Here is a 55,016-nt window from a genome sequence, read left to right as displayed (position 1 = left end):
CGTCTGGACCGCATCGAGCCTGAGGGAGTGCCGCGAGATCCTCGCCGGGGAATCCGGGGCCTGCTGGGCGGTGCTGCGCGAGCGCTGGCCGCAACTCATCTATGGCTTCACCTACCCGTCGAGCGAATACTGGCGTCCGAACCTCGCGCTGCTGCTGCTCTTCGGGGCGCTGGCGCCCGTGCTCTTCCCGAAGGCGCCCCGCCAGTTGCTGGTTCTGACGGCGATCTATCCTTTCCTCGGCTACTGGCTGATCTGGGGCGGCTCAGTCTGGGTGCCGGTCACCGCGGCGGCGGGCCTTTTCGTCGGGTACCTCGTGTTCCAGCGTTTCGTGGCCGCAAGTTTCGCGGTCGGGTTCTTCGGCGCGATCGCCGCGGCGGTGGCGTTCTGGCTGGTCGTCGGCAACTTCGTGACGCCGGTGCTTGCGAGCACGCTCGGCATCGAGCTACTGGCCGTGCCGTCGCGCGACATGGGCGGGTTCATGCTGAACCTCATCCTGGGCACGGTCTGCGTGTCGCTCTCGGTTCCCATCGGGATCGCGCTCGCGCTCGGGCGGCAATCCTCCATGCCGATCATCAAGTGGATCTGCGTGGTGTTCATCGAGTTCATCCGCGGTGTGCCGCTCATCACGCTTCTGTTCGTGGCGAACGTGGTTCTGGCCTATTTCCTGCCGCCCAACACGACGTTCGACCTGATCCTGCGCGTGATCATCATGATTACCATGTTCGCCTCGGCCTACATCGCCGAGGTGATCCGCGGCGGCCTCGCCGCGCTGCCCAAGGGACAGTACGAGGCCGCCGACGCGCTCGGGCTCGACTATCCACAAGCCATGCGCCTCATCATCCTGCCGCAGGCGCTGAAGATCTCGATCCCGGGAATCGTCAACGTCGCGGTCGGACTTTTCAAGGACACCACGCTCGTCTCGGTGATCTCGATGTTCGACCTCGTGGGGATGATCCGCGGCCCGATCCTCGCCTCGACCGACTGGAACGGCGTCTACTGGGAGCTTTTCGGCTTCGCCGCGGCGCTGTTCTTCGTCGTCTGCTTCGGCATCTCGAAATACTCGCAGTGGCTGGAGCGTCAGCTTCAGACCGACCGTCGATAAGGGACCAGACCCGATGACCGATCTTTCCCAGCCCCATCCCGAAAACCTGTCCAGCGTCGACGCCTCGCAGTTGGCGGTGTCGGACGAGATCGCTGTCGAGATCAGCAAGATGAACAAGTGGTTCGGCCAGTTCCACGTGCTGCGCGACATCGACCTCACCGTCTATCGCGGCGAACGCATCGTCGTCTGCGGGCCCTCCGGCTCCGGCAAGTCCACGCTGATCCGCTGCATCAACGCGCTGGAGGAGCATCAGGCCGGGCGCATCGTCGTGGACGGGACGGAACTGTCCTCGAACGTGAAGAACATCGACAAGATCCGGTCCGAGGTCGGGATGGTGTTCCAGCACTTCAACCTGTTCCCGCATCTCACGATCCTCGAGAACTGCACCCTCGCGCCGATCTGGGTGCGCAAGATCCCGAAGCGCGAGGCCGAGGAAACGGCGATGCACTTCCTCACCAAGGTGAAGATCCCCGAACAGGCCGACAAGTATCCCGGCCAGCTTTCGGGCGGGCAGCAGCAGCGCGTGGCGATCGCGCGCTCGCTCTGCATGCGGCCGCGGATCATGCTCTTCGACGAGCCGACCTCCGCGCTCGATCCCGAGATGATCAAGGAGGTGCTCGACACCATGATCGAGCTCGCCGAGGAAGGGATGACGATGCTTTGTGTCACCCACGAGATGGGCTTCGCGCGCCAGGTGGCCAACCGCGTGATCTTCATGGACGAAGGCCAGATCGTGGAGCAGAACGAGCCCGAAGAGTTCTTCCTGAACCCCCAGAACGAGCGGACCAAGCTCTTCCTGAGCCAGATCCTCGGCCACTGAAAGCCCGCCGCGGGACTATTCCAGGTCCCGCGGAACCACGAAATCGACCGCGCCCGCGGTTCCGAAGGCGGCATTTTCCCAGTCGTCCGTGTCGAGGTCGGCCACCAGCGTGGCCGCCGTCGGATAATCGCCGAAGCGCGGGTGGTCGGGCGGCAGGGCAACGATGCGACGGGCGAACTCGGCCATGCCGGGATTGTGCCCGATGATCGCGACGACACGGCGATGTGCGGTTCGCAACGTCTCCAGGATGTCCCGCGCCTCGGCATGATAGAGGGCGGGAACATACGTCACCGGCGCGTCCAGCCCGAGCCGTGCAAAGGTCTCCCGGGTGCGAACGGCGTCGGAACAAAGCACCTCGTCGGGGAGATAGCCCCGTTCCCGCAGCCAGCGACCGATGAGCGGCGCTGACCGGCGCCCGCGGTCATTGAGCGGCCGGGCGTGATCGGCGAGCGCGGCATCGCCCCAGCTCGACTTGGCGTGACGGATCAGGATCAGGCGGCGGGTCATCGGGCGGGGCCTTTCACGTCATGACCGCGGGGGCGGAGGCGCGGCCGGCTCACGCCCGACGCGCTGCGCGGGCCGGATCAGCGTGCCCGCGCCGTGCTGCGTGTAAAGTTCCAGCAGGCAGGCATTGGGCGCCCGACCGTCGAGGATCACCACCCCGCGAACCCCCCCGTCTATTGCGGCGAGCGCCGTCTCGGTCTTGGGGATCATGCCGCCGGCGATGACCCCGGTCTGGATCATGCCACGGATCGCCTCCGCGGAAAGTTCGCTCAGCACCTCGCCCTCGGCATCCTTCACGCCCTCGATGTCGGTCAGCAGCAGCAGGCGGTCGGCCTCCAGCGCCGCCGCGATGGCGCCGGCCGCCGTGTCGCCGTTGACGTTGAAGGTCTCGCCGCCGCGCCCCGCGCCGAGCGGCGCGATCACCGGTATGATCCCCTTGTCGAAGAGATCGCGCAGGAAAGAGGCGTTCACCTGGGCCGGGGTGCCGACGAAACCGAGGCTCGCGTCGGCCTGGTCGCAGACCATCAGCGACGCGTCCTTGCCCGAAAGCCCCACGGCCTTTCCGCCCTGGCTGCATATCGCCTGGACGATGCGCTTGTTCACGAGCCCGGAGAGCACCATCTCGACCACCTCGACGGTGGGCTTGTCGGTCACGCGCTTGCCGGCGACGAATTCCGAGACGATGCCCAGCTTCTCGAGCATCGCGTTGATCATCGGCCCGCCGCCATGGACGACGACCGGGTTGACGCCGACCATGCGCATCAGAACGACATCGCGCGCGAAGCTTTCCATCGCCTCGTCGTCGCCCATGGCATTCCCGCCAAGCTTGATGACGACCACCGCACCGTCGTACCGCTGAAGCATCGGCAGCGCCTGGTTCAGCGTGCGCGCGGTGGCGATCCAGTCGCTGGTCATTTCCCTTTGCGTCATGGGTGGGTCTCCTCGCGCCGCGTTATCCCCGCGCCCGCCGCCGGGCGCAAGGCCCCTAGGCCAGTCCCGCCACGACCGCGCGGAGCGTCGCGATGCCCTCGCCGGTCTCGGAGGATGTGAGCAGGATCTCGGGAAACGCCGCCGGGTGACGGGCCAGCGATTGGCGCACCTGCGCCAGAACGCGTTCGCGGTCCTTCGGCTTGATCTTGTCGGCCTTGGTGAGCACGGCCTCGAACGTGACCGCCGCGCCGTCGAGAAGGCTCATGATCTCCTCGTCCACGGGTTTCACGCCATGGCGGGCGTCGATCAGCACGAAGGCGCGGCGCAGGCTCGCCCGACCGGCGAGATACGTCTTGAGCAGGCTCTGCCAGCGCGCGACGACATTGACCGGCGCCTCGGCGTAGCCGTAGCCCGGAAGATCCACGAGGTAGTGGCTGTCGCCCAGAGTGAAGTAGTTGATCTCCTGCGTGCGACCGGGCGTGTTGGAGGCCCGCGCCAGATTCTTGCGGTTCGTGAGCGCGTTGATGAGCGACGATTTTCCCACGTTCGAGCGACCGGCGAAACAGATCTCCACCCGGTCGTCCGGCGGCAGCCCGTCCATCGCGACGACGCCTTTCAGGAATTCGATCGGCCCCGCGAAGAGCTTGCGGCCGCGTTCCGCCGCGTCGGGCTCGGGCGCGTCGGCGAGGGGGAAGGGCAGGGCGGTCAAAGCGGCGCCACGCGGTCGCCCGGCCCGACGGCGCCGCCCCTGAGAACCTCGGCGCGGACGCTGAAATCGCGGTGGCCCCAGCTGTCCAGCGCGCCCAGCGTGTCGGCGTCGCGCCGGCCGGTCTCCGGGTTCGCGGCGGTGGCGAGGCAGCGGTCGGTCCGCTCGCGGACGCGCAGCACCGCGTCGCCAAGCTGCACCTCGCGCCCGATCCAGTCGAACTCTTCCCAGGGCGCCAGGCCATCCATCCAGATGTTGCCGCGCCAGCGGTGGATCGACAGCGGGCGGCCGATCCGCTGTTCCACCGCGCGGTGCGAAGCGAGGTTGCACAGCGTCACCGAGGGGAAATCGCTGTCGGTCATGCCGCGACCGGGCACGCGCACGATCCGGGCCGGCGCGGCCCGGTCGGCGGGCATCAGCGGTGCGACCCAGTCGAGGAGCGCTTCCGGCTCGGCGTCGGGGTCGAAGGCGAGCGTGGTCCGCGCGGGATGGGTGAGCGTGACGGTGCCCGCGGCCTCGTCGTAGCGCGCCGTGACGGCCATGAGCGCGGGCGCCTTGGCGACGCGGGTGAAATTGACGCAGGACGCCCATGCCGCGCCGGTCGCCTGCGACGCGTCATGGGCCACCGCCCAGACGCGATCGCCGGGCATGGTGCGCCCGGCCACGAGGGTCACGGCGTCGACCTCCTCGCGCCCGTGGCTCTTGATCGGGTGGCGCCAGAGACTGGCGACCGTCCCGCTCATTTTCCGTCCTCTTCCGCCTTCTTCCGGAAGCCCGAGAGGATGTTGCCAAGCACGTCGGGCTTGTAGCCCTGGCTGCGCATGATGCCATATTGCTGCGCGAAGGTGATCGCGTTGTTGGCGATCCAGTAGAGGACGAGGCCGCTTGCGAAGCTGCCGAGCATGAACATGAAGACCCAGGGCAGCCAGGCGAAGATCATCTTCTGCGTGGGGTCCGTGGGCGCCGGGTTCAGCTTCTGCTGAAGCCACATGGACACGCCGAGCAGGATTGGCAGGATGCCGATGAAGACGAGCGCGAGCAGCGAGCCGGGTTCCGGCGCGGCCCAGGGCAGCAGGCCGAAGAGGTTCACGATGGAGGTCGGGTCCGGGGCCGACAGGTCGCGGAAGGGGCCGAACCAGGGCGCGTGCCGAAGTTCGATCGTGACGAAGATCACCTTGTAGAGCGAGAAGAAGATCGGGATCTGCATCAGGATCGGCAGGCAGCCGGAGGCGGGGTTCACCTTTTCCTTCTTGTAGAGTTCCATCATTTCCTGCTGGAACTTCTGCCGGTCCTCTCCGGTGCGCTCCTTGATCTTCTCCATCTCCGGTTGAAGCTCCTTCATCTTCGCCATGGAGACGTAGGACTTGTACGCGAGCGGTAGCAGCGCCGCCTTGATGATGAGGGTCAGACCGATGATCGCCCAGCCCATGTTGCCGATGATCAGGTTGATCTCGTGCAGCAGCCAGAAGATCGGCTTGGTCAGGAAGAAGAACCAGCCCCAGTCGATGGAGTCGATGAAACGGTCGACGCCCTCGCGCTGGTAGTCGCGGATCGTATCCCATTCCTTCGCGCCGGCGAAAAGACGCGTGGTGCGGGTGACGGACTGGCCCGGGCCGAGCCGCTCCGTGGGCAGCACGGCCTCTGTCTGGTAGATGTTGCGCGCGTCGTCGTACTTGGCGGTGGCCTTGAAGGCGCTTCCGGCCTCGGGGATCAGCGTCGTCATCCAGTAATGATCGGTGAAGCCGATCCAGCCATCCTCGGCGACCTGCATCACCTCGGCGCGCGCGGCTTCGCGCGGGTCGAAGTCGAAATCTTCCATGTCGCCATAGTCGATTTCCGAGAGCTTGCCATCGGCCATGGCGATCGCGCCCTCGTGCAGGATGAAGAAGTTCTTCAGGTTCTCCGGCCTGCCGTGCCGGGCGATTATGCCGTAGGGCGCCAGCGTCACGGACCCCGCGCCCTCGTTCGCGACGGATTGGGTTACGGTGAACATGTAGTCGTCGTCGATCGCGATCTCGCGGGTGAAGACGAGGCCCGCACCGTTTTCCCACCGGAGCGTGACCGGACTACCGGGCGCGAGGCGCTCGCCGGAGACGAGTTCCCACGGCGTGTTCGCGCCGGGCACGTCCTCGAGGCCCAGTCCGCTGCCGGGCGCCCAGCCGTAGAGCGCGTAATAGGCCTGCGCGCTGCCCACGGGGGCCAGCAGGTCAACGGTGGCAGAGCCGGGATCGACGCTTTCGCGGTAGTCCTTGAGCGCGAGCGTGTCGATCCGGCCGCCCTGAAGCGAGATGGAGCCGCTGAGGCGCGGGGTTTCCACCGAAACGCGCGGTGCGCTCGCGGCGCTTTCGACGACGGCCTCCCCGCCGTCACCGGCGGAGGCGGCCGGGGCCTGGGCCGGGGCGGTGGCGACCGGGTCTGTCGGCGCGGGGGTCTCGGAAGAGGCGGCTTGGGGCGCGGTCTCGGGCACGGGCCGCTCTTCGGGCGGCGGGAACAGCAGGAACCAGATCAGGATCACGCCGAAGCTGAGCGCGGTCGCAAGGATGAGGTTCTTGTTCTGATCGTCCATGAAACACCGGCCCCGGTAACGTCTGATGCAGTGCAGGGTTCAACAGACCGTGGGCCGAAAGGTCAAGGTGAATCGGGCCGGCGCGGTAAAGGGCCGCCCTGTCGGGCGGCGGGCATTCGCCGCGCGGACGGGGCGCCGGGCGAGCTCGGGCGCGGACAGTTGCGTAGGCTGCCCGGGCAGGGCGGGCCGATGTCAGCCCACGTTCCGGCCGACCCAGGGCGCGGCCTCCACCCGGGCGGTCTGGCTGGCGATCCATTCCGATGTCTGCTCGAAGGGCATCGGCCTCGCGATCGCATAGCCCTGCACATGGCCGCAGCCGAGCTGGGCCAGAAGGGCGTGTTCGCCCGCCGTCTCGACCCCTTCGGCGAGGGTGTCGAGCCCGAGCTGTTCCGACATGGACAGGATCGCCATCACCATGCGCTGCTGCTCGGGATCGCGGTCGCACTTGGCGACGAGGGACCGGTCGATCTTGACGCGGCTCACATCGAAGCGGCGCAGCGCGGTGATCGAGGCATGCCCGGTGCCGAAATCGTCGAGGTCCACGGCGCAGCCCATCCGCCCCAGCGCCCGGATGCCGCGCGTCGTCGCGTCTTCGGGAGAGCGGGCGATCACGGTCTCAAGCACTTCCACCCCGAGCCGGCAGGGGTCGAGGCCGAAACGGTCCAACTCCCACGCGATGCGGTCGGGCAGGCGCGGGTCGCGCAACTCGGCGGCGGAGAAGTTCACGCTGACGCGCGGCACGTCGAGCCCCGAACGATCCCAGGCGCGCAGGGCGGTCAGCGCGTGATAGAGCATCGTCTCTCCCAGCTGCGCCATCAGCCCCGCAGACTCGAGCGCGGGAAGGAATTCCGAAGTCGGCACCGCCCCGCGTTCGGGATGCGTCCAGCGCGCCAGCGCCTCGAAACCGCTGATGCGGCCGGTTTCCGTGGAAATCTGCGGCTGGAACCAAGCAACGATCTGTCCCGCCTCGAGCGCCGCCGCGACCTCTGCACCCGCCACCCCGGTCTTAGCGCGGCGCGGCATGCCGTGGGCGAAGGCGCGGATGCCCGCAGGGCCCGCCGCCTGCGCCTCGGCCAGTGCCACGCTGGCGGCTTCGGTGAGCGCCTCGGCGGCCGAGCCTGGCAGCCGGGCGGCGAGGCAGAACCCCGCCGAAGCCGTCATGTAGATCGACGTGGCGTCGAGCGGGACGGGCTGCTCCACCGCCCGCTGAAGCCGTGCGGCAAGCTGGATCGCGGCTTCCAGATCGAGGCGGGGCGCGGGCGCGCAGGCGACGGCAAAGCGCGCTTCGCCGATCCGGGCGAGGGTGTCGCCGGTGCGCAACGCCCCCCGAAGCCTGTCGGCCGCGGCCCGCAGCACTTCCTCGGCGGCGGCGTCGCCATGCCGGGCCCCGAAATCGGCGAAATCATCGATCTCGAGCACGACGCAGGCGGTTTGGCTGCCCTCTGCGGCGGCGGTGGCAAGGGCATGGTCGAGCGCATGCAGGAATTCCGACCGCTCGACCAGCCCGGTGAGACGGTCCAGCCCGACCGAGCCCGACCGGGAGATCGCGCCAAGCGCGCAATAGAGAGCGGGAAGCGCCAGCGCGACCGAGACCAGCGCGCCCTCTCCGCCAAGCCAGAAGGCAGCGAGCGAGAGCGCGGGGATGAAGGCGAGGAACTGCGGCCCCTCCAGCCCGCGGCACATCCGGCGCGCGAAGGCGACAAGGTCGGTCCGGCGGCGCTTTGCCATGCTGCGATCTCCCAGGTGTTCCGTCACGCGCATAGACGCGACGGATACAGCCTAGGGGCGTTTCGTCATCAGCACGTTAACGCAGGACGGGAATTTCCCCGGGCTCCTCCCCGGCCGGGCCGCGCCGCTCGAGCGCGGCGAAGTCGAAGAGCCGCGGGTCGAGAAGATGCGAGGGCCGCGCGTTCATCAGCGCCCGGAACATCACCTGCCGGCGGCCGGGGCTGTTCTTTTCCCAGCCGTCCAGAAGCGCCTTCACCTGCATCCGCTGAAGGCCGTCCTGGCTGCCGCAGAGGTCGCAGGGAATGATCGGGTAATCCATCGCGCGCGCGAAGCGGTCGCAGTCCGCCTCGGCCACATGGGCGAGCGGGCGGTAGACGAAAAGGTCGCCCTCCTCGTTCACCAGCTTGGGCGGCATGGTGGCGAGGCGCCCGCCATGGAAGAGGTTCATGAAGAAGGTCTCGAGGATGTCGTCGCGGTGGTGGCCGAGCACCACCGCAGAGCATCCCTCCTCCCGCGCGATGCGGTAGAGGTGCCCGCGCCGGAGCCGGGAACAGAGCGCGCAGAAGGTCCGGCCCTCGGGCACCTTGTCGGTCACGATCGAATAGGTGTCCTGATACTCGATCCGGTGCGGCACGCCCATCCGCTCGAGAAAGGCGGGCAGCACCGTGGCCGGAAAGTTCGGCTGGCCCTGGTCGAGGTTGCAGGCCAGCAGATCCACCGGCAACAGCCCCCGCCATTGCAGTTCGGTGAGCGCGGCGAGCAGCGTGTAGCTGTCCTTGCCCCCCGACAGGCAGACGAGCCAGCGCGCGCCGCGCTCGACCATACCGTATTGTTCCACGGCCTCGCGCGCCTGGCGCACGATGCGCTTGCGCAGCTTGCGGAACTCGGTGCTCTGCGGTGCGCCCGCGAAAAGCGGGTGGATGTCGTCGGCGGTGTCCTTCATGCCTGCCGATTACCCGATCTCGCGGCCTCTGCCTAGCGCCGGATGCGGGCGACGCGGCCTCGCCGCTGCCGCCCGGTCCGCTATGTTCCAAGAGAAAGCCCAGCCCTGCGGAGCCACCATGCGCCTTCTTGCCCTGATCTCGTTGTTTCTCCTGGCCGCCTGCGCCGGGCGTCCGTCTCTCGACGACCCGAAGCTCAGCGACCGTGCGCTCGACCTCGAGCGGTTCTTCGACGGCGAGCTGGTGGCCTACGGGCAATTCCAGGACGTGTTCGGCACGGTGCGCCGCCGTTTCGAGGTCGAGATCGACGGGCGCTGGGACGGCCGGACGCTGACGCTCGTGGAGGATTTCGTCTACGAGGACGGTTCCACCGAGCGTCGCGTCTGGGAGCTGGTCAAGACCGGGCCGCAGACCTGGCGCGGCACGGCGCCCGGCGTGATCGGTGCGGCGCTCGGCGAGGAGCGGGGCGATACCTTCAACTGGCGCTACACCATCGACCTGCCGGTCCCGGGCGCGAACGGCGATGCCGAGACGCTCCGCGTGAGTTTCGACGACTGGATGTGGCTTCTGAGCGAGGACCGGCTTCTCAACATCGCCTACATGCGGCGTTTCGGCGTGCCGATCGGTCAGGTCGTCATCACCTTCGAAAAACGCCGCTGAGAGGCCCGGCGCATAGCGACATCGGCAAATTCGCGGTGTCGTGGCGCGTGCCCGCCGTCGGGGCCGCCGCGAGCCGGTATCCGCTTCGGGCCTCAGCGCTCCTTGGGGTCGGGGACCGGGTCCACGCCCTGTCCGCCCCAGGGGTGGCAGCGCCCGATCCGCCGTGCGGCGAGCCATGTGCCCCGAAACGCCCCGTGCCGCTCGAGCGCCTCGAGCGCGTAGGCCGAGCAGGTCGGATGGTAGCGGCAGTTGAAGCCCACCCAGGGCGAGAAGATCAGCCGATAGGCCCGGACGGGCAGGGCGACCATGCGCGCCAGCGGGCTCATCCGCGGCCCCCGTGAAGCCGCGACAGCGCGGAGCGCAGGTCGTCGAGGAGATCGGGGAACGGGCGCGCGACGGTGACATCGGGGCGACCGACGAGCACGTAATCCCAGCCGGGGCGGCCTGCGTCGGCAAGCACCTCGCGCGCCACGGCGCGCAGCCGGCGCTTGGCGCGGTTGCGGGTGACGGCGTTGCCGATCTTCCTGGAGCAGGTGACGCCCCAACCGATCGCGTCCCGCCCGTCGTGCCGGTCGCGGGCCTGGACCAGCATGCCGGGCATGGCCTGACGTCGGGCCTTGGCGCAGGCCAAGAACTGGGCGCGCTTCGTCAGCCCTTCCAGACGCGTGGACAAGGCCGCCGCCCCTCGGGCGTCAGTCGTCAGGCCGTGCAGGGGGGCCTCCGGCGGGGTCATGCCACGCCCGGGCGCGCCGTTCAGGCGGTCAGCTTCTTCCGGCCGCGGGCGCGCCGGGCATTGACGATCTTGCGGCCGGCCTTGGTGGCCATCCGCGACCGGAACCCGTGGCGCCGCTTGCGGACCAGGTTCGAGGGTTGATACGTGCGTTTCATCGCGCTCTCTCCGTCCTCGCGCAGGCGGGGCGCGCGCCGGGCCTGCATGGAATGTCGAAGCCTGCCCTTTACCGACGCGTGCCCGGCCTGTCAAACGTCAAAGCCCGGGGGGCTTGTAACAAACAGCGTATCACGCGGCGGCTTTCGGCCGCCGCCATGTTTCAGGTCCGGCCGCGTGGCGGCCTGGCCGTCACCTTGGTTCAAGCGCACGTGAAGCCCCTGTCGCGCGCCGCGTCCGTGCCTCATGTTGGCCGGGTGACACGCCCTTGCCCGAAAGGCCCGACCGAGTGAGTGAAATGACGACACCCAGCCAGCGTGGCGGCCTCGTCCGCCGTCTTCCGCTCATCGCCATTCTCATCGTGGCCGTGATCGGCGCGGTGGCGTTTCGCGACATCCTGGATTTCGATGCGCTCGCCCGGCACCGCGAGGCGCTTCTGGCCTATCGCGACAGTCATTACTGGGCCGTGCTGGGCCTTTTCCTGCTGTCCTACGTCGCCATCGTGGCCTTTTCGCTGCCGGGCGCGACGGTGGCCACGCTGACCGGCGGGTTCCTTTACGGGACCTTCCCCGGGGCGCTCTTCAACGTGCTGGGCGCCACCATCGGCGCCACGCTGATCTTCCTCGCCGCGCGCTGGGGGCTGGGGGAACGCTTCGCCGCGCGGCTCAACGCCTCCGAGGGGCTGGTGCGGCGCATCAAGGCCGGGCTGGACGAGAACCAGTGGTCGATGCTGTTTCTCATTCGCCTCGTGCCGGCGGTGCCGTTCTTCCTGGCCAACATCGTGCCCGCCTTCCTCGACGTGCCGCTCCGGCGCTTCGTCATCACCACGTTTCTGGGAATCATTCCGGGGGCGGTGGTCTACACTTCGGTCGGCGCGGGGCTGGGCGAGGTCTTCGCCCGGGGCGAGCGCCCCGATCTGGGCATCATCTTCGAGCCCCGGGTGCTCTTGCCGATTCTCGGGCTCGCGACGCTTTCGGCGCTGCCGATGCTGCTCAAGGCCGTGCGCGGCCGGAAGGGGATCTGAGTCATGGCCGTGATCAGCACCGATCTTCTCGTCATCGGCGCGGGCTCTGGCGGGCTCTCGGTGGCCGCGGGCGCCGTCCAGATGGGGGCCGACGTCACGCTGGTCGAGGGCGGCGAGATGGGCGGCGACTGCCTCAACTACGGCTGCGTCCCTTCGAAGTCGCTCATCGCCTCGGCCAAGGCGGCCCACGCGATCGCCCATCCCGCCGCGCCGGGCGTGACGCCGGGCGCGGCGGATCCGGATTACGCCGCGGCGATGGCGGGCGTGCAGGAGGTGATCGCGCGGATCGCGCCGCATGACAGCCAGGCGCGGTTCGAGGATCTGGGCGTGCGCGTGATCCGCGCCTGGGCGCGCTTCCGGTCGCCCCGCGAGGTGGAGGCGGGCGAGCACGTGATCCGCGCCCGGCGCATCGTTCTCGCCACCGGGTCCTCGCCGCTCGTCCCGCCGATCCCCGGCCTCGCGGAGGTGCCCCATCTGACCAACGAGACGCTGTGGGACCTGCGCGAGCGTCCGCGGCACCTCATCGTCATTGGCGGCGGCCCGATCGGCATCGAGATGGCGCAGGCCCACCGCCGCCTCGGATCCGGGGTGACGGTGATCGAGGGCGCCCGCGCGCTGGGCCGCGAAGACCCCGAGGCCGCGGCGCTGATCCTCGACCGTCTGCGCGCGGAAGGCGTCGCGATCGAGGAGAACGCGCCGGCCGCGGAGGTGCGCGGCAGCGACGGGGCCATCGAGGTGGTCGCAGAGGATGGACGCGTCTTTGAAGGCAGCCACCTTCTCGTCGCCGTGGGGCGGCGCGCCAACACCGACGGGTTGAACCTGGGCGCGGCCGGGATCGAGACCACCCGCGCCGGGGTCAGGGTGGACGGGCGGCTTCGCACCACGAACCGCCGCGTCTTCGCCATCGGCGACGCGGCGGGCGGGCTGCAGTTCACCCATCTCGCGGGCTACCACGCCGGCATCGTGATCCGTCAGGCGCTTCTGGGGCTGCCGGCCCGCGCGCGCACCGACCACATCCCCCGCGTGACCTACACCGCGCCCGAGCTTGCGCAGATCGGCCTGACGGAGGCGGAGGCGCGCGAAGCGCATGGCGCGCGCCTTGAGGTGGCGCGGTTCGACTATTCCGGCAACGACCGCGCCCTCGCCGAACGCAAGCCCGAGGGATTCATCAAGGTGATGGTCGCGCGCGGCAAGCCCGTCGGCGTCACCATCGCCGGACACCAGGCCGGCGAACACATCAATCTCTGGGCGCTCGTCCTCGCGAACGGGGTGTCGATGAAGTCCGTCACCGCGATGGTTTCACCCTATCCGACGGTAGGGGAAATCTCGAAGCGCGCGGCCGGGGCCTATTTCTCTCCGAAGCTCTTTGATAATCCTCTGCTGAAACGCGTCGTGGGCATGGTGCAGCGTTTCCTGCCCTGACGCCCCTCGACGGGACGGCCATGCTCAGCTCGCTTTCGGGACGCTTCCTGATCCTCACCGTCGTCTTCGTGATGATCGCGGAGGTGCTGATCTTCGTGCCCTCGGTGGCGCGCTTCCGCGAGGACTACCTGCTCGCCCGGCTGGAGCGGGCGCAGATCGCATCGCTCGCACTGCTGGCCGACGACATGATCGACCCGGAGCTCGAGGTCGAGCTGCTGGAGAATGCCGGGGTGCTGAACGTGGTCCTGCGCCGCGACGAGGCGCGGCAGCTCGCGCTTTCCTCCCCGGTCCCGGCGCCGGTCGCGGCCACCTACGATCTGCGCGATCCCTCGCCCCTCGTGCTGATCCGCGACGCGCTGGCGCGGCTCGCGGACCCGGAGGAACGCGTCATCCGGGTGATCGGCGCGCCCCTGCGCGAGGCGGGGCAGCTGATCGAGGTGACCATGCTCACCGCGCCGCTTCGTGCGGCGATGATCGACTACGGCCTGCGCATCCTCCTGCTCTCGGCGGTGATCTCGTTCGTCACCGCCGGGCTGCTGTTCCTCGCCGTCCGCGCGATCCTCGTGAAGCCGATCGAGCGTCTCGTGGGGCACATGCGCCGCTACGCGGCGGCACCGGAGGACGCCAACCGCATCATCCGTCCCGGCAACGGCGTGCGCGAGCTGCGCGAGGCCGAGGACGCGCTCGCACGGATGCAGACGGAGCTGACTCACGCGCTGCGCCAGAAGGACCGCCTGGCGCGGCTCGGCGAGGCGGTGGCCAAGATCAGCCACGACCTGCGCAACATCCTGACCTCCGCACAGCTTTTCACCGACCGCATCGGGGGCAGCGAGGATCCGATGGTGCGCCGCATGGCACCGAAGCTGGTGAATTCGATCCGCCGCGCGGTGGCCCTTACCGAAAGCGTCCTTGCCTTCGGGCGCGCCGAGGAGCCGCCGCCCGCGCTGACCCGCGTACCGCTGGCCGAGGTCGTCTCGGACGTGATCGACAGCGAGCGCCTCGCGGTGGAGGACAGCCAGGAGGTCAGTTTCTCGGAGGACATCCCGGCCACGCTCGCCGTGCGCGCAGATCCCGAGCAGCTTCACCGCACGCTCGCGAACCTCGTGCGCAACGCGCGCCAGGCGATCACGGGGACCGGACGTTCCGGAGAGATCTGCGTCTCGGCGCGGGAAGAGGACGATTGCTGGATCATTTCGGTCACCGACACCGGTCCCGGCCTGCCGCCCAAGGCGCAGGAGCACCTCTTCAGCCCCTTCCAGGGCGGCGCGCGGAAGGGCGGATCGGGCCTCGGCCTCGCGATCGCGGCGGAACTGATGCGCGGACATGGCGGAACGCTGGAACTGACGCGCACGGGACCGGAGGGCACCCGGTTCACCATCCGGCTGCCCACCGGCGATTGGGGCTGAACGGGATTTTCCGCTTGCACCCTCGGGCACCTCCCGTTATCCCCGCCACCCGTGCACCGGTAGCTCAGCTGGATAGAGTACCTGACTACGAATCAGGGGGTCGGGGGTTCGAATCCTCCCCGGTGCGCCATTAGCCTTTGCCTGCATGTTGTGCCGATGGTGTTGGCCCGCAGTCTCGGCGCCCTCCTGCGAGTCCCCCAGCAAATGGTGACGGCCAGCGGCTTATGGCGGCGGCTCGGCATGCTGCTGTCGGGCACTCCCCAGTCGGGGCCGACCGGCCGCGACAGGCTTGTGGCGAAGCCCGTCGTTCGCCGCGCCGACATGCCGAACAGCGTCTTCGGCGTCAGGCGGGTCCGGATCGCGGTGTCGCGGCGGACGGCCTAGCCTGCCGATCGGTGGCGGCATCCGGACGATGTCCGGATCGAACCGGTTCGTCAGGGACGCACGCCGCGTCAGCGCGTTCACCCGCGTATTCGGGCCGACGGCGTACCGACGGCGCATGTCAGGCCGGCCAGTCCGGTCTCGCGGCCCTGCGGGACGGGTCTGCTCGTCCTGCCTGGCGGACACCTGCCGTCGCGGGATGGAGTCCCTCCGGGCCCTAATGACACATGCGCCACGGCGGCCCTGCGGCGTCGTCGAAGTCCGCCTGCCGGGATGGGTACGCCGGAAGTCGCGGGCACGGCGACGCGGCCGCCATCATGCCCCCAGGCGCTGCCGGTTCCACCGACGGAGCTCAGGAGCTTCCAGAAAGCTTGGGCAACTACGGAAAATTTGGTAGCGGAGGAGGGACTTGAACCCCCGACACGCGGATTATGATTCCGCTGCTCTAACCGACTGAGCTACTCCGCCACGGCGACGTGGTGACTAGGCGAGCGGGCGGGGGGCGTCAAGTGAAAACGAGGACGCAGGCGCGGGTTCCACGCGCCGCGCAACCGCGCTAAAGGGCGGGCATGCGCTGGACACTGCCCAACATACTGACCGTGTTCCGGCTCGTCGCGGCGCCGGGGTTGGCTGCACTCTACCTGCTGTTGCCGCATCCGCTGGCGGACTGGGCAGCACTCGTGCTTTTCCTCGGCGCCGCCGCGACCGATTGGGTGGACGGGCGGCTGGCCCGCGCCTGGGGGCAGGTCTCCCGCATGGGCGCCATGCTCGATCCCATCGCGGACAAGGCGATGGTCGCGGTGGCGCTTCTGGTGCTCGTGACCTTCTCGTCCTACTCCGCCTGGATCGTGCTGCCCGCGGCACTCATCCTTTTCCGCGAGGTCTTCGTCTCGGGCCTGCGGGAGTATCTCGGCCCGGCAGTGGGCAGTCTGCAGGTCACCCGGCTGGCGAAGTGGAAGACGACGTTGCAGATGGTGGCCGTGGCCGTGCTGTTCGCCCACGGGATCTTCGAGCATCACGTCGGCATGATCGCCATGGGGATGGATCGGCCGCTCGTCGAGGATATATTGGCTGGGCGCGAGCAGGATCTGCACGGCCTGCGCGCCCTCCTCGCCGGCGCGCTCTGGACCGGACAGGGGGGCGTCGCGCTGCTGTGGCTGTCGGCGGTGCTGACGCTCTGGACCGGTTGGGAGTATTTCCGCAAGGCCGTGCCGTATCTGAAGGACTGAACCGCCATGGACGTTCTCTATTTCGCCTGGGTCCGCGAGCGCATCGGGCTGCCGCGAGAGACCCTGCAGACCGAGGCTGCGACGGTGGCCGACCTTGTAGACGAGTTGCGCGCGCGCGAGGAGCGTTACGCCGCCGCCTTCGCCGACACCTCGGCGCTGCGTGTCGCCGTGGACCAGGAACTCGCCGATTTCGACGCGCCGCTCGCCGGCGTCCGCGAGGTCGCGTTCTTCCCGCCGATGACCGGGGGCTGAACGCCATGCGCGTGATCGTGCAGGACGCCCCCTTCGATTTCGGCGCAGAGGCCGGCGCCTTCTCCGGCGCGCAGCACGGGCAGGGCGCGGTCGTCACCTTCGCCGGGATCGTCCGCGACACGGAGGCGGCCGACCTGAAGGCGATGGAGATCGAGCATTACCCCGGCATGACGGAGAAGGCGCTCGCGACGATCGCGGAAGAGGCGCGGGCCCGCTGGAGCCTCGGGGACGTTCTCGTGATCCACCGTCACGGCCGGCTCGCGCCGGGCGAGACGATCATGATGGTGGCCACCGCCGCGCCGCACCGGGCGGACGCCTTCGCGGCGGCGGAATTCCTGATGGATTACCTGAAATCGCGCGCGCCCTTCTGGAAGCGCGAGATCACCGCGCGGGGCGCGGACTGGGTCGCGGCGCGGGAGGAGGACGAGGCCGCGCTCTCGCGCTGGTGAGGCGCGCGCGCGCCCGGCCTTGGATCAGCCCGCTTCCATCCGCTCGAGCCGGTTGCGCAGCTCCTCGGCCTCGTGCCGCGCATCCCGCAGGCCGTCCATGGCGGCGCGCAGTTCCGCCTCTGTCTGCGAAAGCTGGTTGGTGAGCTCGGCCTCGCGCTGCTGAAGATAGGTGATCGCCTGATCGCGCGTTTCCTCGGCGGCGTGCAGTTCCTGCGCCATGCGCTCCAGCTCGCCCATGTCGGCGCGGGAGACCCGCGTGAAGCGGTGCACCAGCCAATGCGCGAACCAGCCCACCGCGAAGGCGACGAAGAGGATGACCGCGGTGACGATCACGAATTCCGTGCGGGTCATTGGCTTTCTCCGGCCGGGGGCTCTGCATCGGCGTCTTGCCGGTCGTCGTCCGCGGCAAGGCGCTCCAGCACGGCCTCTACCTCGGATACGGGGTCGGCGGGAAGCAGGCTGAACTCGATTCGCCGGTTGGTCTCCCGGCCCGCCTCGGTTCCGTTGTCGGCGATCGGGTCACTCTCGCCGTAGCCGCGGGGCACGAAGGACGACGTCAGAACCCGGCGGTCGCGAAGCTCGGCCAGGACCGCCTCGGCGCGCTGCTGGCTCAGATCGAGGTTCATGGACTCGCGCCCCTGGCTGTCGGTGTGGCCCGCGATCTCGAGCGGCAAGGGGCCGCAGTCCCGCAGCACTTCGGCGATGTCGTCGAGGATGAGCCGCGCCGCGGAGTCGAGCGTGGCCGAGCCCGGCTCGAAGTTGATCTTCCGGCCCTCGGTGATCTCGTCGATCATCGCCACGCATTCCGCCGGGGTCGGCAGCGCCGCCTCGGGATCGAGCGCCTCGCGGTAGGCCACCTCGATGGAGAATTCCGACGACGCCCCCAGCTTCTCGGAAAGAAGGGAGGCGATCTCGGCGCTGGCCTCGGCCTTTCCGGTCTCGCCGCGGACGCGGATCGAATCGGGGCGGATCGTCACCGCGCCGTTGGCGAGCTGGGCGAGCGCCTCGAGCCCGGCCAGCACCCGCACCTGCCATTCGGCGGGCAGGCTGTCGTCCACCACCGCGGCGGTGTACACGGCCGCGCTGCCGAACCGCGCGCGCGCGAAACTGTCGGCGATCGTGCGATTCGTCTCGCTCGAAATGCGCCCGCGCAGCTGCACCGAGCCTTCCGGGCTCAGCGTGGCGATGAATTCGCGCGGGCCGGTGTCGGTCTCGTCGGGAACCTCGGGCAGAACCGCGTCGAGCGCGAAGATGTCGGGCAGATCGGCGCCCAGCTCACCGGACACGCGCTCGAAGAGGGCGGGATCCGTGCCCTCCGCCGCGACGAGCGCCACGTCGGCATCGGTGATCGTCACCGAGCCGCCGTCCAGTTCGGCGAGCGCGGCAATAGCGCGCTCCGCCGCCTCGGGCCAGGCGCTGGAGGGCACGCCAAGCCCGATGCGGCAGTCCGCCTTTCCGTCCATGCCGGCGGCGGCGGCGGCGGCCAGGATCCGCGCGCGCCCCTCCTCGGTCGAGGCGGAGCAGGCATCGAAGCGCGCGCCGCCCTCGTTGAGGACGAAGCGCAGCGTGAAGGGGCTGATCACCGGCCGCGGCGCCGAGATGTCGAGCGCGAGGCGCAGCGTATCGGGGACCTGGCGGGCGAACTCGGTCTCGAGGCTGCGTTTCTCGGCCGCACTGTCGCTCATCGCGGTGATGGCCACGGCGCCCGCCTCTATCGAGATCTTCGCGCGGGGAAGACGCTCGAGCGTGGACAGGCCGAAGTCGAGCGCGTCGTCCCAGCCCTCGGGCGTGGGGTAGTCGGCCACCTCCATCAGATCCGAGACGCTGCCCCCCGCCACGCTCCCTTCCAGCCGCGCCACCATGCCCTCGCGATCCGTCGCCGCCGGCACCAGGCCGATCACCGAGACGCCGTCCTCGTTGCGCAGGATCTCGATGGAAAAGCGCGGGGGCGCCGGCCGCGAGGCTTCGGCCACGTTCACGTTGTCTATCACCCGCGCCGCGTCCACCACGCGTCCGGCGGTGGACAGCGCCCGGAACCGCTCCGCCTCGTTCGGGGCGGTGCCGATCAGGTAAAGCTGAAGGCCGTTGGCATCCACCTCCGCCCAGTGCAGCCCGGCGCGCGTGAGCTCGGTGCGCACCCCCTCTTCCGAGCCCTTCTCGATGATATCCACCGAAAACACCGCGGCGAGCGCCGCCAGCAGGCCGGCGACGGTGAAGGCGAGAACGGGAAGGGCGAGGGGTTTAAGTCGCATCGAGCCTGTGCCGGGTGGCTTCGGACCGCACGGTGATACGCGCTGCCGGGGGCGGATTCAATCAGGCCAGAAGCGCGGCGGCGAAAAACAGCACAGGCAGCAGCCCGGCATCGCGGTTCGAGCGGAAAAGCGCCAGCAGCCGGTCGTTGTCGCCCAGGTCGAGCCGGCGAAGCTGCCACGCCATGTGCCAGCCCATCGCCCACGGCCCGCCGATCGCGATCACGAGGGCGAGGATCTCGCCCGAGGGCGCGGCGCCCAGGATCGCGAGCCCCATGAGGACGACGCTCGCCACAAGGAAGCGGCGCAGCCAGCGCGGCGTTTCGCCGCCGAAAAGCCGCGCGGTGGACTTCACGCCGATGAGCGCGTCGTCCTCCTTGTCCTGGTGGGCGTAGATCGTGTCGTAGAAAAGTGTCCAGGCCATGCCCGATGCGTAAAGCGCCAGCGCCGGCCACTGGAGCGCCCCGGTGTGCGCCGTCCAGGCCAGCAGCGCGCCCCAGTTGAACGCGAATCCGAGGAAGATCTGCGGCCACCAGGTGAAGCGCTTGGCGAACGGGTAGATCGCCACGGGCAGCAGCGCGAGAATCCCCAGCGCGATGGCCGCGGGGGGAAAGGTGGCGAGGATCAGAAAGGCGAGGATGGCCTGGGCGCACATCCACGCCACGGCCTGGCCCAGCGTGACCTGGCCCGACGGGATCGGCCTGAGCGCGGTGCGCGCCACGCTGCCGTCGATGTCGCGGTCGGTGATGTCGTTCCAGGTGCAGCCCGCCCCCCGCATGAGCCAGGCGCCGATACCGCAGCCCGCGAAGATCCACAGATCCTGCCAGCGCGCCTGGCCGGTGGACAGCATCGCCAGCGTCAGCCCCCACCAGCACGGCAGCAGCAGCAGCCAAGTGCCGATCGGGCGGTCGGCGCGCGACAGGCGCAGGTAGGGCCGCGCCGCGGGCGGCGCGAGGCGGTCCACCCAGTTGCCCGTCACCGCGTCGGCGACGGGGCCGGTCTCGGCGCGCTCTGGCGTCTCGCCGTTGGCAGGCATAGAAGGGCCTCATGGCATCCGTTGTCCGGCTCTATGTAGAGCACCCGCTGGGGGCGGGGCAAACCGTTCCTCTGGAACGCGCCCAGGCGCATTACCTCTTCAATGTCATGCGGCTGGGCGAGGGGGCGGAGCTTCGGATCTTCAACGGGCGCGACGGCGAATGGGCGGCGCGCGTGACCGGGGCGGCCAAGCGGGGCGGCACGCTGCAATGCACCGGGCAGACCGCGCCGCAGCGCGACCCGCCCGATCTCTGGCTGCTTTTCGCGCCGATCAAGAAGGCGCGCACCGACTTCATCGTCGAGAAGGCCGCCGAGATGGGCGCGGCGCGGATCCTGCCCGTCCAGACCGATCACACCAATGCCGAGCGGCTGCGCCGCGACCGCCTTCAGGCCCACGCCGTGGAGGCGTCGGAACAGTGCGGCGGGACCTTCGTGCCCGAGGTTGCGGACCTCGCACCACTGTCGCAGATCCTTCGGGGCTGGCCGGAGGGCCGGCGCCTTCTCGTCTGCGACGAAGCGCGCGCGGGAGAGGGGGAGAGCCTCGACGCGTTTCTCGGCAGGCGCGCGGTCGAGGCGCCCGGCCCCTGGGCCGTGCTGGTGGGCCCCGAAGGCGGCTTCTCGGAGGCCGAGCGCGCCCGTCTCGCCGGGCTGCCCTTCGCGGTGACGGTGAGCCTCGGGCCGCGGATCCTGCGCGCCGACACCGCGGCCGTGGCCGCGCTCACCCTCTGGCAGATCGCGCTGGGGGACTGGCGGTGATCCGGCCGGAGGTCGCCGACGCGCTGGGGCGGTGGCGGGAGGCGCTTGCCGGCGCGGCGCTGGCGGCACTCGGTCTCTGGGCGGCGCTCGCGGGCCTGGGCCTCCTCGCCTGGCTGGGGTGGATGGCCGTCGCGACGGGGCTCGCGCTCCTCTTCGCGGGCATCCAGCGCGGGCGGTTCCGGCGGCCCGGCGGCGGGCCGGGCGTGGTGGAGGTCGTCGAGGGCCGGATCGCCTATTTCGGGCCCGTCTCGGGCGGCGTGGTGGCCCTTTCCGAGCTCTCCCAGCTGCGCCTCGACCCTTCGGAAGATCCGCCGTCCTGGGTGCTCGTGCAGCCCGGCCAGCCGCCGCTGTCGATCCCGGTGACGGCGGCGGGGGCGGATGCGCTTTTCGACGCCTTCGCCGCCCTTCCGGGGATCCGGACCGGCCACCTCGTCGACGCGCTGCGCGGGGGCGGCGCCGCGCATCCCGTGGTCGTCTGGGAGCATCCCGCGGCCGCGGACGGGCGGCCCCGGCTGCATTGACACCCGCGCCGTTCCGGCCCATCCCTGTCGCCCACCGATCCAGCCTAGACCACCGGAGCAAAGCGCAATGTCCATCCCCCAGTCCGGCGGCGGGCCGATCGAGCACCAGGACCAGCTTGCGCAATACCTCGAGGCCGGCTGCAAGCCGCCCGAGGCGTGGCGCATCGGCACCGAGCACGAGAAGTTCGGCTATGTCCGCGAGACGCTGGCGCCATTGCCCTACGAGGGCGCACGCTCCGTGCGCGCGGTGCTGGAGGGGCTGCGCGACCGACACGGCTGGCGCCCCGTCGAGGAAGGCGGCAACCTCATCGGGCTCGAGAAGGACGGCGCGAACGTCTCGCTGGAGCCCGGCGGCCAGCTCGAGCTTTCCGGCGCCCCGCTCGAGAACATCCACCAGACCTGCGACGAGGTGAACGCCCATCTCGCCGACGTGAAGGACATCGCCGACGCGCTCGGCGTGGGCTTCATCGGGCTCGGCGCCGCGCCGGTCTGGCGCCACGAGGACATGCCGATGATGCCCAAGGGGCGCTACCGGCTGATGACCGACTACATGGACCAGGTCGGCACGATGGGAAAGTCGATGATGTACCGCACCTGCACGGTGCAGGTGAACCTCGACTTCGCGTCCGAGGCCGACATGGTGCAGAAGCTCCGCGTGGCGCTGGCGCTCCAGCCCGTCGCCACGGCGCTCTTCGCCAACTCCCCCTTCTTCGAGAACCGTCCCACAGGCTACAAGTCCTGGCGGAGCCGGGTCTGGCGCGACCTCGACGACGCGCGCACCGGCATGCTGCCCTTCGTCTTCGAGGACGGTTTCGGCTTCGAGCGCTGGGTCGACTACGCGCTCGACGTGCCGATGTACTTCGTCTACCGCGACGGGCGCTACATCGACGCGCTCGGCCAGTCCTTCCGCGACTTCCTGAAGGGCCGGCTGCCCGCGCTGCCGGGCGAAACGCCGACGCTGTCGGACTGGGCCGACCACCTTACCACGATCTTCCCCGAGGCGCGGATCAAGAAATACATCGAGATGCGCGGGGCCGATGGCGGGCCCTGGCGGCGGCTCTGCGCGCTGCCAGCGCTCTGGGTGGGGCTGACCTACGACCAGGGCGCGCTCGACGCGGCCTGGGATCTCGTGAAGGGCTGGAGCGCGGCGGAGCGCGAGGCGCTTCGCATCGCCGCGGCCGATCAGGGCCTGAAGGCGCGGGTGGGCGACCTTTACATGCACGATCTCGCGCGCGAGGTGCTGGACATCGCGGAGGCCGGGCTGCGCGCCCGGGCGCGCGAGGGCGCGGGCGGGCTGCTGCCGGACGAGACGCATTTCCTCAACGCGCTGAGAGAGAGCGTGGAGAGCGGGAAGGTCCCGGCCGACGAGCTTCTGGAGCGTTACCACGGCGACTGGCAGGGCGATCTCAGCCACATCTACGCCGAATACTCCTACTGAAGGGCAGGATGCCCGCGCCGGCGGGGCCGCGCTACCAGTAAGCAGGATCGTCGAAAGCGGGCACGCAGCGCGCGCGGCCCTTCAGCGGATCGAGGGGCCGGGTCGTGAGGTTTTGCGCCAGCCACCCCTCGGGCTGCTGCAGCGGGTGCGGCGGCGCTGCCGTGTCCTCTCCGATCGGGGCGAATCCGACCTTGCCGTAATAGGCCGGGTCGCCGTAGGTGATCGCCACGTCGGCCCCCCGGTCCCGCATCACGGCCAGGCCATGGTTCAGAAGCGCCTGCCCGATCCCCTGGCCCTGCCGGGTGGTTTCCACCGCGACGGGCGCCAGAAGGAAGACGATGCGCGCGTCCTCGTCATAGGCGAGCCGCGAGAAGATGATGGCCCCGGCCAGCACACCGCCCTCCCGCGCCGTGAAGACGGCGAGGTCTTCGTCCTTCGTCGTCTCCAGAAGGTTCTTCACGAGCGTCCCGATGAGCCGTCCTTCCTCGGCGCCCTCGGAGGCGCCGAAGGTTGACTCGAAAAGGGCGATGATCTCCTCCGCCCGGTCCCTGCTGTCGGCGGAAAATTCCATGCCCCTCTCCTTCGCGCCTGTCGGCTTTCGTTAGCGCGGCCCTTCAGGCCCGGCCCTGCGCGATCGCCACGAAGCGGTCGATGTCCGCGTCCGTGATCGACCAGTCGCAGACCATCCGCGCGGTGAGGGGCTCGTCGGGGTCCGCGCCGTCGAGCGATCCCTCCCAGAGGTAATACTGCGCGCCCGCCTCTTGCAGACGAAGATGAGTGGCCCGCGGCATCTCGGCGAAGAGCATGTTGGCCGCGGGCTCGCAGAGGAAGCGCACGCCGGGCGCCGCGCGCAGCCCGGCGGCGAGGCGCGCACAGGCGGCGTTGGCGCGCCGCGCGCTCTCGAGCCAGAGATCGCCCTCGAGATAGGCCGCCATCTGGGCCGAGAGGTAGCGGTGCTTGGAGAAGAGATGCGCCCCCCGCTTGCGGCGCAATTCGAACTCCCACGCCGTCGCCGGGTCGAAGAGGATCACCGCCTCGACGCCAAGGCAGCCGTTCTTCGTGGCCCCGAAGCTCACCGCGTCCACGCCGGCCTTCCAGGTCATCTCGGCGGGCGTGGCGTCGAGCGCCACCAGCGCGTTGGCGAAGCGCGCCCCGTCCATGTGCAGCGGCAGGCCGAAGCCCTTCGCCACCTCGCCGAGCGCCCGGATTTCCTCGAGCGTGTAGACGCCGCCGCGCTCGGTCGCCTGCGTGAGAGAGACCGGCCCGCGCTGCGGCCCGTGCACGCCGCGGCTTTCCTCGCGCTCGATCGCGCGGTGGAGCGTTTCGGGTGTCATCCGGTCGTCGTCGCCCACCAGCGTGAGCTTCGCGCCGCCGGAGTAGAATTCCGGCGCGTTGCACTCGTCCTCGTGGATGTGCGCGACCGGCGAGCAGAAAACGGTCTGCCACGGTGCGCCCAGCGTCGCGAGCGCAAGCGAATTCGCCGCGGTGCCCGTGGCCACGAGATAGATCGCGGCCTCCGGCGCCTCGAAGATGTCGCGCAGCCGCGCCGTGACCGCGGCCATGTCCGCGTCGGCGCCATAGGGCATGGCATAGCCGGTGTTCACGCGCGACAGCCCCTCGACCACCTGCGGGTGGGCCGGGCCTGCGTTGTCGGAGGCGAGATGCATCAGACGGGCTCCTCGATGATGAAATCTTCCCAATCGTCCTCGTCCACCTCGAACTCGGGCACCGTCATGCCGTGCGCCGAGACGCCGGCGCGGTGGACGCTTTCGGGATCGTCCGAGATGAGCGGATGCCAGTGGTAGAGCGGGCGGCCCTCGTGCAGCAGCCTGTAGGCGCAGGTCTGCGGCAGCCAGTGCATGTGATCGTCGAGCGTGTCGGGCGTGAGAACGATGCAGTCGGGCACGAAGCGGTGACGGATCGGATACTGCGTGCAGCGGCAGCTTCCGTCGTCGAAGAGCCGGCAGGCCACGCGGGTCAGCCAGACCTCGCCCGTATCCGCGTCCTCGAGCTTGTTGAGGCAGCACTTGCCGCATCCGTCGCAAAGCGCCTCCCACTCGGCGCGGGTCATCCGGTCGAGGCGCTTTCGCTCCCAGAAACGGGGCGCGAGGCCCGAACGGTCGATCGGATCGTCGCTCATGGCGCCTCCAGCACGGCGCGGGCGCGCGCGACGTCCGTCTGCATCTGCGCGACGAGTGCCTCGACGCTTTCGAAGGCGGCCTCGGGGCGCAGGAACTCCACCAGGGCCACGGACATGTGCGTCCCGTAGAGATCGCCTGCGAAGTCCAGCAGATAGGTTTCGAGATTGGGCGTGTTGACGCCGAACTGCGGCCGCACGCCGAGGGACGCGGCCCCCATGTAGTGACCGGCATGGGGCCCCTCGGCCACGTCCACGAGTACCGCGTAGACCCCGAACCGGGGCGGGTGCAGCCCCTCGATGGACATGTTCGCGGTCGGATAGCCCAGAAGCCGCCCGCGCTGCTCTCCGCCCACCACGGGCCCTTCGATCCGGTGCCAGTGGCCGAGCAGTTTCGCCGCGTCGCGGGGCCGGCCCTCGGAAAGCGCCGCGCGGATGGCGGTGGAGGATACCCGCGTCGCGCCCTCGAGATGCATCGGCGCCACGGTGACGCCGAAGCCCATCTCGCTTCCGAAGCGCTGCAGCTCGGTCACGCTTCCCGCGCGCCCCTTGCCGAAACAGAAATCCTGCCCGACCACCACATGGGCGAGCGCAAGCCCGTCCCGGATGACCTCGCGGGCGAACGCCTCGGGCGAGAGCGCGGCGAGACTCGCGTTGAAATTGAGTTCGTAGAGAATTTCCACCCCCAGCTTCTCCAGGCGCGAGGCGCGCGCCTCCGGTCCGGTCAGGCGGAACGGGGGCGCGTCGGGGGCGAAATACTCCCGCGGATGCGGCTCGAAGGTCAGAACGCCCAAGGGCGCGCCATGGTCGGCCGCCCGCGCCCGCGTCAGGTCGAGCACGGAAAGGTGGCCGAGATGCACGCCATCGAAGTTCCCGATCGCCACGGCCGCGCCGCGATCCTCCGGGCTGGTGAACTGGTAGTCGCGCACGATCCGCATGCGCGCTCCCCTAGCGCCGGGCGGGGCCGGGCGCAAGCGCGCCCGCGGATCGCCTGCCGGTCAGTCGAACTTGCGCGAGGGCGCGAGCACCGTGGCCTCGCCGATGAGAACCTTCTTGCCGTCCACGCGGCAGCGGCAATCGAGCTGCACACGGCGCTTGGCGTGGTCGATAGCGACCACCTCCACCTCGGCCTCCACCATGTCGCCGGGGCGCACGGGGGCGAGAAACTTGAGCGTCTGGCCCAGATACACCGTGCCGTGGCCTGGAAGCTGCTCGCCGATCACTGCCGAGATGAGCCCCGCGGTCAGCATCCCATGGGCGATGCGACCCTCGAAGATGGTGTCCTGCGCGTAGGCGTCGTCGAGGTGCACCGGGTTCCGGTCCGTCGAGACCTCGGCGAACATCTCGATGTCGGCGTCCGTCACCACCTTCCGCAGGTGACGGGTCATGCCCATCTCGATGTCCTCGATGCAGATCGTGCCGCGCGGCATGTTGTCCAACATCCGACCCCCCCAACGCAAGAGCAACAATCGGACTTCGTGATGCCCGAGTTCGCAACTTTATTGCTTTGCGCGCGCAGAAACGCAAGCCTTGATTTTCAGCGGAGCCGTCCGATCGCGTATGTGGGCGACACCTGCTCCCGCCTCAGATACGCCCCGAGCGCGTCGGGATCGGGCTGACGCTCCGTGCGCGTCTCGCTCTGAGCGAGGCCGCCCGAGATGAAGAGCGAATCGATATCCTCGCCCATGGCGCCGCGGATGTCGGTCTGCGCCCCGTCGCCGATGGCCAGGATCTCGCCGCGGTCGACATCCTGCCCGAGCGCGGCAAGACGCCGGCGCGCAAGGTCGTAGATCGGCGGGTGCGGCTTGCCGAAATAGAGGCTTTCACCGCCCATCGCCGTGTAGAGCGCTGCCACCGCGCCGGCGCACCACTCGCGCCGATCGCCGCGGTCCACCACGATGTCGGGATTGGCGCAAAGAAACTTCAGCCCCTTCTGCTTGGCGTAAAGCAACTCCGGGCGCAGGGCCTCGGGATCGGCCATCGGGTCGAACGGCCCGGTGCAGACGATGCCCTCGGCGCTCTTAAGCTCCACCCGTTCGATCTGCGCCGGCGCCTCGATCAGGGCGAGCGGCTCGAAGAAGCCGAGATCGCGGTCCTCTCCCATGAAGAACACCTTCTCGCCCACCGCGCCACGGAACATCGCTGCGCGCGCGCTGTCGCCCGAGGTGGCAATCGTGTCCCACGCGTCGTCCGGCACGCCGAAGCGTTCGAGCTGGGATTCCACCCCGCGCCGGGGCTTGGGCGAATTCGTCACCAGCACGACGATGCCCCCGGCGTCGCGGAAGCGGCGCAGCGCGACCACAGCCTCCGGCAGCGCGCGCACGCCGTCATGGACGCAGCCCCAAAGGTCCACGAAGGCCGCGCGGTAGCGCCCGGCCACCTGGTCGAGCGAATCGATGAGTTCCGTCATGGTGTCGGATGTCCTTCGTTCCAGCGGGAAAGAGGCGCCGCGCGGGCGCCCCGATGCGCCGGTTGCGCCCCGTCGGGGGCTCAGACGGTCAGGTTGGGAATGATCTGCTTCTTGCGGCTCACGATCCCGGGCAGGACGACGGTATCGCCCTCGACGGTCGCGCCGAAACTCTTCTCGGCCACGCGCTTCACCAGGTCGTTCGGCACCAGCAGCGTGGCCTCTTCCCGCAGGATGTCCACGACGAAAAGCAGCACCTCATCCACGCCGTCCTCCTGCGCGACCTCGGGCATGGCGGCCATCAGCGCGTCCTTGCGCCCCAGCACGGCGTCGGGGCTCGTGGTCTCGAGCACGCCGACGCGGAACGACGTGCCGCCGACCTCGTACTGCTTGCTGTCCATCCGCAGAAGCTCGGCCTCGGAAAAGGCCGAGACGTCGGACTTAGCCGCGAACATCTCCGCGGCGTAGTCGGAAATCGAGATCCCGAGATCCGCGGCGAGCGTCTCCGCCAGCGCCCGGTCATGCCCGGTCGTGGTGGGGCTGCGGAACTCGAGCGTGTCGGAAAGGATGCAGGACAGCATCGCGCCCTTCATCGCCTCGGGCATCTTCCCGGCATCCGCGCCCATGAGATCGTGAAGCAGCGTCGCGGTGCAGGCGAGCGGCCGCACGGTCAACTCGATCGGCGCCTTCGTCTCGATGCCACCGGTCAGCCGGTGGTGGTCGATGATCGCCTTGATGTCGAGCGCATTCACGTTCTCGGGCAGTTCGGACGGATTGTTGGTGTCGAGGATCACAACCGGCGCGCCGTCCTCGAAGCCCTCGGCGATGCGCGGCTTCGCCAGGCCCCACCGGTCGAGCATGAAGGCGGCTTCGGTATTGGGCTCGCCCAGAAGCACCGCCTCGGCGGGCTCGCCCTTCACCTCGTTGAGGTACCAGGCCCAGACGATCGGAGAGCCGGTGGAATCGGTGTCGGGGGCCTTGTGGCCGAAAACCTGAATCGTCATCGAAAGCGGTCCTGTCCCTGGTCTGGAATCTCGCGCGCCTTATAGGAGCCGCGACCGTCCTTGTCACGAGGCCCCCGGCGCGGCGCCTTCTTCTTGGTGGAAATACTCCGGGGGTGAGGCGCGGAACGCGCCGAGGGGGCAGCGCCCCCTCGCAACGCCCCCTCCCGCGCGCCCGCGCGCGATACGGGCCCCGTCCCCGGCGCTGCGGGCAGTCGCGCTCAGATCGTCTGGTCGTAGTCGCCCACGGCGGGTTCGCTGCGGATCACCGCGTCGATGTCGTGGAAGATCGCGCGCATTTCCTCCTCGCTTTCGGGGCTTTCGCACACCACGACGAGGTTGGGCGTGTTGGAGCTCGCCCGCACCAGGCCCCAGGCGCCGTTGTCGAGGATCACCCGCGCGCCGTTCACGGTGACGATGCGGTCGACGGGCCGGCCGGCTATCGGCTCGCCCGCCGCGGCGCGTGCTTCCAGCTTTCCGACGATGCGGGCGAGGACCTCGTATTTCTCCCCGTCCGCGCAATGGGGCGACATGGTGGGCGTGGACCAGGTGCGGGGGAGCGCGCGGCGCAGGTCGGACATGGCGCTTCCCGGGTTGCGGTCGAGGATCTTGCAGATCTCCACCGCCACGCGCATTCCGTCGTCGTAGCCGCGCCCCACCGGCTCCGCGAGGAAGTAGTGCCCCGATTTCTCGAAGCCCGCGAGCGCGCCGATCTCCTTCACGCGGCGCTTCATGTGGCTGTGCCCGGTCTTCCAGTAATCGGCCTTCACGCCGAGCGCCTGAAGCTCCGGGTCGGCGGCGAAGAGGCCCGTGGACTTCACGTCGGCCACGAAGGTGGACCCGGGATAGAGCTTGCCGAGGTCGCGGGCCATGATCACCCCCACCTTGTCGGCGAAGATCTCCTCGCCCGCGTCGTCGACCACGCCGCAGCGGTCGCCGTCGCCGTCGAAGCCCAGCGCGAGGTCCGCGCCGGTCTCGCGCACGACGCGGGCCATGTCGTGCAGCATCTCCATCGCTTCCGGGTTCGGGTTGTAGTTGGGAAAGCCGTAGTCGAGTTCCGTGTGCAGCGGGATCACCTCCACCCCGATCCGCTCCAGCAGCGCGGGCGCGAAGGCGCCGGCCGTCCCGTTCCCCGTCGCGCACACCACGCGCAGCTTGCGCGACAAGCGGAAATCGCCGGCGAGATCGTCGAGATAAGCCTCGCGCACCCCTTCGACCGCCTGCCAGCGCCCGCCCGGCCGCGGGGCGCCTTCGCCCTCCATGACGATGCGCTTGAGTTCCGCCATCTCGTCCGGGCCGTGGGTGAGCGGGCGCTCGAAGCCCATCTTCACGCCGGTCCAGCCGTTCGGGTTGTGGCTCGCCGTGACCATGGCCACCGCCGGCACGTCGAGGTGGAACTGCGCGAAATAGGCCATGGGCGAGAGCGCCGTGCCGATGTCGCGCACGTCGATGCCCGCCTGCACCAGCCCGAGGATCAGCGCCTGCTTGATGGCGAGCGAGTAGTCGCGGTAGTCGTTGCCCACCGCGATCACCGGCTCCAGCCCGCGCCGGTGCATCTGCGTGCCGAGCCCCAGGCCCAGCGCGGTCATGCCGGGCAGGTTGATCTCTTCGGGATAGCGCCAGCGCGCGTCGTATTCGCGAAAGCCGGTGGGCGCGATCATCGGCTCGCAAAGGAACTCCCAGGTGTTCGGTCGGCTCTGGGCGGAGGGGCGGGTCATTCTGGTCTCCGGGCTGCGGGGAATTCCGGGCCGGTCGGGCGGCCCGCTTTCATGGCGCGGCACCTCAGGAAGAGAGTTGCTCGCGCAGGATCGAGGCGGTCAGCGATATCATCAGGTAGATGCCGGAAAAGATGAGGAACGCCAAGACGGTGTTCTCGAAGGCGCGGGGGTAGGCCGGATCCTCGGGCGCGACGGGCCTCACCGAGGTGGTGAGGTAGCGCACCTGCGCGTTGGCGTCGCGGCGGCTTTGCTCGAGCTGCTCGAGCGCGGATTGCATCATCAGGTCGCGGGTCGCCACGTCGGCCTGGGCGAGCTGGATGCGCGCGGCGAGCGCGGCGAGCGAGTCCTGCCCCTGGCTGGCTTCGGTCATCTGCGCGTTGACTTGCGCCAGCAGGCTTTCCAGCCGGCGGATGTCGCCCTCGACCCCGTCGAGCTTGGCGGCGTTCGGCCGGGCGTTGTCCAGAAGGGCGGCACGCTCGAGCTGCTTTTCCTGAAGCTGCACCTCGATGTTGTTGATCTGTCCCCGAAGCGCGGCGATCCGGCCTTCGGGGTCCAGCACCGCCCCCTCCTGCTGGAGCGCCACGAGGCGTTCCTGGGCCGCGCGCCGGGCCGCGTCCGCCTCCTCCAGGCTGCGCCGGGCGTCGGCCACCTGGTTTTCGCGCTTGCGCTGCGACAGGCTGTCCACCCGCTCTTCCGCATAGCCGATCAGCGCCGTCGAAAACCGCGCGGCAACCTCCGGGTCGGCGGCGGACACCTCCATCCGGATGATGCCCTCGGTCGGGTCGAAGCCGATCTCCACGCTGCGCTGGTAGACCTTGTAGGCCTCCTCGGTGGAGGCGTCGTCGGGCATCCGCTGGATCGGGTCGATCCAGGGCTGCGAGAAATGTGCCTTGAACCCCTCGTCGGCGTCGAGCCGCAGCATCGCGTCCTTCGATTGCAGGAAGGACTGCACGGCGATCGCGTCCTGGTTCGTGGCGAACTGCGTGCCCGACAGAAGCCCGCCCATCCCGGCCTCGGACCCGCCATCGGCCTTCAGGATCAGGAACTCGGACTTCGTGGCGTACATCGGCGTGGCGATCGCGTAGAAATACCACCCGGCAAGCAGCGTGGGCAGGAGCACGAAGAACGCGAGCCGCGTCAGCAGCAAAAGCGCCTTGCGCCGCCGCCGCCGCGCGATGTCGCGCTGCACGCGCGTGATCTCCTGCGCCCGAAGCTCCGCCGGGTTGAGCCCGGTCGAGGGCAGCCCGGCCTCTCCCGGGCCCGTGGTCGTCTGCGGCAGCTGGATGCGCGGCGCCGGGCTGTCGCCGCTCTCCGTGCCCCCTGTCGCGTCCTGCCCCGGCACCACGAGGGCGAGCATGTTGGCGCGCTGGAACGGGTCGACCCCGCGGGCGCGCAGCTTGCGCACCGCGTCGAAGTCCGACGCGACCGAGAGGCCGTGTTTCTGCGCGACGCGGCGCGCCATGCGAAGCTGCCGCCCGGTCAGGCCCTCGCGGCGGATCGCGTCGATCTCGGCGGCGGGACCGTCCGACGGACCGGCCGTGTCACCCGCGCCAGGGGTCCGGGCTTCGGGGGTGGGGCCCGGCGCGTCCGCCTCCCTGCCCGGGGCCGCCGCCGTCCGCGCCGGTGCGCCGGGCGGCATCCTGCGGACGCGGAACTTCCTAGCCTTGGGCTTCGTAGTCATAGAGCTGCTTTGCTTCTTCGAGTGTGTCGAACATGTAGAGCTGGCCGTTGCTCAGCACCGCCGCGGAGGCGGCGAAACGTTCGAGGATGTCGGGCTGGTGCGACACGATGACGAGCGTGGTCGTGCGCAGCCGCTCGCGCAGGATCTCCCCGGCCTTGCGGTTGAACTCCACATCGGTCGAGGACGGCATGCCCTCGTCGATGAGGTATATGTCGAAATCGAGCGCGAGCATGAGCGCGAAGGAAAAGCGCGCCCGCATCCCCGACGAGTAGGTGCCGACCGGCTGGTCGAAGTATTCCTCGAGCGCGCAGAGCCAGCGGCAGAACGCCTCCACGTAGTCCGGGTCGAGGCCATAGAGCTGCGCGATGTAGCGCGCGTTCTCCCGCGCCGAGTGTCGCGAGACGACGCCGCCCATGAAGCCGAGCGGAAAGGACACCGAGGCGTTGCGGCGGATCTCGCCCTCGTCGGGTTTCTCGAGTCCGGCCATCATGTTGATCAGCGTGGTCTTGCCCGTGCCGTTGGGCGCGAGGATGCCGAGCGAGCGGCCGATTTCCACCCGGAAGGACACGCGGTCAAGGATCACCTTGCGCTGCGTTCCCGTCCAGAAGGACTTGCTCACGGTGTCGAACTCGATCATGGCGTCCTTCGATGCGGTGCCGGTTACTCTTTACGCGCGATTTCGCTGCGAGGGAATTAATCGTCGATGTTGGCTCCAGTATGTCGGCCCCATGGCGGGCGCGGCAAGCCGGCCGCACAATGCTGCCGTATGGGCGATCTGCCGGGCGGGCGGCTTTGCGCTCGCGGGCCCGCGGCCCTATGTCGGTCGCCATGGACGCAACACTCGATCGTATTCGCTCCTGCCGCCTCTGCGAAGACCGTTTCGCCGCGACCGCCACGGCGCACGCTCCGCGCCCGGTGCTGCAGGCGCGGCCCTCGGCGCGGCTGCTGATCGCCGGGCAGGCGCCGGGCCAGCGCGTGCACCGCTCGGGCCGGCCCTTCACCGACCCGTCGGGGGACCGCCTGCGCGCCTGGACGGGGCTCGACGCGGCCACGTTCTACGACGCCGACCGGGTCGCGATCCTGCCCATGGCCTTCTGCTTTCCGGGTTACGACGCGAAGGGCGCGGACCTGCCGCCGCCGCCCCTCTGCGCGCGCACCTGGCGGGAGGAGGCGCTGGGCGCGCTGCCCGGGCTGCGGCTCGTGCTGCTGGTGGGCGGGCACGCGCAGCGCTGGCATCTGGGCACCCGCGCCGGCGTGACCGAGACGGTCGCCGACTGGCGGCGCCACCTGCCGGGCGCGATCCCGCTGCCGCACCCCTCATGGCGCAACACGGCATGGCTCAATCGCAACCCGTGGTTCGAGGACGAACTCGTGCCCGAGCTTCGCCGCCGCGTGGCCGAGGCCCTGGCATGAGCCGTTTGGAAACGCCGCTCGACCATGCCCACGCGGCGATGGACGCCGCGCCGGAGGACGCCGCCGCGCGCCTGCGCTTCTACGACCGGCTGGCGGCGGCGGAACTCGTGCTGATGCTCGATGGCGAGCCCGAGGGCGACGATATCCGCCCCGCGCTTTTCGAGCTGGAGGAGGGCCCGGTTGCCCTCGTCTTCGACCGCGAAGAGCGCCTCGCGGCCTTCGCCGGGGCGGCCGCGCCCTACGCGGCGCTGCCGGGGCGGGCGCTTGCGGGGATGCTTGCGGGGCGCGGCATCGGGCTGGGCCTCAACCTCGAGGTCGCGCCGTCCTCGATCCTGCTGCCGGCGGCGGCGATCGACTGGCTGGCCGAGACCGCCGCCGCGGCGCCGGCGGAGATCGAGGCGCGGCCCGAGGCGATCTACCCGCCGGGCGGCCTGCCCGAGGGTCTTCTGGAGGCGCTCGACGCGCGGCTCGCGGCGGCGGCCGGCCTCGCCCGCGCCGCCTATCTCGCGCGGGCCGAGTATGCGGGCGGCGGGAGCGGGCACATGCTCGCCTTCCTCGGCGCGCGCCCCGGGGCCGAGCCCGCGCTCGCCCGCTCGGTCGCCGAGGCGCTGGCCTTTTCGGGCATCGAGGCGGGTTGGCTCGACGTGGCGTTCCTCGACGACGCCGATCCGCTCGCGGCGCGGCTCGCCGACTGCGCGCTGAGGTTCGACCTGCCGGAGCCCGCGCCCGCCGAGCGCCCGGCGCCGCGCCCGCCCGGCTCCGATCCCGACGCGCCGCCGCGACTGCGCTAGCGGCTCAGTACCCCAGGGCGCGGTCCACGAGGTGCAGCAGCGGCTCGCCCGCCTCGCCGCGGCGGATGTTCTCCGCGATGACCCGGGCGGCCGAGGCGGGCCGCGTCTCGGACGCAATGTGCGGCGTCACCGTGACGTTGGGATGGCCCCAGAACGGGTGCTCGGGCGGCAGCGGCTCGGTCCGGAAGACGTCGAGCGTCGCATGGGCGAGGTGGCGGCGGTCGAGCGCCGCGATCAGCGCGTCGTCGTCNTCGGTCCGGAAGACGTCGAGCGTCGCATGGGCGAGGTGGCGGCGGTCGAGCGCCGCGATCAGCGCGTCGTCGTCGACGAGCGCGCCGCGCCCCGGGTTGATCACGACCGCGCCCTCGGGAAGCCGCGCGATGCGGCGCGCGTCGAGCAGGTTCTCGGTGGCCGCCGTGAGCGGCAGGAGCAGCACCAGGATCCGCGCCCGGGCGAGCGCGTCGCGTAGCCCCTCCTCGCCGTGCAGCGCCTCGACCCCGTCCACCTGCTTGGGCGAGCGGCTCCATCCCGTGACCGGGAAGCCCAGCCGGGCCAGCGCCTGACCGCAGGCCTTGCCCAGCGCGCCGAGCCCCAGGACGGTGACGGTGCGTTCGGTGGCCAGCGGCGGGGCGCCCGTGCGCCACACCCCGTCCTGGCCCATGACATGACGGTCCGTGCCGAGGTGATGGCGCAGCACATGCCCCGCCACCCATTCGACCATGCCCTGGGTCAGGCCCTCGTCGTCCACCATCCGGGCGAGCGGCTGGGTGAGAGTGGGGTTCTGCACCACGTCCTCGACCCCGGCCCAGAGGTTCAGCACCGCCTTGCAGCGGGTGTAGGGGGTGAAGTCGTCGAGCCCGGAGTTGGGCGCGTATATGATGTAGTCGACCTCTTCCGCCGCCGCCTCGGTCACCAGCCTGTAATCGAGACCCGTCGCGTCGAGCGCGGCGGTCAGGTGCGGCGCGTACTGGTCCCAGCGCTCGGATCTGGCGGAAAAGAGGACGGTGGTCGGCATGCGGCGCTCCCTGTGGTCCCCGTCACCGGGGCCGGTGGATGTGCGCGCTCTGTACCAGCCCGAAGCCCAGCATCAAGACCAGCATCGCCGAGCCGCCGTAGCTGACCAGCGGCAGCGGCACGCCGACGACCGGCGCGAGGCCCATCACCATGGACATGTTGACCGCGAAGTAGAGAAAGAAGGTGATCGCGACGCCGAAGATCATGAGGGAGGCGAACCGGTCGCGCGTCTGCAGCGCCGACACGATGCAGAAGACGAGAATCAGCGCGTAGAGCGCCAGAAGCGAGATGCCGCCGAGGAAGCCGAACTCTTCCGCGAGGGTGGTGAAGATGAAGTCGGTGTGCTTTTCCGGCAGGAAGTTGAGGCGCGTCTGCGTGCCCTGCATGAAGCCGCGCCCGCCCCATCCGCCCGAGCCGAGCGCGATCTTCGACTGGGTGATGTGGTAACCCGCGCCCAGCGGGTCCGAGGCCGGGTCGAGAAACGTGTCGATGCGCCGGAACTGGTAGTCCTTGAGAAGCTGCCAGTCCGTTCCCCGGCTTCGCAGGACGGCCGTCACGAGCCCGCCGCCCGCGGCGAGGACCCCGGCGAAATAGGCCCAGTGAACCCCGGCGATGAACATCACCAACCCGCCGCCCGAAAGCAGCAGGATCGCGGTGCCGAGATCCGGCTGGGCCAGCACCAGGGCGGTCGGCAGCAGCACGAAGAGCACGGGCACGATCACCCAGACCGGGTGCGACACCTTGTTGACCGGAAGCCAGTCGTAATAGGCCGCGAGCATCAGGACGAGCGTGATCTTCATGAGCTCCGAAGGCTGCAGCCGCATGAAGCCGAGGTCGATCCACCGCTGCGCGCCCATGCCGGTCACGCCGACGAGTTCCACCGCCACCAGCAGCAGGACCGAGATGGCATAGGCCAGCACCGACATGTTGCGCCAGAACCAGATCGGCACCATGGCCACGGCGATCATCAGCACCAGTCCGGCCGCGAAGCGTTTCATCTGCGGTTCGGCCCAGGGCGACAGGGAGCCGCCGGCGACGGAATAGAGCATCACCGCCCCGATCAGGGCCACCGCCACCAGCACCACGGCGAGCGGCCAGTTGAGATAGAGCAGCTTGCGCGGCCCCGAGGGCGTCGTCTTGACCGTATATTCGAGGTAACTCATGCGCGGTTCTGCCCCTCGCTGTCGCGGTCCTCGCGTTCGCGGGCGAGCCGCTCCTGCTGGGCGCGGATCCGGGAGCGGTCGGCGGCCGGATAGGCCTCGAGCGGCGGGTCGCCGCCATGCAGGGCCTGCAGCGTCACGTCCCGCGCGATCGGCGCCGCCGCGGTCGAGCCGCCGCCGCCATGCTCGACGACGACGGCGACGGCGATGCGGGGCGCCTCGAAGGGCGCGAAGTTCACGAAAAGCGCGTGATCGCGCCGCTTCCAGGGCAGGTCCTCGTTCCGGGTGACGCCGGCGCGCCGCTCCGCGGCGGTGATGTTGCGCACCTGGCTCGTGCCCGTCTTTCCGGCCATCCGCATCGCCTCCGCGACGATCCGCGATCCGAAGGCGGTGCCCCGCCGGTTGTTCGTGGCCGCGAACATCGCGGCCCGGATCCGGCGCAGGTGGTTCTCGTTGAGGCCGAGCGATGCGCCCGTCCGCGCCGCCTCGTCGACCCCGTTCACCGATTTCAGCAGCCGGGGTTCGATCTCGCGGCCGGTGGCGAGCCGCGCGGTCATCACGGCAAGCTGAAGCGGCGAGGACAGCACGTAGCCCTGCCCGATCGAGGCGTTGACCGTGTCGCCGATGCGCCATTGCGCACCCCGCGTGCGCGCCTTCCAGTCGCGGTCGGGCACCAGCCCCTCGGCAACGGCGGACATCGGAATGTCGTAGGCCGTGCCCAGGCCCAGCTTGCGCGCCATCGCCGAGATATTGTCGATGCCCACCTTGAGCGCGAGGTCGTAGAAGTAGACGTCGCAGCTTTCCTTCAGCGCCTCTTCCAGGTTCATGTGCCCGTGGCCCACGCGCTTCCAGCAGTGAAAGCGCCGCCCGCCCACTTCCATGTGGCCGGGGCACCAGACGGTTTCCTCGGCCGACATGACCCCGGCCTCCAGCGCGGCGAGCGCCGTGACCATCTTGAAGGTGGACCCGGGCGGGTAGGCGTCCTGCACCGTCTTCGAGGCGAGCGGCCGGCGCTCGTTGTCGCGCAGCGCGGCATAGTCGGCCACCGAGATGCCGCGCACGAACTTGTTGGGATCGTAGGAGGGCGCCGAGGCGATGGACAGAAGATCGCCGTTCGTCACGTCCATCACCACGACGCTCGCGCTTTCTTTGCCGAGACGCGCGCGCACGTAGCCCTGCAACGCGCTGTCGAGGGTCAGCTGGACGTCGGCGCCCGGCTCGCCGTCCCGGCGGTCGAGTTCGCGCATCACGCGCCCGGCGGCGTTCACCTCGACGCGGCGCGTGCCCGCGCGGCCGCGCAGCGCCTGTTCGAGGCGCGCCTCGACGCCCACCTTGCCGATCTGGAACCGGGGGATGCGCAGCACCGGCTCGGGGTCGGCATAGCGGGCGAGGTCGCGGTCGCTCACCGGGCCGACATAGCCAACGACATGGGCGAAATCCTCGACCGAGGGGTAGAGCCGTGACAGGCCGACCTCGGGCGTGACGCCGGGCAGCGCCGGGGCGTTCACCGCCACGCGGCTGATCTCTTCCCACGAGACGCGGTCGGCCACCGTCACGGGCAGGAAGGGGGCGGAGCGGGCCATTTCGGCCATCGCGCGCTCCAGCGCCTCGTCCTCGAGCCGCACGATCCGGGCGAGCCGGGCGAGCACCGCCTCGACGTCGCCCGCGTCCTCGCGCACGATCGTGATGCGGTAGGACGGCTCGTTCACGGCCAGCGGGCGGCCCTCGCGGTCGTAGATCCGGCCCCTGCGGGGCGGGATCAGCCTTATGTTGATCCGGTTTTCCTCGGCCAGAAGCCGGAACTCATCGGCTTGATCGACCTGCATGTAGCGCATCCGCAGCGCCAGCGCGCCGATGAACCCGGCCTGCAGGCCGGCCACGACGAGGCCACGCCGGGTGATGCGGCGCACGCTGAGGTCGGTGTCTTTCTGCGAGCGTCTCATGCGCCGATCCCCCGCGTGTCCAGGTCGGATGCCGCCGGCTTCTGCAGCCCGAAGAACAGATAGCAGATGCCGACCACCACGGGGTAGACCGCCATGGTCATCAGCAACTGCATCAGGTGGAGGCCGAGCGGGGGCTGCGCGACCGCCAGCAGGTTCAGCACGACGCGGTAGCCCAGCGAAACCACCACGATCACGGAGGCGACGCTCAGCCATTCGGTCAGGAACGAATCGTCGCGCAGCTCCGGCGCGCGGCGCTTCAGCCACTCGGCCCCGAGCACGACGAGCGCGGCGAGAAGGCCGGGCGGGCGCTGCAACAGAAGATCCGCGAGAAGCATCATTGCCGCCACCGACAGGGCCGGCACGAAATCGGGCCGCCGCACCGCCCAGGCGAAGGTGAGCGCGACGAGAAGATCCGGCGGCGCCCAGCGCGGTGTCCCCGTGTCGAGGGGCAGGAGCTGGAAGAACAGGATCAGCAGGCCGAGCGCCAGGTAGCTGGCGCGGCGCATCCAGAGACCGAAGCCGCGCGTGTCAGCCATCGCCGCCGGCCTCCGCCGCCGGGTCGGCTGCGCGCGCCTCAGGCCTCTCGGCGCCGGCCACGGGCTCGGGCGCGGGCCTGGCCTCCGGCACGATCAGCGCGCCGGTGCCGCTGATCGTCCGTGCGTTGTGGTTGCGCAGCACGCGCAGGAACTCCAGCCGCTGGTAGTCCGCGGCCAGACGGACCCGCAGCCGCCCTTGCGGATCCTCCGCGACCTGGCCGATCAGCAGCCCCGGAGGGAACACGTCGGCATCCCCGGAAGACACGATCCGGTCGCCCGGACGCACCGCCGCCTCGTTCTCGATGAAATCGAGAAGCGGCGCGGCGGAGTTGTCGCCCGCCACCAGCGCGCGCTGGCCCGAGGGCTGGATCACCGCCGGGATGCGCGAGGAACTGTCGGTCAGCAGGATCACACGGCTGGTGCGCTCGCCCACGCCCGAGACGCGGCCGACAAGACCGAGACCGTCCATCGTGGCCCACCCGTCCATGATGCCGTCCCGCGCGCCGACGTTCAGCAGGACCGACTGCCGGAACGGCGAGCCGGAATCGGCCAGCACCACGCCGGTGACATGGGTGAGGCGGGGATCGATGCGGACGTTGTTCAGGTCGCGCAGCCGCGCGTTCTCCTGCTCGAGCTGGAGCGCCGCCTCCTTCCAGGCCTTCATCTGCTGAAGCTCCCGCCGCAGCTCGCGGTTCTGGGAATGGATGCGCTGGTAGCTCTGGAAGTCGCGGAAGAGGTTCACCGTGGCGGTGACCGGCGCCATCGCCCAGTCGAAGGAGGGCATCACGCTGTCCACCACGTCGGCGCGGAAGCGCTCGACCCTCGGGCTGTCGATGCGCCAGACGAGGAAGATGCCGAGCAGCGAAAACAGGATGATCCCGAGAAGCAGACGCCTCAGCGGGTTCGCGAAGTCCTCGCCGTTGCCCTTTTCCCTTGCCAAGACGCTTTCGCCTCCGTGCGGTGCGGGCTGCCCCTGCTCAGTCTAGCGCCCCGCGCCGCGCCTGCAAAATCACGATGGGCCGCGGCCTAGCTGTCGTAGTCGATCGCGTGGCGAAGCTGCTTTTCGTACTCGAGCGCCTTGCCCGTGCCGAGCGCCACGCAGTTCAGGCTTTCGTCGGCGATGGAGACGGCGAGCCCCGTCTGCTCGCGCAGCGCGAGGTCGAGATCGCCCAGAAGCGCGCCGCCGCCGGTCAGCATCACGCCCCGGTCCACGATGTCGGCCGCAAGGTCGGGCGGCGTTGCCTCGAGCGCCGTCATCACCGCCTCGCAGATCTGCTGCACCGGCTCGGCGAGCGCCTCGGCCACCTGCGCCTGGCTGATCTCGGTCTCCTTCGGAACGCCGTTCAGAAGGTCGCGCCCGCGGATCTGCATCGATGCGCCGCGCCCGTCGTCGGGCATCCGCGCCGTGCCGATGGAGGTCTTGATGCGCTCGGCGGTGGACTCGCCCACGAGGATGTTCTGCTGGCGCCGCAGGTAGTTCACGATCGCCTCGTCCATGCGGTCGCCGCCGACGCGGATCGACCGGGCGTAGACGATGTCGCCCAGCGACAGCACCGCGACCTCCGTGGTGCCGCCGCCGATGTCGACCACCATGCTGCCAGTGGGGTCGGTGATCGGCATGCCCGCGCCGATCGCCGCCGCGATCGGCTCGGCGATCAGCCCCGCCTTGCGGGCGCCGGCCGACAGCACCGACTGCCGGATCGCGCGCTTTTCCACCGGGGTGGCGCCGTGGGGCACGCAGACGATGATCTTGGGCTTGGAGAAGGTGGAGCGCTTGTGCACCTTCCTGATGAAGTGCTTGATCATCTCCTCGGCCACGTCGAAATCGGCGATCACGCCTTCGCGCATCGGGCGGATCGCCTCGATCGAGCCCGGCGTGCGGCCGAGCATCAGCTTGGCGTCCTCGCCCACGGCGAGCACCTTCTTGACCCCGTCCTTGACGTGGTAGGCCACCACCGACGGCTCCGAGAGGATGATCCCGCGTCCCTTGACGTAGACCAGCGTGTTCGCGGTGCCGAGGTCGATGGCCATGTCCTGAGAGAACATGCCGGTCAGGTTTGACAGTCCGAACATTTGCAGCCGGGGACCCCGCTCGATCTATTGCAGACGGTCCGCGTCCCCGAGGGGCGCGGACCACGCGCCGTTATAGGCCCCCGCGCTCCTGCAAGAAAGGGCCAGCGCGCGCGGGGTCGGCGCGAATTTGCCCAGAGCCCGGAAATATCACATATGCGATCCCATCTGCCCAAAATACCCCGATCCGAGGGAGTGGGAATGCAGAATCCCGACCTTGTGCCTCGGGCGGTCTTGGGCGCGACCGCTGGGTCGGCGCTGTCCCGGCGAAAGGCTGATCAGCTCCAGGGACCGCTGCGGGCGGGTCTGGCGGGGCCCGCGCTGCCCAAGCCCGCTGCCATGGCCTTCAACGCGGCGATGCGATTCTCGGTCGCCGGGTGCGTCGCGAAGAGGTTGTCGTGTCTGTGGGCGTGCAACGGGTTCACGATGAACATGTGCGCGCTGCCCGGGTTGCGCTCGGCCGAGTTCATGTCGATGCGCGCGGCCAGGCCCGAGATCTTCGCCAGCGCCGAGGCGAGCCAGAGAGGCTGGCCCGCGATCTCGGCGCCAATGCGGTCGGCCTCGTATTCCCGTGTGCGGCTGATCGCCATCTGAACGAGCCCCGCGGCGAGCGGCGCCAGGATCATCGTGGCCAGCACGCCGAGGATCCCCATCCCGTTGTCGCGGCCGCCGCGGAAGAAGAAGGCGAAATTGGCCAGCATGGTGATCGCGCCGGCGAGCGTCGCCGTCACTGTCATGATGAGGGTGTCGCGGTTGCGGATATGGGCGAGTTCGTGCGCCATCACGCCGGCCACCTCTTCGCGCGAGAGCGCGCGCAGCAGGCCGGTGGTGGCCGCCACCGCCGCGTTTTCGGGGTTGCGGCCCGTGGCGAAGGCGTTGGGCTGATCGTCATCGACGAGGTAGACGGCGGGCATCGGCATCCCCGCCCTCCCGGCGAGGTCCTCCACCATGCCGACGAGATCCGGCGCGGACGCCTTCGTCACCAGCCGCGCGTTGTGGGCCCGCAGCACGGCCTTGTCGGAGCCCCACCAGGCGTAGAGGTTCATGCCCGCGGCGATGACGAGGGCGATCACCATCCCCGCCTCTCCGCCAAGCGCGAGCCCCGCGAGACCGAAAAGCGCGGTCATCGCGGCCAGAAGCATTGCGGTGCGGACGAGTGCCATCTGCGTCTCCATGCGTGTCTCGCTGCAGATATGGAGAAACCGCCATGCTTTCCAAGATCGGGACACGTCGCTTTTTCCCTCCCGGGCGTCGCGCGTGCGCGCTGTCCGCCGTCCTTGCGGCGCTAGGAAGCGACAAGTTTCAGAAGGAGTGACGGCATGAAGACGGATGTGAAGGCGCTTGTCGTCGGTGGCGGCGCGATCGGCGCCTCGATCGCCTATCACCTCGCCCGTGCGGGGTGGTCCGACGTGATGCTGCTGGAGCGGGACGAGCTGACCTCGGGCTCGACCTGGCACGCCGCGGGGCTGCTGCCGCTCTTCAACATGTCCTACGCCGTGAGCCACATCCACGACTACAGCGTGAAGTTCTACAAGACGCTGGAGGAGGAGACCGGCCTCAACGCCGGATTCTATGTCGTGGGCAACCTGCGCATGGCCCAGACCGACGCGCGCATGGACGAGTACATGCTCTATGCCACGACCGCCGAGACGGCGGGCATCCATTACGAGTGGATGACACCGGCCCAGATCAAGGAGCGCTGGCCGCTGGTCAACACCGAGGACCTGAAGGGCGCGATCTACCACCCCGAGGACGGCTACATCAATCCGGCCGACGTGACCCAGGCGATGGCCAAGGGCGCGCGCCAGCGCGGCGTCACCGTGGAGCGCAAGTGGCAGGTCGACGGCTACGCGTGGCGCGGCGATCACTGGGACGTCACCTGCACGAAGATGATCGAGAAGGGCGGCAACCTCGTGCCCTCCGAAGAGCAGGTGGTGGTGAAGGCCGAGCATGTCGTCACCGCGACGGGCAACCACGCCCAGCGCACCGCGCGCCTTCTCGGCATCAAGATGCCGGCCATCCCGGTGGAGCACCAGTACATCGTGACCGAGCCCGACCCGGCGCTCGTGGAGTGGCGCAAGGCCGGCAACCCCGAGCACCCCGTGCTGCGCGATGCCGACGCGAAGTGGTATGTCCGCGAGGAGCGCGGCGGCTGGATCCTCGGACCCTACGAGCGCAATGCCCCCGCGTGCTTCGAATACGGCGTGCCCGACAGTTTCCGCGCCGATCTGTTCCCCCTCGATCTCGAGCGTATCGAGGAGGAATACATGTCCATGATCCACCGCATCCCGTCCTCCGAGACGGTGGGCCTCAAGGACGACTACAACGGCCCGATCTGCTACACGCCCGACGGCAATCCGCTTGTGGGCCCCGCGCCGGGCCTGCGCAACATGTGGCTGGCCGAGGGGTTCAGCTTCGGCATCACCGCCGCCGGCGGCACCGGCAAGTATCTCGCGGACGTGATGGTGCATGGCGAGGCCGAGATCGACATGGCCTCGCTCGACCCGCGCCGCTATGGCGACTGGATGACGACGGAATACGCCGCCCGCAAGAACGAGGAGGCCTACGAGCACGTCTACATCCTGCACCACCCCGACGAGGAGCGGGCGGCCTGCCGCCCGCTGCGCACCGCGCCCGCCTACGACCGTCAGAAGGCCCGCGGCGCGCAGTTCGGCCACGTGAACGGATGGGAGCGCCCGAACTATTTCGGCCCGCTGGATGCGCCCGAGGATTTCGATCACGACGCCCGCAGCTTCCGCCGCGGCGGCTGGTGGCCCCATGCCGTCGAGGAGGCGAAGGCGATCCGCGAGGGTGTCGGCCTGATCGACGCGACGGCCTTCACCAAGCACCTCGTGCGCGGGCCGGGCGCGACGGCCTTCCTCGACTGGTTCACCTGCAACCGGCTTCCGAAGGTGGGACGCATCAACCTGACCTACGCGCTGACCGAGGCGGGCACGACGCACACGGAATACACCATCGTGCGGCTGGCCGAGGACGAGTACTACCTCGTCTCCGCCGGGGCGTGGACCGCCTATGACGGGGATTACCTGCGCAAGTCCGCCCTGGACAAGCGCGAGGAGTTCGGCTGGATCGACATCCACGACGTCACCACGCAATGGGGCGTCTTCGCCGTCGCGGGGCCCAAGTCGCGCGATCTGCTGCGCGAGGTAGTGAAGGACGCCGACCCCGCGACCGTGCTGGGCAACAAGCGCTTCCCCTGGCTTTCCATGCGCGAGATCGAGCTCGGCATGTGCCCGGTGCGGGCGATCCGCGTGGCCTACACCGGCGAGCTGGGCTGGGAATTGCACCACCCCGTGGAGATGCAGAACTATCTTTTCGATCTGCTGGAAAAGGCGGGCGAGCCGCACGGGCTGAAGCTTGTCGGCGCGCGGGCGCAGAACTGGCTTCGCCAGGAGAAGAGCTACCGCGCCTTCGGCCATGAGCTGGGCCGCGACGCGACCCCGCTCGAGGCCGACCTGCCGCGCTTCGTGGACCTGTCCAAGGAGTTCCGCGGCAAGGCGGCGATGGAGGCCACCGGCATTCGCTCGAAATGCGTGACCGTTCTCGTCGACGGTCCCGAGGATGCCGATCCCTGGGGGCGCGAGGCGCTTTACGCGGGCGAGGAGCGCGTCGGCCGGCTGACCTCGGGCGGCTATTCCGTGGCCTTCGGCAAGTCGATCGGCATGGGCTACGTCAAGCCTGAACACGCCGCGCCCGGCACGAAGCTCAAGGTCCGGATGCTGGACCGGCTCTGGGACGCGGAGGTTCAGCCCGACAGCCCCTTCGATCCCGAGAACGCCCGCATCCGCGTGGACGGCTGAGACCCCGACGAAGGCGCGCGCACCCGATACCGGGCGGCGTGCCTTCGTCGCGACAGCGCCAGCCCGTCGTTGACAACGGTCAATGATCGGGGCGCAGCGGCGCGACTAGCTTTCGCGGGTGGCCGGGGTTGCCGCTTTCGAAGGAATCGACGTGATGAAACTGAAGCAGGTTCTGGCCGCAGGCTTCGCCGCCGCAGCCTTCGTATCGGGCGCGGCGGCGCAAGACATGACGCTGGGCGAACGGGAATACATGGAAAGCTGCGCGGTCTGTCATGGCGCGGGCGGCAAGGGGGATGGCGTGCTCGCGGGATACCTCAACACGGGCATGCCGGATCTGACGGCGTTGCAGACGGCCAATGGCGGGGTGTTCCCGGTGCGGCACGTCTTCGACGTGATCTCGAACTCGGTGGAGGTGGGCGCCCACGGCACGACCGACATGCCCGCCTGGGGCACGCGCTACAAGTATCGCGCCGACCGGGCGCTGGGCGAATTCGCGGGTCTCGCGGACCGCGAAGCCTTCGTGCAGGCCCGCATCCTCGCGCTGGTGGAGCATATCGCATCGCTCCAGGCGGAGTAGCGGGCGATCATGGCGGTGGGGCGGCGCTCACCGGGGACGCGCCGTCCGCCGCCCTTTCATGCCGCGCATGCCGCCCGGTGCGCCGGTGCTTTCAGCCCTCGGCGAGCGCGTCGTAGACGTCGAGCGCCTTGGCCGCGTACATCATCGAGGGCCCGCCGCCCATCTGCACGCACATGCCGAGGACCTCCGCGATCTCGTCGCGGGTCGCGCCTTCCTTCACCAGCGCCTCGATGTGAAAGAGGATGCAGTCCTCGCATTTCGTCGCCACCGCGATGCCGAGCGCCACGAACTCCTTGGTCTTGAAATCTACGGCCCCGCTTTCCTTCACGGATTTGCCCAGCGCGCCGAAGGCGCGCGCCGTTTCGGGGATGGCCTTGTTGAGGCTGCGCAGGTGCTCGCGGGTCCGGTCGAGCTTGGCGGTCCAGTCCATGGGCGGGGTCCTTCTTTCCTGGGGTTCGCCCGGTCCAGACCACGCCGCCGAAGTCGCCGCCTTGATCCTGATCAGGAGTCGCGCCCGGCGACGAGGCCGAGATTGTTGGCGGGCATCTCGATCGCCGCGCGGGGCGTGAGGCCGGCCGCGATCATCATGTCGAGCGTGTCGAAATCGTCCTTGTAGCCGATCTCGGGGTCGGCGGCGGCGAGCCGCGCGTGAAAGGCGCGGTCCCCCTCCGACGTCAGCTCGCCCGCGCGCATGAACGGCCCGTAGACGATGAGCGTGCCCCCCGGTGACAGGGCGCGCGCGGCTTCGTGGACCAGCGTTTCGCACTCCGGCGACGAGACGAGGTGGAACAGATTGATGACGACGACGAGGTCGCGCGGCCCGTGCGCGTCCGCCCAGCCCGGCGCGGTCGCGTCGAGGGTGACCGGGGCGCGCAGATTGGGCAGCGCGGCCTCTGCCGCCCAAGCGCGGATCGAGGCCAGCCGGGCCGGGTCGATGTCGCTCGGCTGCCAGTCGAGCGCGGGCAGGCGTCGCGCCAGCGCCACGGCGTGCTGCCCGGTCCCCGACGCAAGCTCGAGCGCGCGGCCCGAGGCGGGCGCGAACTCGGCCACGAGGTCCGCGATCGGGCCCGCGTTGCGTTCAGCGGCGGGTGCGCAGAGTTTCTCGCCGTCTTGCGGGGCGGCGACGGAGGCGGCATCGGGAAGGTTGGATCGGCGGGGCATCGCGGCGGTCCGTTGCGGCTGTGGCGGGACGATCTGGCCGGAGGTCGCGGGCAAGCGCGAGGGGCGCCCGCGACCGGGCGCCCCCTGGCCATGGAAGGGCGATCAGTTCGGGATGTCGCCGGTCAACCCCTCGACGTAGAAGTCCATGCCCAGCAGCGTGCCATCGTCGGCCACCTCGCCCTCGGCAAGCCAGGCGGTGCCGTCCTGCCGGTTCAGCGGGCCGGTGAAGGCATGATATGCGCCCGACGCGATCTCGTCGCGCAGCGCCAGCGCCTCCGCGCGCACCTCTTCCGGGACGGCGTCGGTGATCTCGCCGATCACGACCATCTCCTCGCCGATCCCGTGCCAGGTGTCGGTGCTCTCCCACGTGCCGTCCAGCACGGCCTGCACGCGGTCGATGTAGTAGGGGCCCCAGTTGTCGATGATCGACGACACGCGGGGCGTGGGCTTGTACTCGGCCATGTCCGAGGCCTGCCCGAAGCCGATCACGCCGCCCGCGCTTTCCGCCGCGGCCAGCGGGGCGGTCGAATCGGTGTGCTGCAGGATCACGTCGGCGCCCTGCTCGATCAGCGCCTGCGCGGCGTCGGCCTCCTTGGCAGGGTCGAACCATGTGTAGGCCCAGACGACGCGGAACTGCACGTCCGGGTTGGCCTTCCGCGCGTGGATGAAGGCCGAGTTGATGCCGCGGATGACCTCGGGGATCGGGTAGGAGGCGATGTAGCCCACCACGTCCGACTCGGTCATCCTGCCCGCGATGTGGCCCAGAACCGCGCGGCCCTCGTAGAACCGGGCCGAGTAGGTGGAGACGTTGTCGGCCCGCTTGTAGCCGGTGGCATGCTCGAACTTCACGTCCGGAAAGCGCTCGGCGACGTTGAGCGTCGGGTCCATGTAGCCGAAGGATGTGGTGAAGATGAGGTCCGCGCCGGAGAGAGCCATCTGGCTCATCACGCGCTCGGAATCCGCACCCTCGGGCACGCTTTCCTGGTAGACGGTCTCGACGCGGTCGCCGAAATGCTCCTCCACCGCCAGTCGCCCCTCGTTGTGGGTGTAGGTCCAGCCGCCGTCGCCGATGGGGCCGACATAGACGAATCCCACCTTGAGGGGGTCGTCCTGCGCGGACACGGGAAGCGCGAGCGCGATGGCCGCCGCTGCGGAAAGAAGGGTTCTGCGGTTCATGAGATGTCTCCCTGTTGCTTTTGTCGAACGCCTCAGTTCGAGGCGTGGAAGATGCGGCCCAGCGCCGCCGGGGCGCCATGCGTCCCGCGCGCCGAGATGAGCACGAGCACGAGGATCGTTACCAGATAGGGCGAAGCCGACAAGAGCGCGACGGGCACGTCCGCCCCGGCGGCCTGCAGGTTCAGTTGCAGCACGCTGACCCCGCCGAAAAGATAGGCGCCGATCAGGATGCGCCCGGCCCGCCAGGACGCGAAGACCACGATGGCGAGCGCGATCCACCCGGCGCCGGCCGTCATGCCCTCGGTCCATTGCGGCACGCGGACGAGCGAAAGATAAGCACCCCCGAGCCCGGCGCAGGCGCCCCCGAAAAGGATCGCGAGAAGCCGCACCCGCACGACCTTGTAGCCGAGCGCGTGGGCGGCCTCGGCGCTTTCTCCCACGGCGCGCAGGACGAGCCCTCCGCGGGTGAGGCGCAGGAAGACCCAGACCGCGGCGACGATCGCGAGGCTCAGATAGACGATCGGATCGTGCGCGAAGAGCGCGCGGCCGAGATACGGGATCTCGGAGAGCGGCCCGAGATCCAGCCGCGGCGTGGGCGGCGCCTTCATCCCCTCGAACGGCTTGCCGATGAGCGCCGACAGCCCGAGCCCCGCGAGCGTCAACGCGAGGCCGGTGGCCACGTGATTGGCGAGGAAGAACTGCGTCAGCACGCCGAAGGCGAGGCTCAGGCCCGCGCCCGCCGCGGCCGCGGCCAGGAAGCCGAGCGCGGGGTTGCCGCTCGTGACCGCCACGGCGAAGCCCATCACCGCGCCGGTGATCATCATCCCCTCCACCCCGAGGTTCAGCACGCCCGACCGCTCGGCCACGAGTTCCCCGATCGCGGCGAGCAGGATCGGCGTCGCGGAGACGATGATCGCCGCGGTGAACACCGCCGGCTGGATCGCGCCGAGATCCATCACCCCACCTCCCGCCGGCCGATCCGGATCCGGTAGTTGGCGAACACGTCCGCGGCCAGCAGGAAGAAAAGCAGCATTCCCTGGAAGAGCTGGATCGCGGCGGCGGGCAGCCCGAGCATCAGCTGCGCGAGTTCGCCGCCGATGTAGGTGAGCGCCATCAGTAGCCCCGCGGCGAGGATGCCGATCGGGTTGAGCCGGCCGAGGAAGGCCACGATGATCGCGGTGAAGCCGTAGCCCGAGCCGAAGTCGATGGTGATCTGCCCGGCGGGTCCCGTGACCTCGAAGAGCCCCGCCATGCCGGCCAGCGCGCCGGCAAGCCCGAGGCTGACGAGGGTGATGCGCGCCGCGTTCACGCCCGAAAACCGCGCCGCGCGCGGCGCCGCGCCCATGAGCTGGATCTGGAAGCCGAGGATATGGCGCGCCATCAGCACCTGCGCCGCGATCACGGCGGCGAAGGCCGCGACGACGCCCCAATGCATGCCGGTCCCGGCGACGAGTTCGGGATTGGCGGTCGCCTCCCACTGCGCGAGGTTGCGCGAGCCCGGAAAGCCCATGCCCTCGGGGTTCTTGAGAAGGCCCGAGGAGGCCGAGGCCAGCACCGCCTCGGCCACGTAGACCAGCATGAGCGACACGAGGATCTCGTTGGTGCCGAAGCGCACGCGAAGCAGGGCGGGGATCATCCCCCAGGCGAAGCCGCCCGCCGCGCCGGCCAGAACGGCAAGCGGGAAGATGAGGGGCGAGGCGGACGGGTAGAAGGCCAGCGCCGCGCCCGCCCCGCAGATCGCGCCGATGATGTATTGCCCCTCGGCGCCGATGTTCCACACCCCCGCGCGGAAGCCGATGGCAAGCCCGATGGCGATCAGGATGAGCGGCCCGGCCTTCACCAGAAGTTGCGGCCGCGAATAGGCGGCGAATTGCGGATGGAAGAGCGGATCCCAGAAGATGACGCGGATCGCCTCCAGCGGATCCGCGCCAAGCGCCGCGAAGAGCGCCCCGCCGGCGAGCATGGTCAGCGCGACCGCGATGACGGGCGCGCCCGCGGTCCAGCCGCGCGAGGGCTGCGGGCGTTTTTCTAGCGCGATCATGAGCCGGTCACCTGGCGCGTCCGCGGTTCACTGCGCCACATGCGCCACCTCCATGTCGTGGGCGCCGCCCATCATCAGGCCGATGCGTTCCCGGTCGAGTTCGCCCACGGGGTGCACCGCGCTCAACCGTCCGGCGTTGAGCGCGCCGAACCGGTCGGAGATCTCCATCAGCTCGTCGAGATCCTGGCTGATCACGATAACGGCCGCGCCCCGGGCGGCCATGTCCATGAGCGCCTGCCGGATCGTCGCGGCCGCGGCCGCGTCGACGCCCCAGGTCGGCTGGTTCACGACAAGCGCGACCGGCGTCTGCAGCAACTCCCGCCCGATCACGAATTTCTGCAGGTTGCCGCCCGAAAGCGCCCGCGCCGCGACCTCGGGCCCCGGCGTGCGCACGTCGAAGCGGGCGATCACCTCCTCGGCGAAGCGCCGCGCGGCGCCCCAGTCGATCATCCCGCGCGGCGCCAGCCCGCGTGTCGCGGCCGCGGTCAGAAGCGCGTTGCGGGTCAGGCTCATCTCGGGCACGGCGGCGTGGCCGAGACGTTCCTCCGGCGCGCTGGCAAGGCCGAGGGCCCGGCGCTGGGCGGGCCCGAGCGCGCCCACGTCGCGGCCCTGCAGGAAAACCGCGCCCCGCGGCGCGCGCCGTTCGCCCGAGAGCGCGGCAAGAAGCTCTTCCTGCCCATTGCCGGCCACGCCGCCGATCCCCAGCACCTCGCCCTGCCGGAGGGCGAAACTCACGTCGCGAAGCGCGGTGCCGAAATCTCCCGGCGCCGGAAGCGAAAGACCGCGTGCCTCCAGCGCGACCTCGCCCGTGTCGCGGCGCGCGCGGGCCGTGGCATCGAAGGCGCCGCCCACCATCGCCTCGGCCATCTCGCGTGCCGTGCTCTGCCGCGGGTCGGGGCGGGCCACCACCCGCCCGCGACGCAGGATCGTCGCGCGGTCGCAGAGCGCGCGGATCTCCTCGAGCTTGTGCGAGATGTAGAGGATCGACGTCCCCTCCGCGGCCAGCTTGCGCAACGTCTCGAACAGGATCTCCGTTTCCTGCGGCGTCAGCACCGATGTCGGTTCATCCATGATCAGAAGCCGGGGCTCCTGCAGCAGGCAGCGCACGATCTCCACGCGCTGCCGCTCGCCCGCCGAGAGCGTGCCCACGGTCCGCGCCGGGTCGAGCGGCAGACCGTAGAGCTGCGAGACCTCGGCGATCCGCTGCGCCAGCGCGCGGGGCGGCGGCGAGGTCTCCATCCCGAGCGCGATGTTCTCGGCCACCGCGAGCGCGTCGAAGAGCGAGAAATGCTGGAACACCATGGCCACGCCCGCCGCGCGGGCCGCGCGGGGTTCCGGCGGGGCGTAGGGGGCGCCGCGCAGCGTCATGCGCCCCGCGTCGGGCTGCACGAGCCCGTAGATCATCTTCACCAGCGTCGTCTTGCCGGCGCCGTTCTCGCCCAGGAGCGCGTGCACCTCGCCCGCCGCGATCTCGAGCGAGACGTCGTCGCAGGCGCGCACGCCGGGATAGATCTTGGTGAGCCCCTCGAGGCTCAGAACGCTCTGGCCCGCCCTGGTCAAATCTCTCGTCTCCGCCGCGCCGGTCACCGTCCGCTTTAGCCCGATCCCGCCACGCTCCGCAATCGCGCTGCCGCCTGCGCGCGGTCCCCGGCCACGCCGGTGCGCGCGAAACGGGCGGCGCGCGGCGGCGGGCGCTTGCGCGCGCCGCCGCTTTCGGCGAGTCTCTCGCCATGACCGAGCCGCTCTTCGTGCACCTGCGCCTTCACACCGAATACTCGCTTCTCGAAGGCGCCGTGCGTCTCAAGAAGCTGCCGGAGCTCTGCCGTGCCGCCGGGATGCCGGCGGTGGCCGTGACGGACACCAACAACCTCTTCTGCGCGCTTGAATTTTCCGTTTCCGCGCAGGGTGCGGGGATCCAGCCGATCCACGGCTGCCAGATCGATCTCGCCATCGCGGAGGCGGATCCGCTGGTGGCGCGCGGACAGCGGCCGAGGCCCGCGCCGCTGGTGCTGCTCGCGCAGTCCGAAGAGGGCTACGGCAACCTCATGAAGCTCAATTCCTGCCTCTACCTGCGGGGGGACGGGCAGGCGGCGCATGTCACGCTGGACGAGCTTGCACGCCACGGCGCGGGGCTCATCTGCCTTTCCGGCGGGCCGGAGGGCGCGGTGGGGCGGCTTCTGGCGCAGGGCAAGCGCGCCGAGGCGGAGGCGCTGATGCGCCGCCTGGGCGACATCTTCCCGAACCGCCTTTACGTCGAGCTCCAGCGCCACCCGGGCGAGCAGGGGCTGCCCGAGGCCGAGCGGCTGACCGAGCGCGGATTCGTCGAGATGGCCTACGGGATGGAGCTGCCGCTCGTCGCCACGAACGACGTGCATTTCGTGAAGGAGGAGCATTACGAGGCCCATGACGCGCTGATCTGCATCGCCGATGGCGCCTATGTCGACCAGCGCGAACCGCGCCGCCGCCTCACGCCGCAGCACTACTTCAAGTCGCCGCAGGAAATGGCGGCGCTTTTCGCCGACCTGCCCGAGGCGATCGAGAACACCGTCGAGATCGCCCGCCGCTGCGCCTTCATGGTCGAGAAACGCGACCCGATCCTGCCCCGCTTCGCCGCGGACGAGGTCGAGGAGCTGCGCCGCCAGGCGAAGGAAGGCCTTGCCGCGCGGCTTGCCGTGATCCCCCACGCCGCGCCCGTGGAGGACTACGAGAAGCGCCTCGAATTCGAGCTCGGTATCATCGAGAGCATGGGCTTTCCCGGCTATTTCCTGATCGTGGCCGATTTCATCAAGTGGGCCAAGGATGAGGATATCCCGGTGGGGCCGGGACGCGGGTCGGGGGCGGGCTCGCTCGTGGCCTACGCGCTCACCATCACGGACCTCGATCCGCTGCGCTATTCGCTTCTCTTCGAGCGATTCCTGAACCCCGAGCGGGTTTCCATGCCCGATTTCGACATCGACTTCTGCATGGACCGGCGCGAGGAGGTCATCGCCTACGTGCAGGAGAAATACGGGCGCGAGAAGGTGGCGCAGATCATCACCTTCGGCGCGCTTCTGTCGAAGGCCGCGGTGCGGGACGTGGGCCGCGTGCTGCAGATGCCCTACGGGCAGGTGGACAAGCTGTCGAAGCTCATCCCCATCGAGGGGGTGAAGCCCGTCTCCATCGAGAAGGCGCTGGAGGAGGAGCCGCGCCTGCACGAGGCCGCCCGCGCCGAGGAGGTGGTGGACCGGCTGCTGACCTATGGCCGCCAGCTCGAGGGGCTGCTCCGGAACGCCTCCACCCACGCGGCGGGGGTGGTGATCGGCGACCGGTCGCTCGACGAGCTGGTGCCGCTCTACCAGGATCCGCGTTCGGAAATGCCGGCCACCCAGTTCAACATGAAATGGGTGGAGCAGGCGGGGCTGGTGAAGTTCGACTTCCTCGGCCTCAAGACGCTTACCGTCATCCAGAACGCCATCGACCTCATCCGCGCCTCGGGGCGCGATCTGCACGTCGCGGCCGACGGGAGCGCGATCTACGAGCCCTTCGAGGGCGCGGAGAACGACATCGGGCAGATCCCGCTCGACGACGAGAAGACCTACGAGCTTTACGCAAGGGCGCGGACCGTGGCGGTGTTCCAGGTGGAAAGCTCGGGCATGATGGATGCCCTGAAGCGCATGAAACCCACCTGTATCGAGGACATCGTGGCGCTCGTGGCGCTCTACCGTCCGGGGCCGATGGAGAACATCCCGAAATACTGCGAGGTCAAGAACGGGCTGCGCGAGCGGGACTCGACCCACCCGCTGATCGACCACATCCTCGACGAGACGCAGGGCATCATCGTCTACCAGGAGCAGGTGATGCAGATCGCCCAGGAGATGGCGGGCTACTCGCTCGGGGGCGCGGATCTTCTGCGCCGCGCCATGGGCAAGAAGATCAAGGAGGCGATGGACGCCGAGCGCCCGAAGTTCATCGAGGGTGCGAAGAAGAACGGTGTCGACGACGCCAAGGCGCTCGAGGTCTGGAACCTTCTCGAGAAGTTCGCCAATTACGGCTTCAACAAGTCCCACGCCGCCGCCTACGCGGTGGTCAGCTACCAGACGGCCTGGCTCAAGGCGAACCACCCGGTCGAGTTCATGGCCGGCGTGATGAACTGCGACATCCACCTCACCGACAAGCTCGGCGTCTATTTCGAGGAGGTGAAGAAGGGCCTCGGCCTGCCCTGGGATCCGCCCTGCGTGAACCGCTCCGAGGCCACCTTCACCGTGCGCGAGGGCCGGCTGGTCTATGCGCTGGGCGCGCTCAAGAACGTGGGCGTGGAGGCGATGCGCCTCATCACCGAGGCTCGGGACGGGACGCCCTTCACCAGCATCTTCGATCTCGCACGCCGCGTGGACCTCAAGCGTATCGGCAAGCGCCCGCTCGAGATGCTGGCGCGCGCGGGCGGCTTCGACGCGCTCGACCCGAACCGCCGGCGCGTCCTCGAAAGCCTCGACGCGCTCGTCGCCTATTCCGCCGCGGTGCAGGAGCAGAAATCCTCCGCCCAGGTGTCGCTTTTCGGCGAGGCGGGCGAGGACCTGCCAGAGCCGCGGCTCGCGGGCGTGCCCGACTGGCTGCCCGCCGAGCGGCTGAACGAGGAGTTCGCGGCGGTGGGCTTCTACCTGTCGGGCCACCCGCTCGACGATTACATGGCGCCGCTGCGGCGAAAGGGTGTGCTGACGCTGGACGAGGTGACCGCGAAGGCCGAGCGCGGGCCCTGCCTGGTGAAGCTCGCCGGCGTCGTGGCAGGCCGGCAGGAGCGCAAGTCCGCGCGCGGCAACCGCTTCGCCTTCGCCCAGCTTTCCGACACCACGGGCGCCTACGAGGTGACGCTCTTCTCCGAGGCGTTGGAGGCCGCGCGCGAACACCTGGAGACGGGCGCGAAGGTGGTGGTCAGCGCCGAGGCGAGCATGGAGGCGGACCAGTTGAAACTTCTGGCCCGCGGGGTGACGCCGGTGGACGCGGCGGTGGCGGACGCGGGCGCCTCGTCGCTCAGGGTCTTCGTGGAGGCCGAGACGGCGGTGGGCGCGGTGGCGAGCGTGCTCGAGCAGGCCGCGCGCGAGGCGCGGCGCGCGGCGCGCGGCCAGGTCTACCTCTGCCTTCTCGCCGACGGCCTTCCGGGCGAGGTGGACGTGGAGCTTCCCGGCGAGTATCCCGTGACGCCGCAGGTCAAGGGCGCGATCAAGTCGCTTTCCGGCGTTTTGGATGTCGAGGAGGTCTGACCGCCGCACCGCGGGCGCGGCCGCGCTCGTGGCGCTGGCGGTCCTTGCAGGCTGCGGCGGCGACGCGCCGCGCGCCGAGGCGCCGGGCGCGGCCGCCCGCGGCGATGGCGACGCGAGGGCCGCCACC

At 69.8% G+C, this 55,016-nt stretch carries 54 protein-coding genes and 2 tRNA genes (1 of these 56 running past the window's edge); 18 read left to right on the top strand and 38 right to left on the bottom strand.

Annotation, left to right across the window (positions count from 1 at the left end; translation table 11 throughout):
- Positions 1–1,102, top strand: partial view of an amino acid ABC transporter permease gene (locus tag AB6A66_RS14635; RefSeq protein WP_371056472.1) — the 3' portion only. The gene continues 209 nt to the left of window position 1, outside the view; only the last 1,102 of its 1,311 coding nucleotides appear in the window; its start codon lies beyond the left edge, outside the window; the stop codon is at positions 1,100–1,102.
- Between the two features lie 13 nt (positions 1,103–1,115).
- A complete protein-coding gene (locus AB6A66_RS14630; RefSeq protein WP_371056471.1) occupies positions 1,116–1,922 on the top strand; it encodes an amino acid ABC transporter ATP-binding protein in 807 nt (268 codons plus the stop codon).
- Between the two features lie 15 nt (positions 1,923–1,937).
- Here AB6A66_RS14630 and AB6A66_RS14625 read toward each other — a convergent pair whose 3' ends face one another.
- The 7 genes from AB6A66_RS14625 to ttcA all read right to left on the bottom strand — a co-directional run bounded on the left by AB6A66_RS14625 (position 1,938) and on the right by ttcA (position 9,299).
- Positions 1,938–2,429, bottom strand: coding sequence for a histidine phosphatase family protein (locus AB6A66_RS14625; protein WP_371056470.1), 492 nt, complete (start codon positions 2,427–2,429; stop codon positions 1,938–1,940).
- 18 nt (positions 2,430–2,447) lie between these two features.
- Positions 2,448–3,341 carry an acetylglutamate kinase gene (gene argB / locus AB6A66_RS14620; protein WP_371056489.1) on the bottom strand — a complete coding sequence of 298 codons (894 nt, stop codon included), beginning with the start codon at positions 3,339–3,341 and terminating at the stop codon, positions 2,448–2,450.
- A 70-nt stretch (positions 3,342–3,411) separates the two neighbouring features.
- Positions 3,412–4,065: a ribosome biogenesis GTP-binding protein YihA/YsxC gene (gene yihA / locus AB6A66_RS14615; RefSeq protein ID WP_371056469.1), complete on the bottom strand. Its 654-nt coding sequence runs from the start codon at positions 4,063–4,065 to the stop codon at positions 3,412–3,414.
- Positions 4,062–4,805, bottom strand: a complete 744-nt coding sequence (locus AB6A66_RS14610; protein ID WP_371056468.1) for an MOSC domain-containing protein — start codon at positions 4,803–4,805, stop codon at positions 4,062–4,064. Before AB6A66_RS14610 ends, yihA begins: the two co-directional genes overlap by 4 nt.
- Entirely contained in the window at positions 4,802–6,628 is a 1,827-nt protein-coding gene (yidC, locus tag AB6A66_RS14605) for a membrane protein insertase YidC (protein ID WP_371056467.1), read from the bottom strand. Before yidC ends, AB6A66_RS14610 begins: the two co-directional genes overlap by 4 nt.
- Positions 6,629–6,820: 192 nt before the next feature.
- The gene (locus tag AB6A66_RS14600; protein ID WP_371056466.1) at positions 6,821–8,356 is read right to left on the bottom strand and encodes a putative bifunctional diguanylate cyclase/phosphodiesterase; all 1,536 of its coding nucleotides are present in this window, start codon (positions 8,354–8,356) and stop codon (positions 6,821–6,823) included.
- Positions 8,357–8,432: 76 nt separating this feature from the next.
- On the bottom strand, positions 8,433–9,299 hold the full coding sequence (gene ttcA, locus AB6A66_RS14595; RefSeq protein ID WP_371056465.1) for a tRNA 2-thiocytidine(32) synthetase TtcA: 867 nt from the start codon (positions 9,297–9,299) through the stop codon (positions 8,433–8,435).
- 118 nt (positions 9,300–9,417) lie between these two features.
- Between ttcA and AB6A66_RS14590 the strand changes: the two genes are divergently transcribed.
- Positions 9,418–9,957: a DUF3833 domain-containing protein gene (locus AB6A66_RS14590; RefSeq protein ID WP_371056464.1), complete on the top strand. Its 540-nt coding sequence runs from the start codon at positions 9,418–9,420 to the stop codon at positions 9,955–9,957.
- 92 nt (positions 9,958–10,049) lie between these two features.
- Here AB6A66_RS14590 and yidD read toward each other — a convergent pair whose 3' ends face one another.
- Genes yidD through rpmH form a run of 3 tightly spaced genes read right to left on the bottom strand, consistent with a single transcriptional unit; the run spans position 10,050 to position 10,845 of the window.
- Positions 10,050–10,283, bottom strand: a complete 234-nt coding sequence (yidD, locus tag AB6A66_RS14585; protein ID WP_371056463.1) for a membrane protein insertion efficiency factor YidD — start codon at positions 10,281–10,283, stop codon at positions 10,050–10,052.
- Entirely contained in the window at positions 10,280–10,690 is a 411-nt protein-coding gene (gene rnpA / locus AB6A66_RS14580; protein ID WP_371056462.1) for a ribonuclease P protein component, read from the bottom strand. The genes yidD and rnpA overlap by 4 nt, the downstream gene beginning before the upstream one ends.
- A gap of 20 nt (positions 10,691–10,710) precedes the next feature.
- Entirely contained in the window at positions 10,711–10,845 is a 135-nt protein-coding gene (gene rpmH / locus AB6A66_RS14575) for a 50S ribosomal protein L34 (protein WP_371037587.1), read from the bottom strand.
- 296 nt (positions 10,846–11,141) lie between these two features.
- On the opposite strand from rpmH, the gene AB6A66_RS14570 reads away from it, so the two are divergent.
- The 4 genes from AB6A66_RS14570 (at position 11,142) to AB6A66_RS14555 (ending at position 14,825) form a co-directional block, all read left to right on the top strand.
- Positions 11,142–11,867 (top strand): TVP38/TMEM64 family protein, encoded by a 726-nt coding sequence (locus AB6A66_RS14570; protein WP_371056461.1) that lies wholly within the window; start codon positions 11,142–11,144, stop codon positions 11,865–11,867.
- A 3-nt stretch (positions 11,868–11,870) separates the two neighbouring features.
- Positions 11,871–13,289: an NAD(P)/FAD-dependent oxidoreductase gene (locus tag AB6A66_RS14565; RefSeq protein ID WP_371056460.1), complete on the top strand. Its 1,419-nt coding sequence runs from the start codon at positions 11,871–11,873 to the stop codon at positions 13,287–13,289.
- 20 nt (positions 13,290–13,309) lie between these two features.
- Positions 13,310–14,695, top strand: a complete 1,386-nt coding sequence (locus AB6A66_RS14560; protein WP_371056459.1) for a sensor histidine kinase — start codon at positions 13,310–13,312, stop codon at positions 14,693–14,695.
- A gap of 53 nt (positions 14,696–14,748) precedes the next feature.
- Positions 14,749–14,825: transfer RNA gene (locus tag AB6A66_RS14555), tRNA-Arg, on the top strand.
- Here AB6A66_RS14555 and AB6A66_RS14550 read toward each other — a convergent pair.
- Positions 14,788–15,054 carry a transposase gene (locus AB6A66_RS14550; protein ID WP_371056488.1) on the bottom strand — a complete coding sequence of 89 codons (267 nt, stop codon included), beginning with the start codon at positions 15,052–15,054 and terminating at the stop codon, positions 14,788–14,790. The two genes, AB6A66_RS14555 and AB6A66_RS14550, sit on opposite strands and share 38 nt — an antisense overlap.
- Positions 15,055–15,467: 413 nt before the next feature.
- Positions 15,468–15,544: transfer RNA gene (locus tag AB6A66_RS14545), tRNA-Met, on the bottom strand.
- A 101-nt stretch (positions 15,545–15,645) separates the two neighbouring features.
- Here AB6A66_RS14545 and pgsA point away from each other — a divergent pair.
- The 3 genes from pgsA to AB6A66_RS14530 are packed head-to-tail and all read left to right on the top strand — an operon-like array spanning position 15,646 to position 17,006.
- Positions 15,646–16,305: a CDP-diacylglycerol--glycerol-3-phosphate 3-phosphatidyltransferase gene (gene pgsA, locus AB6A66_RS14540; RefSeq protein WP_371056458.1), complete on the top strand. Its 660-nt coding sequence runs from the start codon at positions 15,646–15,648 to the stop codon at positions 16,303–16,305.
- Between the two features lie 6 nt (positions 16,306–16,311).
- The gene (gene moaD, locus AB6A66_RS14535; RefSeq protein ID WP_371056457.1) at positions 16,312–16,557 is read left to right on the top strand and encodes a molybdopterin converting factor subunit 1; all 246 of its coding nucleotides are present in this window, start codon (positions 16,312–16,314) and stop codon (positions 16,555–16,557) included.
- A gap of 5 nt (positions 16,558–16,562) precedes the next feature.
- Entirely contained in the window at positions 16,563–17,006 is a 444-nt protein-coding gene (locus tag AB6A66_RS14530; RefSeq protein WP_371056456.1) for a molybdenum cofactor biosynthesis protein MoaE, read from the top strand.
- Positions 17,007–17,030: 24 nt separating this feature from the next.
- On the opposite strand, the gene AB6A66_RS14525 is transcribed toward AB6A66_RS14530, so the two are convergent.
- The 3 genes from AB6A66_RS14525 to ubiA form a co-directional block, all read right to left on the bottom strand.
- The gene (locus AB6A66_RS14525; protein ID WP_371056455.1) at positions 17,031–17,357 is read right to left on the bottom strand and encodes a hypothetical protein; all 327 of its coding nucleotides are present in this window, start codon (positions 17,355–17,357) and stop codon (positions 17,031–17,033) included.
- Positions 17,354–19,258: an OmpA family protein gene (locus tag AB6A66_RS14520; RefSeq protein WP_371056454.1), complete on the bottom strand. Its 1,905-nt coding sequence runs from the start codon at positions 19,256–19,258 to the stop codon at positions 17,354–17,356. Before AB6A66_RS14520 ends, AB6A66_RS14525 begins: the two co-directional genes overlap by 4 nt.
- 61 nt (positions 19,259–19,319) lie before the next feature.
- Positions 19,320–20,291: a 4-hydroxybenzoate octaprenyltransferase gene (gene ubiA / locus AB6A66_RS14515; protein WP_371037578.1), complete on the bottom strand. Its 972-nt coding sequence runs from the start codon at positions 20,289–20,291 to the stop codon at positions 19,320–19,322.
- Between the two features lie 11 nt (positions 20,292–20,302).
- Here ubiA and AB6A66_RS14510 point away from each other — a divergent pair, with 11 nt between their 5' ends.
- From AB6A66_RS14510 to AB6A66_RS14500, 3 genes are all read left to right on the top strand, one after another.
- A complete protein-coding gene (locus AB6A66_RS14510) occupies positions 20,303–21,046 on the top strand; it encodes a 16S rRNA (uracil(1498)-N(3))-methyltransferase (RefSeq protein ID WP_371056453.1) in 744 nt (247 codons plus the stop codon).
- Positions 21,043–21,567, top strand: coding sequence for a hypothetical protein (locus AB6A66_RS14505; RefSeq protein WP_371037576.1), 525 nt, complete (start codon positions 21,043–21,045; stop codon positions 21,565–21,567). Before AB6A66_RS14510 ends, AB6A66_RS14505 begins: the two co-directional genes overlap by 4 nt.
- Before the next feature lie 67 nt (positions 21,568–21,634).
- Positions 21,635–23,005 carry a glutamate--cysteine ligase gene (locus AB6A66_RS14500; protein ID WP_371056452.1) on the top strand — a complete coding sequence of 457 codons (1,371 nt, stop codon included), beginning with the start codon at positions 21,635–21,637 and terminating at the stop codon, positions 23,003–23,005.
- A gap of 31 nt (positions 23,006–23,036) precedes the next feature.
- Here the strand turns inward: AB6A66_RS14500 and AB6A66_RS14495 are convergent, their stop codons facing one another.
- The 10 genes from AB6A66_RS14495 to AB6A66_RS14450 form a co-directional block, all read right to left on the bottom strand.
- Entirely contained in the window at positions 23,037–23,576 is a 540-nt protein-coding gene (locus AB6A66_RS14495) for a GNAT family N-acetyltransferase (RefSeq protein WP_371056451.1), read from the bottom strand.
- Positions 23,577–23,619: 43 nt separating this feature from the next.
- Complete coding sequence (locus tag AB6A66_RS14490) at positions 23,620–24,672, bottom strand: low specificity L-threonine aldolase (protein WP_371056450.1); 1,053 nt, start codon at positions 24,670–24,672, stop codon at positions 23,620–23,622.
- Entirely contained in the window at positions 24,672–25,145 is a 474-nt protein-coding gene (locus tag AB6A66_RS14485; RefSeq protein ID WP_371056449.1) for a YcgN family cysteine cluster protein, read from the bottom strand. Before AB6A66_RS14485 ends, AB6A66_RS14490 begins: the two co-directional genes overlap by 1 nt.
- Positions 25,142–26,080: a bifunctional riboflavin kinase/FAD synthetase gene (locus AB6A66_RS14480; protein ID WP_371037571.1), complete on the bottom strand. Its 939-nt coding sequence runs from the start codon at positions 26,078–26,080 to the stop codon at positions 25,142–25,144. Before AB6A66_RS14480 ends, AB6A66_RS14485 begins: the two co-directional genes overlap by 4 nt.
- Before the next feature lie 60 nt (positions 26,081–26,140).
- The gene (locus AB6A66_RS14475) at positions 26,141–26,584 is read right to left on the bottom strand and encodes a MaoC family dehydratase (RefSeq protein ID WP_371037570.1); all 444 of its coding nucleotides are present in this window, start codon (positions 26,582–26,584) and stop codon (positions 26,141–26,143) included.
- A gap of 95 nt (positions 26,585–26,679) precedes the next feature.
- Positions 26,680–27,552 carry a TIGR01459 family HAD-type hydrolase gene (locus AB6A66_RS14470; RefSeq protein WP_371037569.1) on the bottom strand — a complete coding sequence of 291 codons (873 nt, stop codon included), beginning with the start codon at positions 27,550–27,552 and terminating at the stop codon, positions 26,680–26,682.
- Between the two features lie 80 nt (positions 27,553–27,632).
- On the bottom strand, positions 27,633–28,553 hold the full coding sequence (locus AB6A66_RS14465) for a manganese-dependent inorganic pyrophosphatase (RefSeq protein ID WP_371037568.1): 921 nt from the start codon (positions 28,551–28,553) through the stop codon (positions 27,633–27,635).
- Positions 28,554–28,771: 218 nt separating this feature from the next.
- Positions 28,772–30,268: a phosphomannomutase/phosphoglucomutase gene (locus AB6A66_RS14460; protein ID WP_371056448.1), complete on the bottom strand. Its 1,497-nt coding sequence runs from the start codon at positions 30,266–30,268 to the stop codon at positions 28,772–28,774.
- Positions 30,269–30,332: 64 nt separating this feature from the next.
- Positions 30,333–31,949, bottom strand: a complete 1,617-nt coding sequence (locus AB6A66_RS14455; protein WP_371056447.1) for a capsule biosynthesis protein — start codon at positions 31,947–31,949, stop codon at positions 30,333–30,335.
- On the bottom strand, positions 31,927–32,586 hold the full coding sequence (locus AB6A66_RS14450; protein WP_371037565.1) for an ABC transporter ATP-binding protein: 660 nt from the start codon (positions 32,584–32,586) through the stop codon (positions 31,927–31,929). Before AB6A66_RS14450 ends, AB6A66_RS14455 begins: the two co-directional genes overlap by 23 nt.
- Positions 32,587–32,777: 191 nt before the next feature.
- Here AB6A66_RS14450 and AB6A66_RS14445 point away from each other — a divergent pair, with 191 nt between their 5' ends.
- A complete protein-coding gene (locus AB6A66_RS14445) occupies positions 32,778–33,362 on the top strand; it encodes a uracil-DNA glycosylase family protein (RefSeq protein ID WP_371056446.1) in 585 nt (194 codons plus the stop codon).
- On the top strand, positions 33,359–34,153 hold the full coding sequence (locus AB6A66_RS14440) for an SseB family protein (protein ID WP_371056445.1): 795 nt from the start codon (positions 33,359–33,361) through the stop codon (positions 34,151–34,153). Before AB6A66_RS14445 ends, AB6A66_RS14440 begins: the two co-directional genes overlap by 4 nt.
- 4 nt (positions 34,154–34,157) lie before the next feature.
- Here the strand turns inward: AB6A66_RS14440 and AB6A66_RS14435 are convergent, their stop codons facing one another.
- The 7 genes from AB6A66_RS14435 to htpX all read right to left on the bottom strand — a co-directional run bounded on the left by AB6A66_RS14435 (position 34,158) and on the right by htpX (position 42,039).
- The gene (locus AB6A66_RS14435) at positions 34,158–35,168 is read right to left on the bottom strand and encodes a 2-hydroxyacid dehydrogenase (RefSeq protein ID WP_371056444.1); all 1,011 of its coding nucleotides are present in this window, start codon (positions 35,166–35,168) and stop codon (positions 34,158–34,160) included.
- Positions 35,169–35,190: 22 nt separating this feature from the next.
- Positions 35,191–36,330 carry a rod shape-determining protein RodA gene (rodA, locus tag AB6A66_RS14430; protein ID WP_371056443.1) on the bottom strand — a complete coding sequence of 380 codons (1,140 nt, stop codon included), beginning with the start codon at positions 36,328–36,330 and terminating at the stop codon, positions 35,191–35,193.
- Positions 36,327–38,270, bottom strand: a complete 1,944-nt coding sequence (gene mrdA / locus AB6A66_RS14425) for a penicillin-binding protein 2 (RefSeq protein ID WP_371056442.1) — start codon at positions 38,268–38,270, stop codon at positions 36,327–36,329. The genes rodA and mrdA overlap by 4 nt, the downstream gene beginning before the upstream one ends.
- On the bottom strand, positions 38,267–38,806 hold the full coding sequence (locus AB6A66_RS14420) for a rod shape-determining protein MreD (protein ID WP_371037559.1): 540 nt from the start codon (positions 38,804–38,806) through the stop codon (positions 38,267–38,269). The genes mrdA and AB6A66_RS14420 overlap by 4 nt, the downstream gene beginning before the upstream one ends.
- Entirely contained in the window at positions 38,799–39,746 is a 948-nt protein-coding gene (gene mreC, locus AB6A66_RS14415) for a rod shape-determining protein MreC (protein WP_371037558.1), read from the bottom strand. Before mreC ends, AB6A66_RS14420 begins: the two co-directional genes overlap by 8 nt.
- A gap of 86 nt (positions 39,747–39,832) precedes the next feature.
- Positions 39,833–40,879 (bottom strand): rod shape-determining protein, encoded by a 1,047-nt coding sequence (locus AB6A66_RS14410; RefSeq protein WP_371037557.1) that lies wholly within the window; start codon positions 40,877–40,879, stop codon positions 39,833–39,835.
- 275 nt (positions 40,880–41,154) lie between these two features.
- Positions 41,155–42,039, bottom strand: coding sequence for a zinc metalloprotease HtpX (gene htpX / locus AB6A66_RS14405; protein ID WP_371056441.1), 885 nt, complete (start codon positions 42,037–42,039; stop codon positions 41,155–41,157).
- 156 nt (positions 42,040–42,195) lie between these two features.
- Between htpX and AB6A66_RS14400 the strand changes: the two genes are divergently transcribed.
- Both AB6A66_RS14400 and AB6A66_RS14395 read left to right on the top strand, forming a co-directional pair.
- Positions 42,196–44,697, top strand: a complete 2,502-nt coding sequence (locus AB6A66_RS14400; RefSeq protein ID WP_371056440.1) for an FAD-dependent oxidoreductase — start codon at positions 42,196–42,198, stop codon at positions 44,695–44,697.
- Between the two features lie 154 nt (positions 44,698–44,851).
- Positions 44,852–45,274 (top strand): cytochrome c, encoded by a 423-nt coding sequence (locus AB6A66_RS14395; protein WP_371037554.1) that lies wholly within the window; start codon positions 44,852–44,854, stop codon positions 45,272–45,274.
- 91 nt (positions 45,275–45,365) lie between these two features.
- Here the strand turns inward: AB6A66_RS14395 and AB6A66_RS14390 are convergent, their stop codons facing one another.
- The 6 genes from AB6A66_RS14390 to AB6A66_RS14365 all read right to left on the bottom strand — a co-directional run bounded on the left by AB6A66_RS14390 (position 45,366) and on the right by AB6A66_RS14365 (position 51,212).
- Positions 45,366–45,704, bottom strand: coding sequence for a carboxymuconolactone decarboxylase family protein (locus AB6A66_RS14390; protein WP_371037553.1), 339 nt, complete (start codon positions 45,702–45,704; stop codon positions 45,366–45,368).
- A 71-nt stretch (positions 45,705–45,775) separates the two neighbouring features.
- Positions 45,776–46,435 carry a DUF938 domain-containing protein gene (locus tag AB6A66_RS14385; protein WP_371056439.1) on the bottom strand — a complete coding sequence of 220 codons (660 nt, stop codon included), beginning with the start codon at positions 46,433–46,435 and terminating at the stop codon, positions 45,776–45,778.
- 102 nt (positions 46,436–46,537) lie between these two features.
- A complete protein-coding gene (locus tag AB6A66_RS14380) occupies positions 46,538–47,611 on the bottom strand; it encodes a BMP family ABC transporter substrate-binding protein (protein ID WP_371056438.1) in 1,074 nt (357 codons plus the stop codon).
- A 32-nt stretch (positions 47,612–47,643) separates the two neighbouring features.
- Positions 47,644–48,567: an ABC transporter permease gene (locus AB6A66_RS14375; protein ID WP_371056437.1), complete on the bottom strand. Its 924-nt coding sequence runs from the start codon at positions 48,565–48,567 to the stop codon at positions 47,644–47,646.
- The gene (locus AB6A66_RS14370; protein WP_371056436.1) at positions 48,567–49,652 is read right to left on the bottom strand and encodes an ABC transporter permease; all 1,086 of its coding nucleotides are present in this window, start codon (positions 49,650–49,652) and stop codon (positions 48,567–48,569) included. The genes AB6A66_RS14375 and AB6A66_RS14370 overlap by 1 nt, the downstream gene beginning before the upstream one ends.
- 27 nt (positions 49,653–49,679) lie before the next feature.
- Positions 49,680–51,212, bottom strand: a complete 1,533-nt coding sequence (locus AB6A66_RS14365; RefSeq protein ID WP_371056435.1) for an ABC transporter ATP-binding protein — start codon at positions 51,210–51,212, stop codon at positions 49,680–49,682.
- A 170-nt stretch (positions 51,213–51,382) separates the two neighbouring features.
- Between AB6A66_RS14365 and dnaE the strand changes: the two genes are divergently transcribed.
- Positions 51,383–54,889 (top strand): DNA polymerase III subunit alpha, encoded by a 3,507-nt coding sequence (gene dnaE / locus AB6A66_RS14360; RefSeq protein WP_371056434.1) that lies wholly within the window; start codon positions 51,383–51,385, stop codon positions 54,887–54,889.
- The last annotated feature ends 127 nt before the right edge of the window (positions 54,890–55,016 follow it).

Source organism: Rhodosalinus sp. K401 (assembly GCF_041365735.1).
Lineage (GTDB): Bacteria > Pseudomonadota > Alphaproteobacteria > Rhodobacterales > Rhodobacteraceae > Rhodosalinus.
Note: the sequence above shows the minus strand (reverse complement) of the source record. Positions and strands in the feature narration are given on the sequence as shown.

Coding starts and splice junctions, on each gene's coding strand:
- AB6A66_RS14630 (WP_371056471.1), top strand. CDS start 1,116: ATGACCGATCTTTCCCAGCCCCATCCCGAAAACCTGTCCAGCGTCGAC.
- AB6A66_RS14625 (WP_371056470.1), bottom strand. CDS start 2,429: ATGACCCGCCGCCTGATCCTGATCCGTCACGCCAAGTCGAGCTGGGGC.
- argB (WP_371056489.1), bottom strand. CDS start 3,341: ATGACCAGCGACTGGATCGCCACCGCGCGCACGCTGAACCAGGCGCTG.
- AB6A66_RS14610 (WP_371056468.1), bottom strand. CDS start 4,805: ATGAGCGGGACGGTCGCCAGTCTCTGGCGCCACCCGATCAAGAGCCAC.
- yidC (WP_371056467.1), bottom strand. CDS start 6,628: ATGGACGATCAGAACAAGAACCTCATCCTTGCGACCGCGCTCAGCTTC.
- AB6A66_RS14600 (WP_371056466.1), bottom strand. CDS start 8,356: ATGGCAAAGCGCCGCCGGACCGACCTTGTCGCCTTCGCGCGCCGGATG.
- ttcA (WP_371056465.1), bottom strand. CDS start 9,299: ATGAAGGACACCGCCGACGACATCCACCCGCTTTTCGCGGGCGCACCG.
- AB6A66_RS14590 (WP_371056464.1), top strand. CDS start 9,418: ATGCGCCTTCTTGCCCTGATCTCGTTGTTTCTCCTGGCCGCCTGCGCC.
- yidD (WP_371056463.1), bottom strand. CDS start 10,283: ATGAGCCCGCTGGCGCGCATGGTCGCCCTGCCCGTCCGGGCCTATCGG.
- rnpA (WP_371056462.1), bottom strand. CDS start 10,690: ATGACCCCGCCGGAGGCCCCCCTGCACGGCCTGACGACTGACGCCCGA.
- rpmH (WP_371037587.1), bottom strand. CDS start 10,845: ATGAAACGCACGTATCAACCCTCGAACCTGGTCCGCAAGCGGCGCCAC.
- AB6A66_RS14570 (WP_371056461.1), top strand. CDS start 11,142: ATGACGACACCCAGCCAGCGTGGCGGCCTCGTCCGCCGTCTTCCGCTC.
- AB6A66_RS14565 (WP_371056460.1), top strand. CDS start 11,871: ATGGCCGTGATCAGCACCGATCTTCTCGTCATCGGCGCGGGCTCTGGC.
- AB6A66_RS14560 (WP_371056459.1), top strand. CDS start 13,310: ATGCTCAGCTCGCTTTCGGGACGCTTCCTGATCCTCACCGTCGTCTTC.
- pgsA (WP_371056458.1), top strand. CDS start 15,646: ATGCGCTGGACACTGCCCAACATACTGACCGTGTTCCGGCTCGTCGCG.
- moaD (WP_371056457.1), top strand. CDS start 16,312: ATGGACGTTCTCTATTTCGCCTGGGTCCGCGAGCGCATCGGGCTGCCG.
- AB6A66_RS14530 (WP_371056456.1), top strand. CDS start 16,563: ATGCGCGTGATCGTGCAGGACGCCCCCTTCGATTTCGGCGCAGAGGCC.
- AB6A66_RS14525 (WP_371056455.1), bottom strand. CDS start 17,357: ATGACCCGCACGGAATTCGTGATCGTCACCGCGGTCATCCTCTTCGTC.
- AB6A66_RS14520 (WP_371056454.1), bottom strand. CDS start 19,258: ATGCGACTTAAACCCCTCGCCCTTCCCGTTCTCGCCTTCACCGTCGCC.
- ubiA (WP_371037578.1), bottom strand. CDS start 20,291: ATGCCTGCCAACGGCGAGACGCCAGAGCGCGCCGAGACCGGCCCCGTC.
- AB6A66_RS14510 (WP_371056453.1), top strand. CDS start 20,303: ATGGCATCCGTTGTCCGGCTCTATGTAGAGCACCCGCTGGGGGCGGGG.
- AB6A66_RS14500 (WP_371056452.1), top strand. CDS start 21,635: ATGTCCATCCCCCAGTCCGGCGGCGGGCCGATCGAGCACCAGGACCAG.
- AB6A66_RS14495 (WP_371056451.1), bottom strand. CDS start 23,576: ATGGAATTTTCCGCCGACAGCAGGGACCGGGCGGAGGAGATCATCGCC.
- AB6A66_RS14490 (WP_371056450.1), bottom strand. CDS start 24,672: ATGCATCTCGCCTCCGACAACGCAGGCCCGGCCCACCCGCAGGTGGTC.
- AB6A66_RS14485 (WP_371056449.1), bottom strand. CDS start 25,145: ATGAGCGACGATCCGATCGACCGTTCGGGCCTCGCGCCCCGTTTCTGG.
- AB6A66_RS14480 (WP_371037571.1), bottom strand. CDS start 26,080: ATGCGGATCGTGCGCGACTACCAGTTCACCAGCCCGGAGGATCGCGGC.
- AB6A66_RS14475 (WP_371037570.1), bottom strand. CDS start 26,584: ATGTTGGACAACATGCCGCGCGGCACGATCTGCATCGAGGACATCGAG.
- AB6A66_RS14470 (WP_371037569.1), bottom strand. CDS start 27,552: ATGACGGAACTCATCGATTCGCTCGACCAGGTGGCCGGGCGCTACCGC.
- AB6A66_RS14465 (WP_371037568.1), bottom strand. CDS start 28,553: ATGACGATTCAGGTTTTCGGCCACAAGGCCCCCGACACCGATTCCACC.
- AB6A66_RS14460 (WP_371056448.1), bottom strand. CDS start 30,268: ATGACCCGCCCCTCCGCCCAGAGCCGACCGAACACCTGGGAGTTCCTT.
- AB6A66_RS14455 (WP_371056447.1), bottom strand. CDS start 31,949: ATGACTACGAAGCCCAAGGCTAGGAAGTTCCGCGTCCGCAGGATGCCG.
- AB6A66_RS14450 (WP_371037565.1), bottom strand. CDS start 32,586: ATGATCGAGTTCGACACCGTGAGCAAGTCCTTCTGGACGGGAACGCAG.
- AB6A66_RS14445 (WP_371056446.1), top strand. CDS start 32,778: ATGGACGCAACACTCGATCGTATTCGCTCCTGCCGCCTCTGCGAAGAC.
- AB6A66_RS14440 (WP_371056445.1), top strand. CDS start 33,359: ATGAGCCGTTTGGAAACGCCGCTCGACCATGCCCACGCGGCGATGGAC.
- rodA (WP_371056443.1), bottom strand. CDS start 36,330: ATGAGTTACCTCGAATATACGGTCAAGACGACGCCCTCGGGGCCGCGC.
- mrdA (WP_371056442.1), bottom strand. CDS start 38,270: ATGAGACGCTCGCAGAAAGACACCGACCTCAGCGTGCGCCGCATCACC.
- AB6A66_RS14420 (WP_371037559.1), bottom strand. CDS start 38,806: ATGGCTGACACGCGCGGCTTCGGTCTCTGGATGCGCCGCGCCAGCTAC.
- AB6A66_RS14410 (WP_371037557.1), bottom strand. CDS start 40,879: ATGTTCGGACTGTCAAACCTGACCGGCATGTTCTCTCAGGACATGGCC.
- htpX (WP_371056441.1), bottom strand. CDS start 42,039: ATGGCACTCGTCCGCACCGCAATGCTTCTGGCCGCGATGACCGCGCTT.
- AB6A66_RS14400 (WP_371056440.1), top strand. CDS start 42,196: ATGAAGACGGATGTGAAGGCGCTTGTCGTCGGTGGCGGCGCGATCGGC.
- AB6A66_RS14395 (WP_371037554.1), top strand. CDS start 44,852: ATGAAACTGAAGCAGGTTCTGGCCGCAGGCTTCGCCGCCGCAGCCTTC.
- AB6A66_RS14390 (WP_371037553.1), bottom strand. CDS start 45,704: ATGGACTGGACCGCCAAGCTCGACCGGACCCGCGAGCACCTGCGCAGC.
- AB6A66_RS14385 (WP_371056439.1), bottom strand. CDS start 46,435: ATGCCCCGCCGATCCAACCTTCCCGATGCCGCCTCCGTCGCCGCCCCG.
- AB6A66_RS14380 (WP_371056438.1), bottom strand. CDS start 47,611: ATGAACCGCAGAACCCTTCTTTCCGCAGCGGCGGCCATCGCGCTCGCG.
- AB6A66_RS14375 (WP_371056437.1), bottom strand. CDS start 48,567: ATGGATCTCGGCGCGATCCAGCCGGCGGTGTTCACCGCGGCGATCATC.
- AB6A66_RS14370 (WP_371056436.1), bottom strand. CDS start 49,652: ATGATCGCGCTAGAAAAACGCCCGCAGCCCTCGCGCGGCTGGACCGCG.
- dnaE (WP_371056434.1), top strand. CDS start 51,383: ATGACCGAGCCGCTCTTCGTGCACCTGCGCCTTCACACCGAATACTCG.